Origin of the sequence: Megasphaera massiliensis, assembly GCF_000455225.1 — a bacterium.
Taxonomy (GTDB): domain Bacteria; phylum Bacillota; class Negativicutes; order Veillonellales; family Megasphaeraceae; genus Megasphaera; species Megasphaera massiliensis.
In genome coordinates, this window is record NZ_HF954559.1 from 29,954 (window position 1) to 87,624 (window position 57,671).

Sequence of the window (57,671 nt, forward strand, 5' to 3'; positions counted from 1 at the left end):
CCCACGCGTGCGGTCTTTCTTTGTAATGTGGATATTAGAGCTTACTCGTGTGTTCTTGGTTGGCCATGGAGAAACCTCCGCCTCGGACGTCGTCGAAGTCGAGGCTGGGGTCGTAGTCAGGGAGCTTGGACAAGCGTTTTACAAGGCCATAGGGGTTCTTTAAGGAGAGGGTTTCACCGTGGCCTGAGAGGACCCAGAGGACTTTATAGCCTCGCGGTGATGTTTGAAGTTTTTCTTCTCCTTTGCCGTCCGTGAAGTAGACCAAGAGGTCGATGTTTTGGGTGTTGGCATAGTCGAAGACCGGTGAATAGGCGGTGCCGCCGCGAATGTCCAGGCGGCCTTTCACGTCTTCGAGGTCGCGGATGCGATAGGTCCGGCGAATCTGGTCGTCGCATTCGGCGACGATGATTTCATGGTCGTAGCAACGGACGAGCTGCAGGACTTCACCGATGGCCTGGCGGAATTCGGCGTCGGTGATGCTGCCGCTGATGTCAAGGCCGACGAGGATTTTTGCCGTATGAGAGCGCAGCTTGCCCGGCAGATCGAGGCGGTCCGGCTGGCGGCGGTTGCGTCGCATGGGCGTCCGTTTCCAACTGCTGGTAACCGAACCGATCAGTTTTTTCAGGTACCAGTGCCAGGGAAGGCTGTCTTTGTTGTCTTTTAAAGCCTTTATCATGCTCTCTAAATAGTTGGAGAGGTCGCCCTTTGACGAGGCATCGACGTATTTTTCCGTGAACTTTTTCAAGGTTTCATCGTCGACGGGATCGCTTTCATCCCAAAGTTCGTGGGTCGTAATGGGGTTATAGGAGACGGCGACGGTTTCGTCAGCATCACTTTCCGGTTCCGGCAGATTTTTGTTCTCTGTCCGTATGTCCAGGGCGGTCTGAATCTTATCGACGTAATATTCCAGACTTTCGAAGGGCTTTAGGAGGAGGGAAAAATTGGTGTTGACCCATTCCAAGGTCGTCGAAAAAGGCGGCAGATGGTCGAGGTAGGTATTGACGACGACGTCCATGGCCAGGGTGATGGCTTGCTTGCTGTAGTTTTCTCGCAGTTCCTTGGCTCGGATGAGGTGCAGGGAGACGATGTGAAGGATTTCGTGCTTGATGGTGCTTTCCATCTGTTCCGGCGACAGAGTCAGGAACAGGAGGGGATTGAAGTAGATTTGATAGCGGGTGCCCTTAAAGTTGACACCTGTCGGGGACGCCAAATCGAAGCGGATACTCTTTGTCATCTGGAAGAGAAAGTATCCGAAAAAATTATCCTTGTCTTCCATGAGGTGGCCGTTGATGCGGCCCAGGAAGGCGAAAAATTCATTTTGAAAATCAGCCGGTATCTCCGCTTCCGGATCGGGCCGGACCGAATCTTGGAGAATATTGTCGGCGATTATCGATGCCTGCTGGTAGAGGAGAGTGGCTTCAACGGAAATGGACTGTTTCATCCGTTTTACCGCAGGGAGCGAAAGGCCGCAAAGTAACTGTCGATGAAGTCGGCGTTATCCAAAGCGCAGGCATAGACTTTGGGGTTGGCGGCTTTCATGTCTTTCATGACACCTAAACGAAGATCGACGGGATAGAGGGAAAGGAAGGCGACGAAGCGCGATAATAAGGCCTGATTGTCGCTGTCTTGGGAAAGGTGGTAGTCTAATTGTTTTAGGACGTTTTTGGCCGTAAGGTAGAGGCGGGTATGGCTTTCGCCGGCAACGCGGCCGCTCAATTCCGGAGCCAGGGTTTCGCCGCTGAATACGTCATTATAGGTGATGAGGGGAGAGGCATCGGAGTTGACGAATTGGATGAATTCTTCGGCGATGAGTTTTCCGACGTTGCCGCGGATGACGTTGTGGAAGACGGATTTTGGAATGCTGCCGGAATCATTTTTATAGATGGTGTAGAGCTTTGAAATTCGTTCATAGCTGCGAGGGGTGGCGTTGATATCGTCTTCGTTGGTCTTATCGAGGTACTCCGGATAGGTGGAAATGAATTCCATGACCTTTTCTTCAATGCCGGCCGACGAGGCCCAATCGAGCCACTGCAGGTAATCGGGCTCCATGTACAGCCAAACGAAGCGGTTCTCTTGGGCGGCGTCCATTTCGACGACTTCATAGTCGTAGGCATCGGAGGGGTTCATGGCGGCGATGATGTGGACCGACGGCGACAGGGCGTATCCGTTGATTTCGCGGTTCAAGATGAGGTTCATCAATTCTTGCTGGACGGCGTGGTCGCAGCGATTGATTTCATCGATGAACAAGAGGACCGTTTTGCCCTTAGCGATTTCTTCGTCGATGGTACGAAGTTTATGATGGACGGCGTAGACCGTCGTTCCATTTTCGACGGTCGGAAGGCCGCCGATTTCCCCTTCTTTTAATAAGTTTCCGTCGATTCCGACGAGGCTCCAGTCGTGACGACGGGCCAGTTCGCGGGCAAGGGAGGTCTTGCCGATACCCGTTTCACCGACGAGAAGGGGAACTTCACCGGCAGTGAGAACGAGTTCTACGCTTTTATAGGTATCTGTAAAGTTCATGTCGTTACTCCTATTTCATGGTCAATTTTTCATCTACAGTAATGCGTCGGGCCTTTGGGCTGCCATAGTCATCGACGAGGAGTACCTTGTCGACAGGCGATAAGTCGACGGCGCTGCAGGTAATGAAGTTGCGGACGTATTCTTCGGATACGTCTTCTTGGGCGAGGATAGCCTTGAGGGTATCGCGCCAGTCATCCGGCGTGAGGCTGATATCTTTGGGGATGTATTTACTGACCAGGACGTTGAGGCCCAGGTAGTGGAGAAAATCTTCTTTCCCCAAATTGCGGATGAGCCGCAGGGCTTGGGCATCTTCGACGATGGCCAGGTCCTTTGCTTCGTCCGTCGGATTTTCGATGTAGCGAAGGGCTTCGTAGTTGCCTCGGACGGCGGCCAGTTGGACGTCTTCTGCCGGATCTTTGATGTATTTGACGGCGTCGTAGTTTTTGTTGACGGCGCGGAGCTGCAAATCGTGGCCGGCATCTTTGATGTATTTAATGGCCCAGCCGGACTGGTCTAAGGCGGCGTCGATGAGTTCCTGCGACGGATTTTCGAGGTAGCTTAAATTGTTCCAGCCGGCGCGTACGGCTTGAAGTTTGATGTCTTCTGAGGGATTGTCGATAAACTGGATCGCCCGGGCCGTGTTGGCAATGGCTGCTTCCTGGACGGCAGGCGAAGGATTGGTAATATATTGGAGAGCCTGGCCGTTTAACTGTACGGCCAGAAGCTGCATTTCTTCTGTTGGATTTTCGATTCGCCCAATGACATAAGGATTGTTACGAATCATATTCATATATTGTTCTGTTGTCATATCGGGTACCTTTCCTTGAAATAACAGTTTTTTTTATTTCTATTATACAATAATCATTATTAATAAGATATATTTTGTTGTTATCGATTATAGTTAATATATATTACATCTATTAATAGGGGTACGGCTAAGGATCGTTTGGATATGAAAAAAACAAGAGTAGAGGGAAGCGGTGATTTGGCAGGCCCTTGTTGAGAATACGTTCCATTGGGAACGATGTCGTCCCATCAGTATACGGAAATTGCCCACTTTGTTCTTGATAAAACGACTGAAATATCATAAAATTATCTTATGGAAAACGCAAAGAAAGGAAAGGGTGCCATGTTAGATTTTCGTATCCATACATTTTTGTGCGTTTGCCGTCACATGAATTATACCCGGGCTGCCGCTGAACTCCATATTACGCAGCCTGCCGTTTCTCAGCATATTCGATATTTAGAACGCGAATACGGGGCCAAACTTTTTAGTTACAAGGGGAAACATCTGCAGTTGACACAAGCCGGGCACATTCTCTGGAATGCTGCGACGGCTATTAGTCATGATGATACGCTTTTAAAAGAGCATCTGCATGACTTGCAGCAGCATAACCGCTCCTTGTCTTTTGGCGCGACGCCAACAGCCGGCATGGGAATTCTCGATAAATTGTCACTCATTCTCAAGCAGAATGGAGACATGAATCTTCATATGGAAATTGCCGATGCCGATAAACTGCTCCAGTCCTTAGATAAGGGAAACATTGATTTTGCCATTGTCGAAAGTTCGTTTGATCAAGGGCATTACGATTCGCTTTTATTTTCTACGGAACCCATCGTTGCCGTCTGTTCGGACGGGTACGATACGCCCGTCGAAATGACCTTGTCGGATCTTATGCACCATCGTCTCATCATCGGCGAACGCCATGCCGGTGTCCGGCGGATCTTAGAACGGAAGTTGGCGGAAAAAGGGTACACCCTGGAGCATTTTCCGTCCCGCTATGAAGTGGGCAGCCTGTCCGCTGTAAAAGGGCTGGCCTGCCGCGACTGCGGTATTGCATTCTTATATGAAAAATCAGTTCAAAAGGAACTGGCTGAGGGAAGGCTCAGACGCATCGCCATTACGGACTTTTCCGTTATGCACGCATTTTCATTCTTGTGGCGCAAGGGCAGCATGTACCGCGCTTTGTTTACACAGATATATGACCAGTTGAAAGATTGAGTCGTATACTTGCTGCCGTTTATTTCATAGATTTTGAAAGGGTGAAGAGAACATGTTGTATTCAACAGAAGTTAAGAATATGTGTCCTGTCACAAAGGGAGCATATCATGGACCAGCACCGATTCCGGAAGAAGGCGAATGGGTACAAGTAAAGGAAATTAAAGATGTCAGCGGTTTGACACACGGTGTAGGCTGGTGTGCCCCTCAGCAGGGTGCCTGTAAGCTGACCCTCAATGTCAAAGACGGCATTATCGAAGAAGCCCTCGTCGAAACGATCGGCTGTTCCGGCATGACTCATTCTGCAGCCATGGCTTCGGAAATCCTCCCGGGCAAGACCCTTCTCGAAGCCCTTAATACGGACTTAGTATGTGACGCTATTAACGTAGCTATGCGCCAGCTTTTCCTCCAGATCGTATACGGCCGCACACAGACGGCATTTTCTGAAGGCGGTCTCCCGATTGGCGCCAGCCTCGATGACCTCGGCAAAGGCCTTCGCAGCCAGACCGGCACCATGTTCGGTACGAAAGCGAAAGGCACTCGTTACCTCGAAATGACCGAAGGCTATGTCACCCGCATGGCCCTTGATGAAGAAAATCAGGTCATCGGCTATGAATTCATCCACCTCGGAAAAATGATGGAAGCCATTAAAAAAGGCATTGAACCGGCTAAAGCTATGGAAGATGCTAAAGGTCATTATGGCCGCTTTGAAGAAGCAGCTTCGTACATCGATCCGAGACAGCAATAGGAGGGCAAAACAATGGAATTATTTGAAAGCTACGACAGAAGAATCGATAAAATCCTCGGCGTACTGAAAGAATACGGTATCGGCAGTGTTGAAGAATGCCGCGATATCTGTGCAGCTGCCGGTTTGGATCCTTATAAAATCGTCAAAGACGTACAGCCTATTGCCTTTGAAAACGCCGGCTGGGCTTACACCGTCGGTGCCGCTATTGCCATTAAAACCAATGCGCGGACGGCTGTAGAAGCTGCCAAAGCTATCGGTATCGGTCTCCAGTCCTTCTGTATCCCCGGCTCGGTTGCGGAAGACCGTAAAGTCGGCCGCGGCCACGGCAACCTGGCTGCCATGCTCCTTCAGGATGAAACGAAGTGTTTCTGCTTCCTCGCCGGCCATGAATCCTTTGCCGCTGCTGAAGGCGCTATCGGTATCGTCCGCAACGCCAATAAAGCCCGCAAGGTACCCCTTCGCGTTATCTTGAACGGTCTTGGCAAAGATGCAGCGCAGATCATTTCCCGCATCAACGGCTTCACCTATGTTCAGACCCAGTTCGACTACAAGACCGGCGAATTGAACATCGTTCGTGAAGTACCGTATTCCAAGAGTGAACGGGCTAATGTCCGCTGCTTCGGGGCTGACGACGTCCGCGAAGGCGTTTCCATTATGCACCACGAAGGCGTTGACGTTTCCATTACGGGCAACTCGACCAACCCGACCCGTTTCCAGCATCCCGTTGCCGGTACTTACAAAAAAGAATGTATCGAAATGGGTAAAAAATACTTCTCCGTTGCTTCCGGCGGTGGTACAGGCCGTACCCTCCATCCGGACAACATGGGTGCAGGCCCTGCTTCGTACGGCATGACCGATACCATGGGCCGTATGCACAGTGACGCTCAGTTCGCCGGTTCTTCGTCGGTTCCGGCTCACGTTGAAATGATGGGCTTCCTGGGCATGGGCAACAACCCCATGGTCGGTGCTTCCGTCGCCGTTGCTGTTGCTGTTGAAGGCGCTGCCAAGGCCGGTAAGTTCTAATTCACCTTCGATCCTTAAGAGACTTCACAACTCGGTTGTGAAGTCTTTTTTTCGTATTCACGATAAAGATTAACCTGAAATCTACTAAAAAAGAGAAAAAACTGGTATAATAAACGTATATTTTACAAAGCGGAGAAAGGGGTATTCGATGAATACGACAAAGAAAATAGCAGCCGCACTGGGATTCTGCGTCCTGACTTCCGTATCGGTCGTCGGCGCCACCTTCCATCCCGGTGACCGAGGCGACCAGATTGTCACCATCCAGCAGGCACTGTCCAGTAGAGGCTATGCCGTCGCTGCTGACGGTGATTACGGGGTCTCGACGCAGGCTGCTGTCCGGAAGTTCCAGGAGGACCAGGGCCTGGATTCCGATGGAATCGTCGGAGCTGCGACGTATGCAGCGCTCACCGGTTCATCTATGCCGGAAAATGATGCTGTCGCTTCAGCCTTTGTTACCAAGGCGACGGCAGACAATGAAATCCTCCTTATTCAACAGGCTCTGGTAAATGCCGGATACAATGTCGATGTAGACGGTATTTTTGGCGCCGGCACAGAACGGGCTGTCCGTTCTTATCAAGGCGACCATGGACTTGAAACGGACGGTATCGTCGGTCCGTCGACCTTTTATGCCTTGACGGGGCAGCAGCTTCCGACAGGTCCCATACGCCGTTTCGGCAACGGCGGCTATAACGGTGTACCCCGTATTGCCAGTTCGGAAGCAACCCATATTCTCGACATTGCCAATCAGTATATCGGCGTTCCTTACGTCTTTGGCGGCTCGACGCCGTCGGGCTTCGACTGCTCCGGCTTTACGCGCTATGTCTATTCGGCAGCCGGTATCGACCTGCCCCGGGCCGCGGATGAGCAGTATGACGTCGGTGAATCGGTATCCATGGCCAATTTAGAACCCGGTGACTTGGTCTTCTTCTCGACCTATGAGGCCGGAATTTCTCACGTCGGAATCTATATCGGCAACCATCAGTTTATCAATGCTGCCAGTGACGGAGTCAGCGTATCTGATATGGACAGCAGTTACTGGTCTGCCCGATACGTAGGCGCGAAGCGCATCATGTAGTGTAAGAAAAACTCCTACAGAAAAATCAGAATTTTTCTGCTACCGTTGTTAGAATTTGTTTATTATAATAAAGCCGTACCATACGGATTTATCATTATTCGGATTCATGCAACGGAAGGAGTTTTTTTTATGCTCAATTTAATCTGGAACTTTTTCAGAACGGCACCGGACGCCGTACCAATGACGGATGGCGAGGCCATCAAGAAAAAGTTTAACGCCATGCGTTGGCGCGTATTTGCTTCCATCACAATCGGATATGCTTTTTATTACATCATCCGCCAGAGTTATTCGGTTATTAAGAAGCCGCTTCTGGCATCGGGGATCGTTACGCCGACGGAAATCGGGATCATCGGCTCGGTATTCTTCGTAACCTACGGTCTTGGGAAATTTACCAACAGTTTCCTGGCAGACCGCATGAATAACAAGCGATTCTTTTCCTTTGGCTTGTTCATTTCTTCACTCACTATGGTCGGCATGGGGCTTGTCAATTCCTTCGTTCCCTTAGCCGTCTTGTGGGGTCTTAATGGCTGGTTCCAGTCTTATGGTGCCGGTCCGTCCATTGTCTCCCTGAATCAGTGGTTCAGCAATAAACAGCGCGGAACCTTGTATGGCATCTGGTTTACGAGTCACAACCTAGGCTCATCTTTCGCTTACTTTGCCATTGCTGCCATCGTTTCCATGTACAACTGGTCTATGGGCTTCATTGCGGCCGGCATCATCTCCCTTATTGGGACGGCCTTCATTTACTTCGGTATGAGCGACCGTCCGGAAACGCAGGGACTGCCGAACGGCGCCGTCTATTACGGAGAAAAGACGCAGGAACAGATCGATGCGGAAAAAGAAAAATCAGTCGGCACCATGCAGTGGAATGCCGTCGTCAAGAATCCTGCCGTTTGGATTCTCGGTCTTTCCTCACTCTGTGTCTATATTGCCCGCTATGCCATTGAAAGCTGGGGCGTCGTTTATCTGACGTCGCAGAAGGGCTATGATATGATGGGGGCTGCCGGCGTCATGGCTTATATGCAGGTGGCCGGTATCTTCGGGGCGCTCTTGTGCGGTGTTATTTCAGACAAGTTCTTCAATCACAAGCGCAATATGCCGGCCTTGTTATATGGGATCTTCTATTCCCTGTCCATTGCAGGCTTCCTCTGGGCACCGCAGTCCTTTACTATGGATATGCTGTGCATGACCTTCTACGGCTTCACCATGGGGGCTTTGGTTTGCTACATGGGCGGTCTCATGGCTGTCGATATCGTGCCCAAACGCGTTACCGGTGCGGCTATGGGGATGATCGGTCTCCTCAGCTATGCCGGCGCGGCCCTGCAGGAATTCATTACGGGGAAACTCATGACCATCACCGTCGTCAATGGCGTTAAAGTCTATGACTTCGGACTGGCTACGGAATTTTGGGTCGGTGCAGCCGTCGTCTCGACGCTGCTGGCTCTCCTCGTTTGGAATGCAAAACCGAAAGAAGACTAATGATGAAGGCGTTGTCCCAGGGGACAGCGCCTTTTTTTCGCATAGCCTTGCGGCAGATTGTAAAACCCTACTCAGCCGGGCCGATTCAGGGTATAATAAATGATATAAATTGTATGCAGGGGAGGCATTATGAAACGGGTTATTTCTATGATGCTGCTGACCTTAGCCTGTCTTTTCAGTGCGGCCTGCGCCCATCCTCAGGGCTATATCGACTTTACGCAGCCTGAGGGCACTCGCCCGGCTGTAGAGCAGTCCGGTGTAAAACCGCTTCGCATCGCCTTTGCGTCGGTCATGTCGCCGAGGGAAACGAGGCAGGTGTATCAGCAGATCGTTACTTATATTGCTCAAAAGCAGCAGCGGCCGGCTGTTCTCATCCAGCGCCGGACCTATGAGGAACTGAATGCCCTCTTGGCCAACGGCGACGCCGATATTGCCTTTTCCTCGACAGGCGCTTATGCTGCCTATCAGGGGCAGGTTCCAATCGAACTGTTGGCGATGACCGAGACCAATGGCACGTCCCATTACCAAACGTATATCATCACGGCGGCTGACAGCGATATCCATGATTTTAGTCAGCTTCGGGGCAAGGTTTTTGCTTTTACGGACCCTTTGAGCTATTCAGGCTGTTTGGCCATTAAATTTTTGCTGGCCCGAGATGGAACGACGCCGGAAATCTTTTTCAACCGCTTTTTCTATACCCATGGTCATGACAAATCACTGTGGTCTGTTGCCAATCATCTGGCCGATGCAGCCGGTATCGACAGCCAAATTTATGAGCTCATGGCGGATACCAATCCGGCCCTTTCCAAGGAAGTACGCATCATTGACGCCTTGCCGGAAGCGCCGACCGGACCGATCGTCGTCCGCAGTGATTTGGATCCGGCGGAAAAAGAAGAGCTCCGCCATATCTTTTATACGATGCATGAAGATGCGGATTTAGCCAAGGCCATGAAGAACATCGTCATCGACCGGTTTATTCCGCCGGATTCTGAGGCCTATGAAGCGTTCAAACAGCAGTATCAGGCACAAAAACGATTGGCAGGAACGTAAGATGAGAAACTACACGTTATACGTAAAATTTAATGCCCTCATCGTCGGCACGATTTTTATCTGCGGACTGCTGACGGCGTCGCTGTTCCTCTATTCGACGAGTGAGTACATGAGCCATGAACTCGAGGCATCCGGGAAGGAACTGGCCGTGTCCATCGGACAGGTCGTCAGCAATGACATCCTCGTCGACGACCGTTTTGATATGACCGAGCAGCTGCTCCATGCTCAAAAGACGAACGACCAGGTCCGCTACATTCTGGTGACCTATCCGGACGGACGTATTCTGGCCAGTACTTTTACGGACGGACTGCCGAAGGGCCTTCCGGAACGGCGGGATATGACTATGGAAGGCGTCGGGCAGGCAGTGACTTTTGACAGCACCGAAGGCTATATCCGAGAAATTCTCGTTCCCATCGACGGCGGTTTAGTCGGATATTTTCGAGTCGGTCTGTCCGAGCGGCCCATGATGCAGCTCATGTGGAAGCGCTTTGTCGAGACGATGCTGATTATCCTGGCAATCTGTCTGGTGGCCTCTGCTTTGGCTACGCGATATGCCCGGGCTTTTCTGCGCCCCGTTCAAGCTTTGGCGAAAGCCATTCGTCAAATCGGCCGCGGGAATTACAATGTTCGCGTTTCCGTCGAAACGAAAGACGATGTCGGTCAGTTGGCTAAGGCTTTCAATGTCATGAGCAACCGTCTGTCGGTCAAGGATCGGGAAAACTCGAAACTTTTGACGGCCCTTCGGGAAAAGGAGAAGAATCGAGTTTGGCTCATCGATCAGCTGTTTTCGGCTCGTGAAGATGAACGGCGCCGTATTTCACGAGAGCTCCACGATGAAACGAGTCAGTCTATGGTATCGATCTTAGCCTACCTGCGGCTCATTCAGGACCGGACTGAAAGTCCCGACGTGCGGGAATTGGTGACCGGTGTCCGTGAATTGACGAGAGAGACTCTGGAAAGCCTGCGCCATTTGGCGGTCAACCTCCATCCGCCGCTCCTCGACGATTTAGGCCTCATCGTAGCCATTGAAAAATATCTCGATACGTATCGGCAGACCCAGCCGAATCTTTCCGTGTCTTTCTGTCATGACGGCGATATTGCTAAAGTGTCGCGGCCAGTTGCTTTATTTTGTTACCGCATGGTGCAGGAAGGGCTGACCAACATCGCTCGCCATGCCCAAGCTCATACAGTGACGATTGAACTGAACATTCTGCCGTCGTCCTTGTCTTTACGTATTGCCGATGACGGCGTCGGTTTCAGTGCCGCCCGGGCTGAGCAGGCACGGCTTGATAATCATTTAGGGCTGGTCAGCATGCAGGAACGGACTGACGTGTTGAATGGCACTTTTTATATCGACGGCCGACCGGGGAAGGGAACGACCCTGACCATAATGCTGCCGTTACATCTGAGTGAGGAGATAGAAGATGAACATACTATTGGCTGATGACCACCGCATTTTGCGGACGGGCCTCAAATTATTGTTAGCTTCGCAGGACGACTGCAAGGTCGTTGCCGAGGCCTCTAACGGACAAGAAGTCCTCGATATACTGGAAGAGACAGACGTCGATGTCGTCCTTCTTGATCTATCGATGCCGGTCATGAACGGCATCGACTGTTTACGGGAAATCCGTCGCCGCCATTATGCAGTGAAGGTCCTGGTCCTTACCATGTACAGCGAGCAGGAGTACGTGACTGAATTGATGCAGCTCGGTGCTGACGGGTACTTGTGCAAAGATACCCTTGATGCAGAGCTCTTTAAAGGCCTTCGTGCCGTCGCTTCCGGCGAGCGTTATCTAAGTGAACGCGAAGCCCGGAGTCTCCTTAACGGTGTCTTAGCAGAGAAAAAAGATATGCCGACCTTGTCGGAACGGGAGCAGGAAGTCCTCGTTGCCTTAGTACACGGCCATTCGCTGTCGTCTATCGGGGATACGCTGCACCTTTCGGTAAAGACCGTGTCGACGTATAAAACGAGGCTTATGCAAAAGCTCAATTGTAAGACGAAGTCAGAGCTTGTAGATTATGCCTTAAAACACCACTTGATGTAAGTCTTTTGGGCATAAAGAAAGCATTGCCCGCAGGCAATGCTTTCTTTATTGATATTTACGGCAGACAGCTTAGTCTTCACTAGGCGTGTCCGACAGGAAAGGCTGGTCGGCAGCTTCATTTTGAATCATCGTACTGGCATCTTTGAAATACTCTTTAAAGGACTGGACCCAGGTCCGGGACGGATGGGAGAGGTATCCCTTGCTTTTCCAAATGAGGGCCAGCGTCCAGTACAGGTGTGGTTTGACCAAGGGAACGGATACAGCAAGATCCGGCGAAATGCGCTGACAAATGGTGTGCGGCATGAGGGAAATGCCCAGTTTGCCCGATACCATCTGGGCCAGGAAGTCCCAGTTGCTGGAACGGCAGACGATTTTCGGATGGGCCATGATTTCCTGAAACGCCGAGCGCAGATAGGGATTCAGCGAAAATCCATTGGGATAGAAGACGAAGGTTTCGTCTTTGATATCGGATAAGGTCAGGGACGGACGGGAGGCCAGGGGATGATCCGGCCAGAGGACGACGTCGAGAGGCTCTTCATGGAAAATGAAGAATTCATAAGGGATTTCCGTCGTAATCGGCAGGGCGACGAAGCCGACCTGGATGAGCCCATCGTCGATGGCTGAGACGACGTCTTGGGAGCCGACTTCCTTCATTTCCAATTCGATTTTGGGATAGGTATTGATGAAATGAGCGATAAACGGCGCGATGACAGACGACCCGATCATGGGCGGGACCCCGACGGACAACTTGCCGGAATTGAGGAGCTGCGGCGATTCCATTTCTTCATTCAACTGGGTAAAGCCCTTGATGAGTTCTTCGATTTTAGGAAGCAAATAGGAACCCGTTTCCGTCAGCTCTACATTTTTACCCTTGCGGTCAAATAATTGCACACCCCAATGTTCTTCCAGGGCCTTGATGCCCTTGCTGATAGACGGCTGGCTGATGTGCAGGGATTTTGAAGCCTTTGTGAAGCTTTTTTTGTGAGCGACTTCGATGAAGTATGTCAATTGGAATAAATCCATAATATACTATTTCACCTCTCTTTAGTATTCTTATAGTTTACCATATTACGGATTGAAAATCCAATGATGTGCAGTCTCGTTAATTAGCGTAATGACGCCATTTTTACAGAAAATTTGATTTCCGGCACCGGTCCCAAAGTCTTGCGGCCGAGCCGTACCGGGAAGCGCCGTATTTACAAGATGTCTCTCGTGTATCATAATAGAGAGTATAAAGGAGGGAGCTTATGGCAACGCGATGGATTATGCACGTCGATATGGATGCGTTTTACGCGTCTATTGAACAAAGAGACAATCCGGCCTTGAAGGGACTGCCCGTCGTTGTCGGCGGCCTTATGGACCGCGGCGTCGTAGCAACTGCATCCTATGAAGCGCGGCGCTATGGCATCCATTCGGCCATGAGCATGAAGGCGGCACGGAGACGCTGCCCGAACGGCGTCTTTTTACCGGTACGGATGGCGGCCTATCGACGGGTGTCGCATCAGATCCGCTTGATTTTATCTCACTATTCTCCCTATATCGAACCCTTGGCTCTGGATGAAGCTTTTTTGGACGTATCCGGCATGGAACGCCACTATCCCAATATCGTCGATATCGGAAAAGCCGTCAAAGACGAGATTTTTCGGACGACGGGCCTCGTCGCCTCGGCAGGGATTGCGCCCAATAAATTTTTAGCGAAACTGGCTTCGGATTTAAGAAAACCGGATGGCTTAGTTTGGATTCCCTATGGGACGGAACAAGCGGTATTGGCGCCGCTGCCGATCAGTCGATTATGGGGCGTCGGCAAGGTGACGGAAGAAGCTTTAAAGAAGGGCGGATACCATAGGATCGGCGATATTTCGGCGTCCAGCCCGGAGGCCTTAAAACCCCTCTTAGGCAATCAGGCCGAGCGCATTTACCGATTATCTCTCGGTCAGGATAAGCGACCTTTGGAGGTACGGCGGCGGCCTCAGTCGGTTGGAAATGAGCATACGTACAGCCGTGATTTGACCCTGCCTTCTGAAGTCGATGAACAGTTCCGCCTCTTAGCCAATGAAGTGGCCTGGCGGCTGCGTCAGAGCCGGCTCATGGGACGGACGATTACGATCAAGATCCGCTATGCGTCCTTTAAGACCGTTACCCGGTCGCTGACTCTTAGCGATATGGGGACGGCGTCGGAAGAACAATTATATTTTTCGGCAAAAAGATTGTATAATAAGGATAAAGGACATGAGCCAATCCGACTGCTGGGTCTCACCGTCAGCCAGCTTCAGCCGTATCAAGTCCAGGGCGATTTATTTTCCGAAGACGAGGAAACGAAGGAGAAAGTCATCGAGGCCATCGATAAACTGCAGCAGCGATTCGGTCGTACGGCCATTATGAAAGGGTTTTTGTGGGAAATGTCCCATGAGAAGGATACGTAAAAAAGGAGTTTTAGCCATGGCAATTTTTAAAGTCGTCGCCCATACCGGTGACAATAACAACGGGTATATCGAGTATAATACGGAAACGAAGGAGCTGGGCGTTCATCTGAATGATGAAGCTGTCAACGAACGCGCCCGGGAGTATTTGACGACCGAGCGGGTCCTGCATCAGTATACGGACCTTTCGCAGTATAAAACCATCAGTGCCGTTCCGACGTCGAGCTTGGAAACGTTGAAATTGGCCATGTGTTATATGTGGCGGGCGACAGGTGTCCACATCGATTGGAGCCGTCCCGTCGAATAAGACAGCTTTAAAAGCATTCACAATGTATCCACATTTTCTGTGTACAACAGTGACAGAAATGTGGATATTTTTTTGGAATCCGCATAGTTGCGCTGATTTTTTTCAGTGGATACTTATATCAAGTGATGTTGGGAAATGTGGATAAGTCGCGCGGATAAATATATATCCCCAGAGGAAACACAACGATAACGGCATGGTTGAGCGATTGTACGTGGGAGAACAAATGAACAAAGTGATGTGTATAATTCCTGTAGAAATGTGGATAAGTTGATTCGGAGATTTACACACAATATGTGGATAGATTGTGGAAAGATATCCACAGGAGGACAAAGCATAAAAACGCCATTTACGGACCTATTCACAAGTTATCCACTTTACATATCCACAATTTCCACAGATTTTACGTTTGTGGTATACTGGAAATAGTGAATACGATTTTAGGAGGAATTTATTATGAAAGCAATTTTCGACGGACTGATTGTCCTGCCGAATGAAATTGTCAACGGACATGTTATTCTGTATGAAAAGGATATATGGCGCATCGTTCCGCGTAAGCAGTTCAGAGCCGGCATGTGCTCGGAATTCATCGATGCCAACGGCGGTTTTGTCGTCCCCGGCTTTATTAATGAACATATTCACGGCTGTGCCGGTGCCGACGTCATGGATGACGACGATCAGGCTTTGCCGACGATTCAGCAGGCCCTGCCGGCGACGGGCGTTACGTCCTTTGCAGCGACGACGATGACCATGGAACAAGGTGTCATTGAAACTGCTTTGAAACGGATTAAAGCTGCAAAAGAAAATTACACCGGCGGGGCGCAGGTCCTCGGCGCTCATCTGGAAGGCCCTTTTGTAAGCCCCCTCTATAAGGGGTCCCAGTCCGAAGACTGTATACAGGATCCGGATTTTTCCTGGTTGGAACCCTATGGGGACATCATTAAAATCATTACCTTGGCTCCGGAACAGTTAAAGAATAAGCAATTTTTAAAGGCTTGTAAGGATCGGGGCATCGTCGTATCTCTCGGCCATTCGGGGGCTTCTTTTGAACAGGCTATGGATTGTATGGACACCCTCGGCGACTGCCATGTCACCCATCTGTATAATGCCATGACGCCCTTCCGCCACCGCGAACCGGGCCTTGTCGGAGCGGCTCTTCTCCATAAAAACGCCTGCTGTGAATTGATTTGTGATGACCTCCATGTTCACCCGGCGGCACAGAAGTTGGCCTATCAGATAAAAGCCCGCGACGGACTCATCTTGGTCACCGATTCGATGCGGGCCTGTCTCCAAGGCGACGGCGAATCGAGTCTTGGCGGCCAGAAGGTCTTTGTAAAGAATGGTGAAGCCCGATTGGCTGACGGGACTTTGGCTGCTAGTGTGGCCCCCATGAACGAAGTTGTCCTCCATTTCCTTATCAATTCGGGGGCATCCCTTCCCGATGTCGTAGCTATGGCTACCATCAACCCGGCGAAAGCCCTCGGGGTGTACGATCGGATCGGCTCTCTGGAAGCAGGCAAACAGGCCGATATCGTCGTCTTGGACAGCAACGACTTCCATGTAAAATCGACGGTCGTCGCCGGTGAATTGGTTTATAACGAACCGATACAATAAAATCTATTATATGTAATGAAAAGAAGGCCAAGGTGCTTTGTTCCCTTGACCTTCTTTGTTGTCGGAAAGAATCTATCCGAGCGCTGATTTTTTATTTTTCAATACATATAGAGCGCCTAACAAGCCGGCGTCGTTTTGGAGTCTTGCAAAGGCGAGGCCTTTTGGGGGAAGCATCCGTTCCGGCAGACGGTCTGACAGGGCCTCTTCAAGGGGCTGGCGGATGATGGATTCCCGGTTCATGATGCCGCCGCCGAGGATGATTCGTTCGGGATTGAAGAGACTGATGATATTGGTGAGGCCGTCGGCCAGATTCTGACAGAAGATATGAAAACAGCGAAGGGCCTGAGCATCGTCGCTTTCAATCAGTTGGAAGGCCCGGTAGCCGTCCATTTCGTTGGGAGGAATGCCTTTTTTGCTGGCGATTTCACGGCAGAGAAAGGACGCCGAGGCGACGTCGTGGAACCGGCCTGTCGGGAGGCTCATATAGGCGATTTCTCCGGCAGCATGAGTGGCGCCGTGGAGTACCCGACCTTCTTCGATGATGGCTCCGCCGATGCTGGTGCCGACGGTTACGGCAAAGAAAGACGAGACGTCCTTTCCGGCTCCGAGCCAATATTCGCCAAGGGCGGCGCAGTTGGTATCGTTTTCGACGCTGACCGTGAGTTTAAATTCTTCCTCTAACATCGTTTTCCACTGCGTTCCCGTATAGCCGGGGATGGAGAGGGCGTGCTCTACCGTGCCGGATTCGGTGTTTACAATGCCTGCCGTCGACAGGGCGATGCCGGCAAGAGATACTTCTTTCTGCTGCTGTCGGACAAGGTTTCGGACCGCAGCGACGATGGCCGGGCCGTCTCCGGAAGGGATGAGGCCTCTTTTGTGGAAGCGGCCTTCTTCATCGATAAGGCCGAATTTGATTGCCGTTCCGCCGACATCGAAGCAACTGTACATCATTATAGTTCACATCCTTTTTACGAAAGAAAGTTAACTTATACAAATATTATACATGGATTTGACAATTTCTATGTAAAAGGCCCCTATACTGTTCTTATCAATGTAGTCTTTTAGGAGGTCATGATATGAAACGACAATGGTTAAAAAGAGCAATTCTTTCTATGGTAGCTTGTGGTTCCCTGTTGGGCGTCGTCCCGGGCGTACAGGCAGCCGATGTCCGGATTTTACCGGTAGATACGGCTAAATTCTTGGCAGGTGCTAAATTCGACTTTGATGTTGAAGTTTCTAACGCGAAAGACTTGAAGAACGTCGATATTACGATTAATGGTCAGAATGCCAATCAATTTTTCGGACAGAAAGTAGAAGGAAAAGATTTGGGCAACGGTGTTGTTTCTTATCGTGTCAACCAGGTAAATTTCCCGAAGACCGGTAAATATACGGTCCGTGTTTCGGCTACCGATGCTGACGGCACCAATTCTGCCGATGCACGCTATACGGTTGTTCAGGAAAAAGCTCAGAAACAGGCTAAAAACGTCATCCTCTTCGTCGGTGACGGCATGTCCCTGCAGGCTAGAGAAATGGCTCGTATCATTTCCAAAGGCCTGACCAACGGGAAATACAACGATCTCTTGGCTATGGAAAAAATGCCCCATAACGCACTGATCACGACCAGCGGATACGATTCCTTGACGACGGACAGCGCTAACTCGGCATCGGCTTATGCTACGGGTCATAAATCGGTCGTCAACGCCATGGGCGTTTATGAAGACTCGACAAAGGATCCTATGGATGATCCCCGCGTTGAAAACGTTGCCGAAATCCTGAAGCGTACGCGCGGCATGTCCATCGGTGTCATCACTCAGGCTGAATCTACAGATGCTACGCCGGCCGCTATGATTGGTCATACGCGCCGTCGTGCTAACCAGGATTTATTAGCTTCTCAGTACTTGGAAGACTATCATCGTCCGGACGTCATCATGGGCGGCGGTTCCAGCCGTTACATTCCGCAGACGGAAAAAGGTTCCAAACGCCATGACAATGAAAACGTCATCCAGGAATTCAAAAATAAAGGCTACACCTTCGTTACGAACTCGAAGGAAATGATGGCTGCCGACAGTAATAAACCGCTCTTGGGCCTCTTCCATCCGAGCACGATGAACGTTTATATCGATCGTGAAATGCTCAAGAATCCTGAAGTATTAGGTAAATATACGGATCAGCCGAACCTCATCAACATGACGAAAAAATCCTTGGATATCCTCAGCAAGAATCCGAAGGGCTTCTTCGCTATGATCGAAGGCGCATCCATCGATAAACAGCTCCATGCCATGGATTGGCAGCGTGCTACGTACGATACGATCGAATTCGATAAGGCTATCGAATATGCTCAGAAATGGAATAAGGAACACGGCGATAATACCTTGATCATCGTCGTTGCTGACCATGCTCACGGTGCTTCCATTACCGGTACCTACCATGAACACGACGGCAAGAAGGGCATTGAAGCTGTCCGCACCTATGCCGATTCCATCTTCCCGACCTTCAAGGATGCCGACCACGACGGTTTCCCCGATAATCCGGATCCCGATGTAACCTTGGCTGTTCAGTATGCTAACCATCCGGAATATTATGAAAACTACCACTTCCAGCAGAAACCGACCTATCCGACGATTTCCCAGACGGTTACCAAGCAGGAAGCTCAGGTTGCCGGCGATAAGACCGAATACCATCAGGTTTCGACCGTCGTTGCTAAAGGCAATCCGGCTCGTCACCACGCAGGCGATCCCATGGAACTCGTTCCGGCCAACATCCCTGCTACCATTGGTGATGAAACTCACGCAGCCGATGATGTACCGTTGAATGCAGAAGGCCCGGGTTCCGAATACTTCAAAGGTGTCATGGACAATACGGAAGTATTCTTCGGTATCATGCGTGCCCTTGGCGTCGACGCTACGAAAAACGCAAAATAAAAACGGACTACGATAGCAAGGCTTATCTTGCTCGGTTACACCGCCGTTTCATAAAAAATGCTGCCGCAATTCATATTGCGGCAGCATTTTTTTGCTTACTGACCGAGAACGCTGTCGAGGTAGGCAGCGGTATCCGATAAGAAGCTGGCCGGATAACCTTCGATATCGCCCTTATCGCAGTGAGCTGCGAATTCCGGATCGATGGGCAGTTTTGCCGTATGAGGAATCGAATATTTCTGCGCCGATTCTTCGACATGGCTGTGTCCGAAGATTTCGTGTTTTTCCTGGCAGCTGGGACATTTGAAGTAGCTCATGTTTTCAATCAGGCCCAAGACGGGAACGTGCATCATTTCCGACATGTTCAAGGCCTTTTCAACGATCATGGAAACGAGTTCCTGAGGAGACGTGATGACTAAGATGCCGTCGACGGGTAAGGACTGGAAGACTGTCAAGGGGACATCTCCTGTTCCCGGCGGCATGTCGACGAACATGTAGTCGATGTCGCCCCAGATGACGTCGGTCCAGAACTGTTTAACGGCGCCGGAAATGACCGGTCCGCGCCATACGACCGGAGCCGCGACATCTTCCAACAGCAGGTTCATGGACATGACTTTGATACCGGTCTTGGTCGTAACGGGGTTGATGCCGTCATCGTTGCCCGTGGCATGACCGGTCAAGCCGAAGACTTTCGGGATAGACGGGCCGGTGATATCGGCGTCGAGGATAGCAGTTTTAAAGCCGCGGCGCTGCATTTCTACAGCCATCAGGGACGTAACCAAGGATTTACCTACGCCGCCTTTGCCGCTGACGACGGCAATGACGTGCTTGATGTGAGAACCTTCGTGAGGCGCTGCCTGGAGGCTCTGAGGCTGGTTGCGCTGTGCGCAGGAGCTGCCGCAGCTGGAACAGTCGTGTGTACAATTTTCACTCATTGGGATCATTCTCCTTTGAACTTTTCTTTCCGGCACGGCAGCAGTCGTGATGGCACGAGCCGGAACGTTCACAAACTTGAATATGGCCGCCTTCGATGACGAGGTCTTTGCCATGAATGAGGGCGTCGGCCAGTTTGTGGCGGGCTGAATTATAAATACCGGTCACCGTCGTGCGAGCTACATTGATCTGAGCTGCACACTCTTCCTGCGTCAGTCCGACCCAGTCGATGAGTCGGATGACTTCATATTCATCGATTCCCATGGCAACCGTATCGTCCGACTGACGTCGGTCAACCGGTCCGAAGGCTGATGAAACGGGCAGTGAACAAACACGTCGGCACCGCGGTGGTCTCGGCATAAAATCCCTCCTTTACGCTATTTATTATAGTTAGATAGCTGACATATGTCAAATTATGTCAAGGAGGGATTTGGCGGCATCCGATGAGGAAAATAATCATAGGACGAACGTATTTAGTATTGTAAATAAAGGCTGAATCGACAGGTGATTTGGCTCCCTAGCGGACGAGATAAGCCCCGTCGACGGGGATGATGGCCCCGTTTAAATAATTCGAAGCGGCACTGGCCAGGAATACCGTAATGCCCTTCATATCATCGGTGGTGCCCCAGCGTTTGGCCGGGATGCGGTCTAAGATTTCCTTTTGACGGACTTCGTCTTCAATCAGCTTGGTGTTCATTTCTGTGTCCATGTAGCCCGGCGCGATGGCGTTGATGTTGAGCCCTTTACCGGCCCATTCGTTGGCCAGGGCTTTTGTCAGTTGGGCGACACCGCCTTTACTGGCAGCATAAGCCGGGACGGTGTACCCGCCAAAGAAGCTCAGCATGGAGGCGACGTTGATGATCTTGCCGGACTTTTGGGCCAGCATCTTGCGGCCGGCGAGCTGGCACAGTTGAAATACCGTGTTTAAATTGAGGTTCAGGACGTCATGCCAATCGCTGAGAGGGAATTCTTCACAGAAGTGACGGCGCTGCATGCCGGCGTTGTTGACCAGGATGTCGATGCGGCCGTCTAAGGCAGCCAGGGCCTTTTCGAAAATAACTGGGACCTGTTCCTGATCGAGTAAGTTGCCTTGTAAGGCCAGCATGGAAAGGCCTTTTTGCCGACATTCGGCAGCCGTTTTTTCGGCACGGGAACTCGAACCGATGATCAATACCGTAGCGCCGGCTTCGGCTAACCCTTCTGCCATACCGCGGCCTAGCCCGCGACCGCCGCCGGTTACAATAGCTGTTTTTCCTGTTAATGCGAAATCGTTTAAGATAGACATAAGATATTCCTCCTATAAATGATATGATGAAAATGTTGGTTAATAATTGAAACATGATGTAATCATCATATGAATTATCAGCGCTTGTAACTCTATTTTATAAGATAATCGCAGAAAACTCAAGTGAAAATATGGCTTCATTTGATTAGATTCTCAGACATATAATGATATATTTAATAAAAATAGGTAAAAATACAGATAAATCATAAAGTTAATAACGTCTATTACAATATAGCAAGAATCCTACCTTTATATTGACGCCGTATATTCATCCGATGTATTATTAAAACACAGAGAGAAACATCGGACGAAAAGGAGGGGTTCTTGTGAGAAAGTTTTTATGTATTTTTATTACCGGTCTGATGCTTATGACCTTGAGCGGATGTGCGGGACAAAAAGAAGCACGGGTTTATACCAAGGAAAAGCCGTTGGTCCTTCGCATGTCTCTGACGGATGGTGAAGCTACTTGTTACTACCAAGGGGCTAAAGAAGTTTCAAAGCGGGTCTATGATAAGACGGGCGGCAGAATTCAGATTAATGTCATTCCCGGTGCTGCCTTAGGCGGTGAGCGCGGGACTACAGAGTTGGCTATGAATGGGGATTTGGATATTGCTACTGCGGCAAACTCGGTCCTGAGCAACTGGATTCCTGAAATGGCAATTCTGGATCAGGCCTATCTTTGGAAAAACAGCAAAGAAGCCCATGCTGCTGTAGACGGAGATATCGGTAAGCTGATTGAACGGGAAGCGAAAGAACGGATGGGAATCCATGTTATCGGGTATATGGAATCGGGGTTCCGCGACGTATTTTCTGTGAAACCGATTGAAAAACCGGAAGATTTCAAGGGCGTAAAGATTCGGACGATACAGAATCGGTATCATATGGCGGCCTTTAAATCTTTTGGGGCCATGCCGATTGCCTTGCCGTTTGGGGAACAGTTTACGGCACTGCAGCAAGGCACCATCGATGCTTGTGAAAATGGTGTCAGCGGCTGCTACACCAATGGTTTTTATGAAGTTACCAAGAATATCACCAATACACATCATGTCTTCGTATATATTTTGCTGTGCATGTCTGATAAATCGTGGAATGCCATTCCGGAAGATTTGCGCCAACCCTTCTTGGAAGGGGTCAAAGAAGGCTGTGATGCAGAACGGCAGTTCTTAGTCGAAGCCAATGCAGATGCAACGGAAAAACTGAAGGAAAAAGGCGTCGTCTTCCACGACATCGATCGGGATCAGTTGAAGGCTCTTTATCAGAAAGAAGCAGCCGCGGAAGGATTTACCTTCGATCCCGTATGGCAGCAGGCTGTTGACAAAGCTATCGAAGATGCAAAATACATGTAGGCGGAGGTGTGATCATGAATGGAGTATTGAAAAAGCTGCAATCTATTGAAAATTTGATTATCGTCATTTCTTTTGCTGTAATGGTTATCTGTTCTTTTTCATCGGTCATCAATCGTAACTTTATCAAGCTGTCTCTGCCGTGGCTCGATGAACTGTCAACCTTTGCTATGATTTACATGGTTTTGCTGGGAACAGAAGCCGGTCTTCGTGATGGTTCACAGATTGCTGTCACTGCCGTGGTGAACCGCTTCAGCGGCTTGTCAAAGGCCTTGATACAGATTCTTGCCAAAATCGTCACGACGATTTTTTCCGCTGTTGTGCTGTACTACAGCTGTTATATGACAGCCGTACAAGCCCAATCCGGTCAGGTAACGGCAGCCTTACACGTTCCGATGGCCATTCCTTATTTGGCACTGGTAATCAGCTTTGCCATCATTACCTGTGTACAGGGAGTCAGTGCTATTATAATGATTACCCGTCTCAGGGCCTCCGGCGCTGATGTGAAGGGAGGAGAATAATATGGTAACAGCCTTACTGTTTGGTGGGATGATTCTGTTTTTGGCCATGGGCGTACCTATTTCGTTTACCTTAGGCGCAGCCGTCATGGTGACGATTTTCTTGGCACCTGATTTTATGGTCACGCCGGGTATTATCCCTCAGCGTATTTTTGGCGGTCTTGAATCGACGTCTATTATGGCTATCGCCTTCTTTATACTGGCCGGCAATATCATGACGAAAGGCGGTATTTCAAGCTGTATCGTAGATTTCTGTAATTCCATTATTGGTAATATCCGCGGCGGCATGTCTTTTGTATTGGTTTTAGCCTGCGCCTTTTTTGCCGCCCTGTCGGGGTCAGCTCCGGCAACGGTCGTAGCCATTGGCGTCATGCTTTATGCTGATATGGTTAAATTAGGGTATCCCAAAGAACGCGTAGCCGGTCTTCTGGTCGTGTCCGGTGGTTTGGGGCCGGTTATTCCGCCGAGTATCATCATGATTGTTTATGGCACGATTACCGGGGCCTCTATCAGCAAAATGTTTAAAGCCGGTCTTGGCATCGGTATCCTCATCATGGCTATTTTGATGGTCGTCTGTTTCGTATATTCCCATAAAGAAAAGTGGCCTAAAAATGCCAAGCGCGTCAGCTTGAAAGAAGTATGGGGGTCTTTTATCCATGCCATTCCGGCCTTACTGCTGCCGGCTATTATTTTAGGCGGGATTTATTCCGGCATTATGACGCCGACCGAATCGGCTTCAGTTGCCGTCGTCTGGTCCCTGATCGTCAGCTTCTTCGTATATAAAGAAATGACAATCAAAGACTTATGGCCCATTTTTCTGGATTCTGCAAAAGGGTCGGCGATGATTTTATTTATCATCGCGACTTCAACGGCCTTCTCTTGGATTTTTGCTTATTCCGGTATTTCCGGTGAGATGGTTGATTTTATCCGCAGCCTGAATCTCAATCCGACGTTGTTCTGTATTCTCGTTGCCTTGTTGCTGCTGGCATTCGGTACTTTTTTGGAAGGCACCGCTATTTGCGTCCTCTTAGTGCCTATCCTTTGGCCATTGGCCCATGTCGTAGGGGTCGACATCATTCACTTCGGCATGATTGTTTGCATTGCCAATGTCGTCGGCACGATGACTCCGCCTGTTGCCGTCAATATCTTTGCAGCGGCATCTGTAACCAAGCTTGATATGGGCAAGATTGTCAGTGGTGAAATTCCTTTCTTCATTGGCTATGTAGCTGTTTATTTTGCGGTCGTACTATTCCCTGTATTTACGACACTGTTTTTATAAGGAAAGGGGATTATAATGAATATGAATGAGATGATGTCTTGGCGTGTTCAATCGCCGGACTCGATGGGGTTCCATTCGGTTATTACACCGGATACGGCAGCTTGCCGGGTTGCCCAAATGTTTCGCTTGAACCTTCCTAAGGGGGCCTCCTATCATCTGAAGGATGATGAGCGGGAATTGCATGCTGTCTTGATCCAAGGTCGGGCCGTAATCGAACAAGAGATACTGGGAAAGGTGCAGTTGGAAAAATTAGATTCTTTCTATATTCCGGCGCGGCATTCCATTCAAATCACGGCCCTTGAAGAGTGTATTTTCTATATTGCCGGGGCTGTTTTTGATGGAATCGGTGAACCTCTCGTCCGTAAGTTCGACCGATCCCTTCCCATCGGCGATATACATCAGATTCATGGAGAAGGCCCGTGCCGCCGGGAAGTCATGTTTACCCTGGCTCCGACCGATAAGGCGTCACGGTTGATTTGTGGTCTCACCTGGGGCGGTGACGGTTCATGGACGAGCTGGCCGCCGCACCAGCATGAAAAATATTTAGAAGAAGTCTACTGTTACTTTGATATGCCGAAACCTAAGTTTGGTTTCCATATCAGTTATAAGAACAGCGGCGACGTCGATGACATGGTCGTCCATCCCGTTTATTCGGGGACGATGGTCCAGGCGCCTTGCGGATATCATCCGACGATCGGCTGCCCGGGCAGTCAAAATGCCTATTTCTGGGTTTTGGCAGCCTTTGACCCGATGGTGCGCAAATATGATTTAGCAGAATCTGATCCTATGAGAGTTTAAGAAAGGGTGTTGAAATCATGGCATTTAAAGTGTATGTAACCGATTATGATTATGGAACGTTGGATCCCGAAAAAAACGAAGTCGCTAAAATCGGAGCCGTCTTAGTTCCGACTCAGTCTAAAACGGAAGACGCGATTATTGAAAACTGCAAAGACGCAGATGGCCTGCTCAATCAATATGCACCGATTACCCGTAAAGTCATGGAATCGCTACCGAACTTGAAGGTCGTCGGCCGCTATGGCGTCGGCGTCAATACTGTCGATCTTAAGGCTGCGACGGACTTGGGGATTCAGGTTGTCAATGTACCGGATTTTTGTATGGATGAAGTGTCGAATCAGGCGATTACTTTGATGATGGCCTGCCATCGGAAATTAAACATATTGAATCATCAGACTCGTCACGGGGGCTGGGATTATCAGATTGCCAAACCGATTCACCGCCTCAACGGACAGACCTTGGGACTTTTAGGATTTGGTCGTATTCCCAGAATGGTTGCTCAAAAGATGAAGGCCTTTGGCTTGAAAATTTTGGCTTACGATCCCTATGTTTCTCCTGAAGCGGGAGCCAAGGAAGGTGTTGAAATCCTGCCTTTGAAGGATGTTTTGATGCAGTCGGATATCGTTTCGGTTCATGTACCCTTGACGAAAGATACGGAAAATCTGTTAAATGACGAAACCCTTTCCTGGATGAAACCGACGGCCATCGTCGTCAATACGTCGCGCGGACCTTTGATTGATGAAGCCGCGTTGTATCGGGCTTTGAAAGATGGAAAAATCGGCTATGCCGGGTTGGATGTTACGGTCCATGAACCGATTGAAAAAGATAACCCCTTGCTGACCTTGGATAATGTCATCATTACGCCACATATTGCCTGGTATTCTGAAGAATCGGAAATCGATCTGAAAACGAAGGCTGCACGAGGCGTTGCCAAGGTTTTGAATGGCGAAAAGGCAAAGTATCTCGTCAACAAGGATGTCCTTAAATAGCAGTCGGGAGGAGATGAGACCATGAACGCAGGTACGGTGATTGCCATCAGCCGCCAATATGGGAGCGGAGGCAGAGAACTGGCGCAGATTCTGGCAAAAAAATTGGGGATTCCCTTATACGACCGCCAATTGATTCATATCGCAGCTGCTAAAATTGGTATCGACGATATGAAGGAAGGGGACTTAAAACAGCTCGAAGAAGAAATCCCGCCCCTTTCCTTGAAATTTATGCCTTTCTATATCTTTGGCATGCAAGGCGAGAAGCCTTTAAATAATAAGATGTTTGAGGCTGAATCCGAGGCCATCCGGCAATTGGCCAGAGACGGGTCCTGCATTATTTTGGGACGGTGTGCAGACTACGTTTTAAAAAATTTCCCCAATACCTATTCCTTTTATATCTGTGCCGACGATGCCTATCGGACCGAGCGCGGGAAAAGCGTATATGATGGAAAGTCGCTGCAGGAATTAAAAGAAGAAGACCGTAAGCGCGGTCAATACTATACGTATTATACGGGGAATCTGTGGGGAGATCCGGCTAATTATACGGCGGCCATGAACACCAGCCGCATGACCTTAGAAAAAGGCGCCGATTTAATTATCAATTATATTGAAACCTTACAGCAATAAGGTCATATGAGAAAAAAAGCTGCCTTAAGGCAGCTTTTTTTACAATGTCTGATGGATTTTCCTGTTTCTACTGTTTTTTGTCTGATATATCTGTTATCCTATAGATATTAATCAGTGATTGCATGCCAGTAAGGAGTTTTATATGGTTAATTCTAAGTCCTCAAAATCTAAAATTGAAGAAACGGCTAACAATATCATCGATTTTATTACGTCGCGACAAATGCTTCCCGGGGATAAAATGCCGACGGAGCCGGTGTTGATGGAAAATTTGAATGTCAGTCGTTCGACTCTGCGGGAGGCGATTCGAGCATTAAGCGCCCGCAACATCCTGGAAGTACGTCAAGGTTCGGGCACCTTCATCGCCAAACGCTGCGGCGTTCCCCTGGATCCCCTGGGACTGACTTTTATCTATGATGATGACCGCCTGGCCATCGACCTGCTCGACGTTCGCTTAATGATTGAGCCCCAGACAGCGCTATTAGCGGCCCTCCACGCGACGGAAGAACAATGTCAGGAATTATTGAAACAGTGCGCTCTGGTCGAAAAACTGATCCAAGCCAATCAAGATTACGAAGAAGAAGATATTGCCCTTCATATGATGATTGCCGAGGCCAGTGGGAATCGAGTCCTGAGTAATTTATCCTATATCCTTCATACGTCGGTTAAAAAGAATATCGTATCGACGGAAGATGCCCTGAGGGATAATAATACCCTCGTTTACCATCGCCGTCTTGTCGATGCCATTGTCCGCCATGATGCAACCGGGGCTTATAACGCCATGACGATTCACGTAACGATGTTGTGGGAATTTATTTCGGCTAAATTAAATTCAAAGGAATAATGGGCTTTAACTAATGATTAGCCGCCCTCAACTTTTTGAATCGGACAGATGGTCAGCGCTTTTCTTTTTACGATTGATTTTGTCATGGGAAGACCTCCTTTCCTAATGTTGAGCCTCATATTGCTTTCGTTTTCTAACAAAGGTTGAGGGCGTTAATCCTAGGTTTTTGGACGCTGTTCGGACGTTTCCGAACATTTTATATGCATTTTGAATATAATTATATTCAATCTTTTCCAGTACCTCTTTTAAATTGATTGGAAATTGAATGGGCGGTGCGGCAAAGTCGGCCGGTTTATTTTCAACTTCCTTTTCTTTGATGATTACGATGGGTTTACTGGCCGGGTGAATGTGGAGATCTTCTGGTTGTATGGCGTCGGAAGAACTGATGATGATGGCCCGTTCGACAATGTTTTTTAGTTCGCGAATGTTTCCCGGCCAATCGTACTCATGGAGCAGCTGCATCGATAAAGGGGTCAAATACTTTTTCATTTGATACCTTTGATTCAGCTTTTCTAAAAAAGATTTTGCTAAAGGCTCGATGTCTTTTTTTCGCATTCGTAATGGCGGGATCGAAATTGGAAAAACGGTGAGTCGGTAATAGAGGTCTTCCCGGAATGTTCCGTTTTTTACCATTTCTTCGAGATTTCGATTGGTTGCGGCAATGATCCGGACGTCGATTGTTATGGGTTTTGTGCCGCCTACTCGCATGATTTCCTGTTCCTGTAGGGCACGCAGCAGCTTTACCTGCATATCTTTCGGGAGTTCCCCGATTTCGTCAAGAAATAAGGTCCCATTATTGGCGAGTTCGAAGAGGCCGATTTTACCACCTTTATTGGCACCGGTAAAAGCGCCGCCTTCATATCCGAATAACTCGCTTTCAATGAGGTTTTCCGGGATGGCGCCGCAATTCACCTTTATGAAACTTCCTTTTGATCGCAGGCTGTGCTGGAAGATATATCGCGCCATGACTTCTTTACCGACCCCGGTTTCACCAAATAGGATGACCGAGGTGTCCATTGAAGCAACGCGATTGGCCAGTAGCATAGCGGCCAAGGTCGTTTCATCTTTTGCGATGATTTCGTGAGTTTCTTCTGCCGTCGTTTGTAAATGCTCTAACTCTAAAGCTAAACGGTCCATAGCGGCCGTTTTTTCTTGTACAACGGCTTTCAAATTGTAAATTTCGGTTAAATCTCGGACATTGGTCACGACCATGATAAAGTTTCCGTCTTTATCAAAAATGGGAGAGCTTGTTACTAGAGCTTCTTTTCCGGAACGAAAACATTGTTGCAAGGTAACAGGCTGCTTGGTTTTGATGACCTGGAGCGACCCGGACTGAGATATTAATTTATCGCGGACCAAGTCGGCCATATTTTTCCCGATGACTTCCTCTTGCTTTAATCCGGTAATGATTTCATAGGCATGGTTGATGCGGAGTACGTTGGCTTTTGCATCAGTAATGAATATACCGTCAAAGGAATGCTCTATAATTGCGTTTAAACGCTCCTGGGCCTCTGAGAGCGTGGAAAAAATTTTAGCGGTAGTTGTCATAACTATTGTCTCCTTTAAAATGGGTAATAAAGGAGTCCCAATGGGGCTTCTATAATTTACATGATAAATATGCAGACATGATATAATTATAACAATTTTTGGTTATAGTAACAAGGCTGATAGTATTGAGAGAATCAACGTCGATAGATGAAAAATGGACTATTGATGACGAGAATAGGAGTTAGAAATATGCAGTATTTCTCGATATTTTTGAATTAATCTTCTTGAAAAGGAGTATTCGAACTGGTCCGTCAACAGTGCAGTTAATTGGGCATCACTGTACGGATGTTTGACGTCTTCGTTTTCAATCAGCCGAGCGAGAGACTGTTGTACGGCATCTTTCGAAATGGTTTCTTTTGTCTTAGGAAAAGGACGCTGAAATAAATGTTTGAAGGAAATGGTTTTATGCGGCGTTTGTAGATACTTGTCTTTTATAGAACGACTGATGGTAGAGGGATGAAGGCCTACTTTTTTGGCAATATCTGACAGCGTCATCGGCTGCAGCGGTCCTTGGTTCTGTAAATAGTCTTGCTGACAGTTCCAAATGGCATCGGTTAAGGCATGCAGCGTTTTACGGCGGCGTTCAATATTATAAAACAGTAGGCGACAGCGCGTATATTTGGTTTGGAAATATTCCTTTACACTTTCGTCGGTCGTTGTCCGCATCATCCGGACGTAGTAATCGCTCATGGAATAAGAGGCTGACCAGGAGTCGTTTAAAATGACTTCGTGGTCGGTGCCCGTGAATTGAATGATGACATCGGGAATAATATAGGAGGCTTCTGCTTCGAAGATGCCGCTAAGTGGTGCCGGATTTAATTTCTTGATGAGAGCTATGGCGGCATCGATCTTTGTTTTGGGACCCTTTACAGATTGGTAAATCTGTGAGCGTTTTTGTTTTCCTATATCTGAAAGATGATGGTCAATCAGTTTTTCCAATAGCGGGGTTAACTTGTGATTGCGACGTAGCTGCAATTTTAGACAGTCCTTGAGCGACGTCGCGCCTATACCGGCAGGATCCAGTTCTTGGAGACGGCATAGGCAGAAGTCAAAAAGGCCTGCCGGCAAGGGCAATTTTTCGGTTATTTCTTCTTCGGTTATGGTCAAGTATCCTCTGCTATCGACATAGTCGGCCAAATACGAAAACAGGGCCCACTGGGGTTTTGTAAAATTCGCGGAATTTACTTGTTCCAAAATAAATTGTTTGACGCTGCGCTCTTCCGGAGCTGCTACAAAATCTAAAAAGGAAGTATCGTTGTGGGCTGACGATCTTTGATTTGGGCTATACTCCATGAAGGGGTTTTCTTCGGATTCTTTTTGAAGCAGGTTGTACAGAGATTCTGTGGATAAGGCGAGAATATTCAACGATTGAATTTGATTGGTTGAAAGTTTTTGAAGCTCTTTCTGACTCAGTGTTAAGTTGGTGTCCATTGTTTCACCTTCCGTCCTTTTCGGCCAGGTCGTTCAAAATTGGGTACTGGGTTTTCCCCGACGTATTTTTGGGGATTTGTTCTATTTGATGGATACTGAAGCAGTGGATATGAAGGCCGAGTTTTTCGATTAAGAAATCTTCTATTTCTGGTTGTTTGTCTGTGGTGCCCGTCATAAAAATATGCAGGTCATCATCTTTTCCGGTACAAGCAAAGTCGCTAACGTCAAAGGTGTTTTTTAAGAGTTCTTCTACTTCATCCATATTTACGCGCTTCCCCATTATTTTTAGGAAGCGTTTTTTTCGGCCGGTAATATAGTAGTATCCGTCTTGATCAACATAGGCCATATCTCCCGTATAAAGCCGTCCATGTCGTAAGTCTCCTAAGGATAAATCCTCTGCTTTCTGAGCGTACCCCATCGTTACATTCGGACCGTCATAACAAAGTTCTCCGGTTACCTTCGGCGTCGTGATTTCCGTTTTTTCATCTTCCATGATGTGGAAGGTCCCGCCCGGGATTGCGATGCCGATACTTCCCAATTTTTCCAAGGCTTTATCAAATGGCAGATAGGACATGCGTGCCGTTGCTTCTGTTTGGCCATACATGACGATAAAACGCTTTCCTGTTTTGTGCGCAAATTCAAGATATTCCTTTTGCAGCCGTGTCGATAAATGGCCGCCGGCTTGAATCATCAGCTTCAATTTTGGCAAATCCATAGACATGATTCCAATGCGCTTCAAACACTCAAAGGTGAAGGGAACACCTGCCAGTGAGGTGATAGATTCTTTTTTACAGATGTTCCAGAATTCTTTATCAAAGACCGTATTTTCTGTCAGGCATTCGCAGGCACCCTGGAGGACATGGCTGTTTATTACTGACAGACCGAAGGTGTAGTGCATCGGGAGAGATGAAATCGGATGATCCAGCTCGGTGATTTTTAGATATTCAGCGATAGAGGCCGCATTTGATTGAATATTTTTATAACTTTGACGGACTAATTTCGGGCTTCCCGTACTTCCGGACGTCGTTAATAACAGGGCTAAATCCGGATGAATATGGTGGTTGATTTCATTACTATGATATAGGCCGTAATCATATAGTGTATATATTGGTTCTTCTGTATCATCTATGGGCTTAAACAGGTAATTGGGCTTATATCGCATCAATAATTGTTGCTGTAATTCTTCATCCATATCGTGATCGATGAGAAGGGGGACGATATGGTTTTGCAGGCAGCAAAGGTAGGATAGTGCAGAGCCTATGGTATTATGGCAGATAATGGCCGCTAATTGTTTGGGTTTATTTTCGATTAGTTGATGTACTTTTTTGCTGTGAACATACCAATCGCCATAAGTAATGGAATGGTCCATTCCATCAATAAATAAGAGATGATCTTGGTATTTAGGGTTTTCATCAAAGAAACACAACATAGGAATCCCTCCTAACGAATGATGCGGGTCAGTGATTCCAGTAGATTGCGGCCATCCCAAATTATATCCATATCCATGGCTTGCCCGATTGGTACAACTCGGTCTACACCGGTTACCTGAGCTTGGATGAGCTGGTTTCGAACTTCAGTTGGGGATATATTTAAGGTCGTGATAGTCTGGACTTTAGCCGTAAGGTAGGGGAATATGTCCGATAAATCTTGTAATGGATATTGAAAAAATTGACCAAAAGTTCCTGATAATTGAGTTATATCGAAGGGAAAGTCAGATAATGTATAGACATAAAGTCGGTTGTTGTCATATGCGATGGATTGAATTTCAGTTTCATGCATTGCAAATTTCCAGGCTTCGGTGAATTTTCGACTTACTTTAATCGGAGCCAGGTCGTATTTCTGTATTTCATGGACAACGGCTTTCCACCATCGCTGCTGCGCATCGATGAAGTCGCTTTTTGATCCAAGCCAAAAAATAAGTCTTGGAGAGGAGCAGGCATTTTGATCTACTTCATAGGTATCTAAATAAAAATGATGAACTTTTTCTTTTAATTCTTCATCTGAACAAGTAATGATATAATTGCTATCGAAGACCGACAGTGAGTAGCGATCGGGAAACGGAATGTCGATAGCCTTGGGAGATAAAGGGGATTTTCTGATTTCGAGAATTGTTTTGTCTCCACCCCAAATTATGCGGCTGTCACAGCATTTTGAAAATAAATCCGTTACTTTTTTTTCGTGATCATAGGTTATGATTGCATTTTGATTAAATAGGCGTCTATACGAAGGAGCGCGTAAGAGGTGATCGAATAAGCTGCAAATGGGGGAAACTGCTGGGACTAGCTTCGGCGATATCCGAACTACATTGGCGTTGCCGGCTAACAAGGATATGAATAGACTGTATAAAAACATGACGGGCATGTTAGATGGGGCAATGTGAAAGGTTAAGCCGCGTCCCAATCGAGTTTCAAGATAGGGAAGTAATTTTTTATATTCTTCTATTTTCCTTGGTCGAAGCCAAAAGCTAAAAGCTGCCCATTCCGGATTATCTTTTACTATTGGGAGATTTAACAGTTGGCGAGAGAACTCGTTACAAAACTGTACTGTCAACGGTGAAAAAGGAGGGAATGGAGTTGTTTTTTTGGGAATCATTCCTGCGATTGTCGTGAACTTTTTAATTGTGTGCATCGCTGCACCCCCTTATCTCCGCCTTGGCAATACGGCCGTCAATGCGAAAATATTTGCCTAAACGACCACAAGGGCAATCATCAATGCCTAATAATGTTCCCATGTCTTCTGTCAGAATCGAATGCCCGGGATAGGATGTTGCCAGCGGTGTTAATACCTGAACTATTCCAGATTCACCAATGGCGCAAGGGGAAAAGTCTTCAGGATTGCGGATAATGATATCTGAAAAAATACTGGCATGGAGGTGGCCTTGCTCACACTCCATATAAATACATCCGGTTTGTTCAGCCATACCATAGTAATTGTGAACTTTGCTGATTTTAAACTGCTCGTATAGACGCTGCTTATAAATTGTGGGCGAAACGGCTCGATCTTGCATCTTTTTCCAGCCACCGCCATGGATGAGAATCGCATTGGATAAATCGAGCACTCCCGGGTAATCTGCCAGCGCTTCGCATAAATACTGCCAAATCATGAAAGTGAACCCGAAAATGAGCACCGGTTGATCATGATAGGTTTGGATAAAGGTTCGGATGCTCTCTAGGTCTATCGACAAATCAGACTTTAGGGCATAATATTTTCGTTTGGCAAAAATAGAAAATCCTAAAACGGCAGCCCCTCTCGCATTGAAGGCATTGCGGTTTTTTAATAAGTCCGGCGTGTCGACAATGAGCATCGGCAATCGAGCGGAACCGATGAAGTTTTCTACAATATGGTATAAGGCAAATTGTTGATTGCTTGCTGTTGTAGTATCGAGATATAGGTGGGAAGCTATACCGGATGTTCCGGACGAGGTAATCACTTTGAAAACGTCCTGGTCGCTGATACTTTTTAACTCTTCTGTCTTAAAAAGAGATATAGGGAGCATGGGAATGGTTGAAATTTTGTTATAGCGATTGCGTTTGAGCCTTAAGGTGTTCAATGCCTGTCCGTACGGTGGGCAAGCCTTGCTGTGTTGAAGTGTTAATTCGGATAAGAGGTGTATATAATGGTGCTCTTTTTCGGATTGGGTCCAAGCAAATGGCGGCTGGTCTAGCCAAGTATTATAGTCCATAGGTATCCTTCACCTCCTTTGTCAATATAAAGGGTGCTCTGTGACCGGGATATGTTTTTATTGGTGTGGGTAAACTCCGTAAAACGGGCTTACCCCATTTTTCATAGGCCTGTTCATCCCCGCCAGGGAGTCGTGTGATGACATTTTCGTTTGGAATGAAGTAGTCTCCTGAAAACAAGAGTGCTTCATCGACGATGATACAACTGCTGCCGGGAGTATGGCCGGGGGCGGATTGGCATAAAATTGTATGCCGTCGCCAGGTCGTCGTGTAAACTTTTTCAAAGGTAATATCTGCCGGTTGGCAAGTAAAAGGCGGGTATGAAACTCTCATTTTTCCATTGCTCTTAAAATATAAATACGTTTCCATAATCCTTGTCATATTTAAGGTAGTACTTTGAATTCCCCGGCTGCAGGCGTCACTGCATAAAACTTTTACCGGATACTGTTTCCTGAGGTCGTTGAGGGCCGCTATATGGTCGCAGTGTTCATGTGTTAAAATGACAAGTTCCGGAGTTAGATTTTTCTCGGTAAGATAGGAATGGATTTTTTGAAAATTATTTGGATCGACGATGAGAACGCGATCCCCGGAGACTAACAGATAGCAGTTGCTGTCAGTCAGGGGATCGACAATTATTTTTTCGAGCATTTTAAATATCGACGCCGTATTTTCGTAAAATATCCATTCCTTTTTCATAAGAGCTGAATGCCAGCACATCGGGGGTATCAATGGAAATATCGAAGGTATCTTCCATTTCTTCCATTAATGTCATATGGCCCATAGAGTCCCATAATTTAATACTGCGATACTTTAGACCGGGTAGGTCTTCTTTTTTTAGTTTGAAATTATTCATAAAAAGCTGTTCGTATTTTTCTAAGTTTGTCATGATTTATTCTCCTGTTCTGTGTGATTGGATGTGTCGTGATAGATAAATAATGTTTTCATCATCAATTGATGGATAGTGCCTTCTACGACTCTGGTTCCATCTGCTTTTTGGCAAATTCCTCGAAATTTGCCAATGTACCAGCGTTTTTTTTCTTCGACACGAATTAGTTCTATCGACGCATTAATGGTGTCGCCGGGATAAACGGGAGCGGTAAAGGATAATTGTTCATCCATTAAAATCGTTCCATCGCCCGGGAAAATAGTTCCCATGATAGAAGATAAGAGGCTGGCGGTCAGTACCCCGTGAACAACGGGGCGGCCAAATCCATGGAGGGCCGCAAAGGTCGAATCGGTGTGCAGCTTTCCGGAATCTCCGGTCAGTGCAGCGAATTGATAGATGTCTTCATCGGTGAATGTTTTGGTCATGGTGGCAGTTGTGCCTACCCGTATTTCTGTTTTTGCTGTTGGGGCCTGTTGAGATGAAGCCTCCATTTCTTTTGAAAAGTCCTTAAATTGTTGCGGTGTGAGGAGTTGGCGGAACTGTCGCGCTGCGATACCCGTTTTATCTGCACAGGCCGTCATACAGCCACACACGAGCAGACAGATATCACAGACTGTATTTTCCACATCATATGTAAACATATGTTGAGGAAATTTTTTTTTCAGCTTTTCTACTTCGTGGCTGCGATCGTAGCGAGGGTTGCAGCCTCCGCAATATTTTATGCCTATTTTCATAGCTTACCTCTGCATATGACGCATGCGTAATATATCTTTCGCTTGAGCAATGAGGGAGTTGCTGACCCCGGTTACCAGGATAATGTCTTGGACCTCGGGGATGGACTCACGAATCTTATTTCCGATGAGTTCTTCTGTCGTTAATTGGGCTGACGGACAGCCGCTGCATTTTCCGGTTAGGCGGATTCGTAAAATGTGATTAGTGTAGTCGACGATGGCGACATCCCCTTGGTGTTCGGCTAAGATGGGTCTAATTTCTTTTTCTAATACAGATTCAATTTGTTGTTTTATAGAATCATTCATTGTATTCACATCCTATCTGATTAATTTAATTATTTATATGAAATTATCGTGCCAAAATTAAAAGGGATAATGTGTGATAAATAATAGTTCTTAATTTCACGATTTTGAAGGGGGAAAATAGGTGTATAAGTGGATATATTTTTAAATATAAAATATATCCGATATAAGCAAATACATAATGCGCGTGTGTAATGTAATGAGACAAAAATAAGATAAAATGTTTTACTGACTAAAAGCAAGAAAATATAGAAATAAACCTAGATTAACAATGCGTTTTGACGAATTTGCCGAACCAAAAATGAAACAAAATAAATTTGTTCCAAAATTAAAACAACATACTGTTGCAAATGTGCTAAAAGTGAAACGAATAAATGCTATAAATATAAGTAAAGCTAAATGTGAAATAGTGAACTATATTGATTGAAAAAAATAAAAATTTATCTGGATGAGATAATTACTATGCTTTTAAAGAAATAAACGCTATATTTTTTTTCATGATCATTTACTTGGCATGATTTTTGCTCTTACTATAGGCAAAGCACGTTATCGTGTGAACCAATTACTCAAAATTTATTATAAGATAAGTAGAAAGGATGATTTATTATGGCATTAATGACAGGCGAACAGTATATCGAAAGTATGAGAAAGAAAAATTTACAGGTCTATATGTTCGGTAAGAAAATTGCATGTCCTGCTGATGACCCGATTCTCCGTCCGTCCATGAATTCCGTTCGCATGACCTATGATCTGGCTCAGCAACCGGAATATCAAGAACTGATGACGGCCGTTTCTCCCTATACTGGTGAACGCGTTAACCGCTTTACCCATATTCATCAGAGCACAACGGACTTAATGAATAAAGTAAAAATGCAGCGCCTTTGTGGTCAGAAAACGGCTTCTTGCTTCCAGCGTTGTGTCGGGATGGACGCTTTTAACGCTGTATTCTCGACGACCTTTGATACGGACAAGAAATATGGAACAAAATATCATGAAAATTTCATGAAATTCTTGAAACGTGTACAGGAAGAAGACCTTACGGTAGACGGGGCTATGACAGACCCTAAAGGTGACCGTGGCTTGGCTCCGCATGCTCAGGCAGATCCTGATATGTATCTTCATGTTGTAGAACGTCGTCCGGATGGCATCGTCGTCCGTGGTGCTAAAGCACATCAGACTGGTTTTATTAATTCCCATGAAGTTATCGTCATGCCGACCATTTCCATGGGGGAAGATGATAAAGATTATGCAGTATGTTTCTCTTGCTCTACGGATGCTGAAGGCATTTTCATGATTGTTGGTCGTCAGTCTTGCGATACCCGTAAAATGGAAGGCGCTCCTATGGATACGGGCAATCCTGAATTCGGTGGGACAGAAGCTCTGGTCATCTTTGATAACGTATTTATCCCGAACGAAAACATCTACCTCAATGGTGAATATGAATTTGCCGGCGTCTTGGTTGAACGCTTTGCCGGATATCATCGTCAATCTTATGGCGGATGTAAAGTTGGTGTTGGCGACGTCCTCATCGGTGCCGCTGCCGTAGCAGCCGACTACAATGGCTGCCCGAAAGCTTCTCATGTTAAGGATAAGATTATCGAAATGCAGCACCTCAATGAAACCCTCTTTGCCTGCGGGATTGCCTGCTCGGCCCTGGGAACGAAAACTGAAGCTGGCAACTATCTTATCGATTTGCTCTTAGCGAACGTCTGCAAACAGAATGTAACTCGTTTCCCCTATGAAATCGTTCGGTTGGCTGAAGATATCGCCGGTGGTCTGATGGTTACGGCTCCGTCTGAAAAAGACCTTCGTGATCCGAAGATTGGGCCGTATGTCGACAAATACCTCAGAGGTGTCAACTCTGTATCGACTGAAAATCGTCTCAAAATTTTACGCCTGATTGAAAATCTAAGCTTAGGTACTGCTGCTGTCGGCTACCGTACTGAATCGATGCATGGCGCCGGTTCGCCGCAGGCACAGCGCATCATGATTTCACGCCAGGGCAACTTGCGCATGAAGAAAGAATTGGCTAAATCTATTGCACAGATCGAAGAATAATGCTTGATGAAAGCTGCTTACCATCTTTTCGATAAGGTGAACAGTTGGAATAATATAGTAGAGTAGATGAGATATTGACTGGTGCCTGCAACTGGGCTACTCCTCCTTCGTTGCAGGCCGTCAGTCGATTTATAAGAAAGTAGGTGTGTGTGATGGATTGGAGAAAAGAATATGGCAGCAAGATTGTATCTGCTGAAGAAGCGATAAGCCACGTCCAGTCCGGCAACCGTATTGTCTTTACCCATGCTTGTGGTGAATCACAAGTTTTAACCGAAGAATTGGTTCGCCAGGCCGATCGTCTTGAAAACGTAGAAATTGTCCACATGGTTGCAATGGGACAGGCTCCCTATTGTCAGCCGGGGATGGAAAAGCATTTTAAACATAATGCCTTGTTTGTCGGCGGTTCTACACGAAAAGCTGTTGAAGAAGGCCGCGCAGACTATACGCCGTGTTTCTTCCATGAAGCTCCTCAACTTTTTGCGGATGGAACATTGCCGGTCGATGTCGTTTTCCTGCAACTTAGCGAACCCGATGAAGACGGAAATTGCTCTTATGGCGTATCTGTTGACTATACGCAGCCGGCAGCGGAAGTTGCAAAGTTGGTTATTGCTCAGATTAATAAGAATATGCCTTATACTTATGGGAATGGCATCAACCTTAAAGATATTGACTATATCGTAGAGAAGGACGAAGATCTTATTGAACTCCAGCCGCCTAAAATTGGTGAAACGGAACGTAAGATTGGGGAATATATTGCTTCCTTGATTCACGACGGAGATACGTTGCAGCTCGGTATTGGCGCGATTCCGGATGCAGTACTGTCTTTCTTGGGCGATAAAAAGGATCTCGGTATCCATTCAGAAATGTTCTCTGACGGCGTCGTTGATTTAGCCCGTAAAGGCGTTATTACCAATAAAAAGAAGACGGTTGATCCGGGAAAATTCGTTTCTTGTTTCCTCATGGGGACCAAAAAACTATATGACTTTGTAAATAACAATCCGGATGTTTTGATGAAACCCGTCGATTATACCAATGATCCCTTTGTAGTCGCCAAAATCGATAATATTATTTCGATTAATTCGGCCATGCAGGTCGACTTGATGGGCCAAGTAAATGCTGAAATGATCGGATATAAACAGTTCAGTGGTGTTGGTGGCCAGGTCGATTTTGTTCGCGGTGCATCGCGGGCTAAAGGTGGGAAGGCCATCATTGCGATGTCCTCTACTGCCGGTCACGGTAAAATTTCGAAAATTGTTCCATTGCTGGATGAAGGTGCTGCTGTCACAACGTCTCGTAATGATATCGACTATGTCGTTACTGAATTTGGCATTGCCCATCTTAAAGGGCGCACCTTACGGCAGCGTGCTATGGAACTCATTAAGATTGCCCATCCGGATTTTAAACAAGATTTAATTGCAGTATTTGAACAGCGGTTTCATTGTAAGTATGAAGGATAAAAACAATACTCCTTGACATCCATGCGCCATAGCAACGATTTGGGTTATCGATAATTTCATACCGAATTGCGTTGCTTTGGCGCTATTTTTGTCTAAATTTAAAAGAGAAAGAAGGGAACAAGCTTATGTTCGGTCCTGTTTATAAACGTAAAGAAGGCGAACTTCAACCAGGGATTAATTTGCATATCTTTAATTTGGTCCTGCGTTTGCCTTTTATCCACTATCGTTTTGAATGGCCTGATTATGTTCAGGGGTTACTCCTCTGTGCTGTTTGTCTCGGCATTATTCCGGTTTTACAGGAATATTTAGGGATGCCTTTTGAAATTGCGATTACTATCGTTATCATGAACGGCTTTTTGTATACTTGGCATGCTCATTTGGGGGACCCGGTTGTCCCTGGGTGGATTACACCGGCTATTCCTTTGCTTTTATTATGGTTAGGTGAATTTCCGAATGATACGGCAGAACGTATGCATGCACTCATTGCCTTTGAGTTTGAGTTGGGGTTGCTTACTTTCTTCTTAGGGGCGACTGGATTAGCTAAACGTGTTGTCGATTTAGTTCCAGATGCCTTAAAATCAGGGATTCTGATTGGCGCTGGCATTGCAGCTGTCCGATTAGTATTCAATACCGGCGGTAATTTTGATAAATATCCATTTACCATTGCTATTGCCGTAGGCTTTGCTTTCTATTGCTCTTTTAGCAATCATTTTAAGAGCATCATGAATAAGAATAAAGTTTTCCGTGTTATTTCTGATTTAGGTTTATTGCCGGCAATGGTCTTGGCGGTTATTATTGCTCCTATTGTAGGCGAATTACCGTGGCCTACGATTGAAATGGGCTTTACTCATCCTCACTTTGTAGAAGTCTTTACTCAGTGGAGTCCTTTTGCGGAACGAATTGGATTCCCTGCGATGTCTTATTATGTCCAAGCAATGCCTCTGGTTGTTGCTACCTATGTTGTTCTCTTTGGTGAATTGATTCAGGCAGATGCTTTGATTGATGAAGCCCGCGAATTTCGTCATGGGGACGAAAACATTCACTTTGATGCCAATCGTAACAACGTTATCGTTGGTGTTCGTAACATGACGATGGCTATGTTAGGTCCGGACCTGTCGATGTGTGGTCCGTTATGGGCTGCTATGCAGGTTGTTATTTGTGAACGATATAAACACGGGCGTGAAGCAATGGACAGCTTGATTGGTGGGGTAGCTTCCTTCCGATTGGGGACTTTTACCGGGTACTGGTTGTCGCCTATTGTAAGCTTCGTAAAACCTGTTCTGCCAATTGCCTTAGCTTTGACCATGTTGATTCAAGGCTATGTAGCTGTTCGCGTTGGCGTTCTTCGTGCTAAGACCTTTAATGATCTTGGTGTTGCCGGCATTATCGGTGGTGTCCTCGTATCTCGTGGTGCTGCAATGGCTTTAGGTGTTGGGATTGTTCTTTGCCTGCTTGTATTTGGTAAAAATTTCTTCAAACGTAAAATGTCCCTGTATAATACCAAAGCAGATCCGATTTTCAATACAGCTGCCTTGAAAGAGCTGAATATTGAAAAAGAAGGCGCAGAAAAATAAGTAGTAGAATTTTGATATCCGGAGGTTTGTGCTATGCAGTATTATGGCGATCTGTTACGGAAAATGACAAAATCGAATACAACAGAAGTTTGTGAGTTTTTTGTGAGAAAATGTTTGATGAATGCGAAAAGCAGATCGACAAATGAAGGCATGAAACGTTTTTTCATGATTTGCGGAGTATCAGCTAATGATGGAATCAAAAATCTTCTGGAAAAAAATGAATTGACTTTTAATGGATATTGGTCCCACCGGCGGTATTTTGCGAAAATTAAATCCCAGGTTCCATTGGTGGTAAAGTCATATTTATCCTGTTTACTACTTTTATTATCTTCTCAGAAAACCCTGATTTTTCAAAAGACAGGGTTGAATGAATCCGACCTTTTGGCATATTGGTGTACTATTTTTAAATACGATGACCAGGACAAGGTTTATTTTAATGATCTTCTAAAAACAGTCAGCCAAGATACGGACGGAATCCTAAAGGTCTTTGAAGATTTAAATCGCATTTGCCATGATAATTTGAATGGTGGGGTTGAAACGAATATCCCCTGTACAAATGCAAACCGGGATATGTTGATTTGTCAAATAGAGGAAGATGTATATGTTCTTGCTCGTAGATTGGCAGATTTGCCGGATTTGTATTCATAATTTAGTGTATATTTTTATAGGCTCTCTTTTTGCAAGGAGAGCCTAGTTTTTTCTATGGAACATTTAAAGGTGGGGATTATCTATGTCTATTGGCATTAAAGCTCCTGGATATTATGTTCAAGGAGCGGGAGAGTTAGGTAAGTTAGGGAAATATGCTAAAAAGATGGGAGATAATTTTTTAGTGGTAATATCTCCCAACAATAAAAAAAGAGTCGGTAAAATCATTGACACTGCATTGACAGAAATAAATAAAACCGTGTTTTATGCTGAATTTTCTGGTGAGTGTACCCCAGAAGTCATTGCAGATATCCAGAGTTTAGCAGTGGATCATGGGTGTGATGTTGTTGTTGGTGTAGGTGGAGGAAAAGCGATTGATACCGCAAAAGCGGTAGCCACTAATTTAGGTGTTTTACCAGTTATTATTATTCCTACGATTGCATCTAATGATGCGCCCTGTAGCAGTGTGTCTGTCATCTATAATAAACAGGGGATTGTTATCAAAGCACTGATGATGAAACATAATCCGGATCTTGTTTTAGTCGATACTGATATCATTGCGAAAGCGCCTAAAAAATATCTGATTTCCGGAATGGGGGATGCGTTGGCTACTTATTTTGAAGCCCGGGCTTGTCGTCGGAGTAACGCTAAAACTATGGCGCGTGGAAATTGTTCTATTACAGCGTTAGCATTATCGGAGCTGTGTTATAAAACCTTATTGCAATACTCTTTAGATGCGTTGAAAGCCGTTGATGCGAAAACCGTGACACCTGCTTTGGACGCTGTCGTTGAAGCCTGTGTATACCTTAGTGGCGTTGGTTTTGAATCAGGCGGATTGGCAGCAGCCCATGCTATTAATGATGGGCTGGCTCATGTATCTCAAGCCCATCACGCTTCTCATGGTGAAAAAGTTGCATTCGGTTTATTGGCGCAGCTTCTTCTGGAAAAATCACCAAATGATGAGTGGGAAACTGTATTGAATTATATTAAATCTGTAGGGCTCCCGTCTTGTTTAGCTGATTTAGGGATTGTTGAAGTAAACGCTGAAGAACTGCAGGCGGTAGCGGAAGCCGCAACAGTGCCGACTCAATTCACAAAAAATGTTCGTCCTGATATTACGGCTGATGATGTATATAAGGCTATTATGGAAGCCGATGCCTTAGGACGTAAGAAATGAGGAATCAAGATGTTTACTATAACGGGACAAGCTAAAACGTATATTGAAACTAATGGCGGACAGGCTGTCGTCACCCTTGCTTTTGAACCGTCTGGCGGTTGTTGCTGCAAAGGAGATTTAATTTGGGGCAGCTATGTCCCTGAAGTTAGTTTAGGATCACCTATCAAACAAGATGGATATCCCTTCGAAAAAATTGATGATATCATTATCTGGTATCATCCTAAATTGCAGATTCAACAAGGTTATTCAGCTATTTCTATAAATTTGAAAAAGTTTTTATTTCAACAATGGTTGACCATAGAAGGTGCACAAGGAGTTGCCATGACTCGTGATAAGGCGTTTGAACTGTAACTAGTATTCACCGACGGTAGTCCAACTTCTAATTTGATTATTCTAAAATAAAAGTATCGCATCTGCACGGTGTACAGATGCGATACTTTTATCATTCTCATGTTATTCTGATTGAAAGACGGTTATATAGCCATCCTTTGTTTCTTTTACGATTTGTTCGACTTCATGACTTTCGTCAATTGTGAAGGTAAGGTCATCTGGGCCTTTAAAGCGGACGCAGGTCCCGCAAGATGCGCTTAGGGATCGGGGGACAGGCATCATCCGCTTCTCGACAATGCTTTCGGGAAGGGAATTGATGAATCGAATGGCCCCGAAATGGGAATAAAATAAAGCGACGTAGTACATGGCTTTCACTACTTCCGTGTGATTTTTAGGAGAAAATCGTCTCCTTGTTCGGCTGATTCTACGGCATATCCTTGGTGAGTGACGAAACGAGTGATGTTTTCAAGGGCAGCGTGGTTGTCTACCAGTACTTCACAGGTTTTGTCGTCTCTTTGTTGTTCTAAAGCTTTTTTTACCATAATAACCGGTTCCGGGCAGGAATAACCTCTGGCATCTATCATCATGTGGCTCACCTCAATTCATAGCTTTCTTTTGCGAATATGTGTTTACGATGGCAATGATTAAAACGACGATCAATCCGATGATAACTCCGTATTTACCGTTCATGGTCGGGCCATTTCCCGAAGCCGCTAAGGCAAAGTTATGGGCAAAGGCAGCTCCTGCAGCCAGGCCCAGGAAGGTAACGGCCGAGTCGGTGTTTCCTTCACCGGTTAAAATAAGCTGGCGCATGGGGCAGCCGCCGAGAAGGGCACAGCCGAAACCGGCTAAGAGCATGCCTAAGAAGTTCCAAAGTCCGTCGGCATGGGCGATGGGCTGTCCTGTGAAACCGGGATGGAAATTGCCGACAGCCAGATTTACGGCAAAGGCGGCGACTAAGAGGGCGATAAAGCCGAGTAATAATTTTGTTTCACGGAATAAGATGAAATCACGGATTCCGCCTACCATGCAAAAGCGGGTATATTGTGCCAAAGCGCCGACGATGAGACCGGCTCCCAATGAAATCCAAACGGCAGCATGCTTGGCCCCGGGACCGCCTCCGGCTGGGGTAAAGAGGATAAAGGCCGGTGCGAGAACTAATAAAATTAAAATGACGATTTGCACGGCCGGCATGATAAAGCCGTCGAGTTTGGTTTGCGTGTAGGTTCTCTTTAAGGAGTAACCGCGATTCAAGAAGAAGATACCGGCACCGATGCCGCAGGCAAAACCGGCAAGGCCGACTAAGGCATTCCAGTCACCGCCGGCAATTCGCAGAATCATTCGGAAGGGGCACCCTAAAAACATCAGGCAGCCTATCATGACGAAGAATCCCAAAATAAAGCGAGTGATGGGTGAGGATCCGCCCCGTGAGCCGTGTTCATGACGAATTAATGAGAGGATGAATGATCCCAGTAACAGGCCGATGATTTCAGGTCGAATATACTGTACGGCACCGGCTCTATGTAGTCCCAACCCTCCGACGGTATCACGGATAAAGCAAGCGATACAGAAACCCATATTGGCAGGATTTCCGGCAACGACTAAAAGACCGGCAATTACGCCAATGATGAGTCCTGAAATGATGATGACAATTTTTTCCCTTTCTAAACTCATTATCACTACCTCCTAGAATTAATTTGACTTTTGAATCGATATATCTAATAATTAATTATTAGACCTAATAATTAATTTGATTGTAACATGAGGAATGGAAAAAGTAAATTATTTCACACGTGGATAAATTATGAATTTTCTTGACTAGAAAACACTCTGTTAATATTGATAGCAGAAGGTATGGTGGGTTGCGAGACCTTGTTTTCCTAAGTATACTAATAGATAAATATACTGCTTTTCCATGGAAAAGGTGTAGTGGCCAGAGCGTCTAACAATTTTTGGATTTTTGAAAAATTAAGTTAAGCTAAGGCTTATTTCACCTCAAGGGGGATCGTTATGGACAAAATTTATATGGACAATGCTTGTACGTCTTTTCCCAAACCACCGTCGGTCGCGAAGGCGGTCGGGAAGTTTATTGCAAATTCAGGGGTCAATATTAATCGCGGTTCTTATGGACCGGCCTATGAGATGGAAAATGTTGTGTACCAGACCCGGCTAATTTTGAGTCGACTGTTTGGGTATCCCGACTGCAAGAATGTTAGCTTTACGGCCAATGTCACGACGAGTCTGAATATGATTTTAAAAGGGCTGCTTCGGCCGGGCGACCATGTACTGGTATCTTCGATGGAGCATAATGCCGTTATGCGGCCTTTAGTTCAATTAGCTCGTGAAGGCCTATCTTTTGATCGGATTCCCTGCACGAAGCAGGGAGAATTGTGCCTGCATGAAGCGGCGGCACTAGTTCGCCCCAATACCAAAGCGGTGGTGATGACTCATGCTTCTAATGTCTGCGGGACGGTCATGCCCTTGTCGGAAGTCGGCGCTTTTTGTCACCGCAATGGTTTGAAATTTATTGTCGACAGTGCTCAAACGGCCGGCGTTCTTCCGATTCATATGGAGAATATGCATATTGACGCCCTTTGCTTTACCGGGCATAAGGGGCTGTTAGGTCCGCAGGGAATCGGGGGCTTTATTGTTACCGACGAGTTGGCTGCCGACCTTCGGCCTCTTATCAGCGGCGGAACGGGAAGTTTATCGTATAGCGAGGAAGTTCCTGATTTTTTACCAGATAAGTTTGAGGCAGGAACGTTGAATTTGCCGGGGATTGTAGGCCTTCACGCTTCATTAGCCTATTTGTCAGAGGTGGGAATTAAGACTATATATGCTAAGGAAATAGAATTGACCAGCCGATTTTTGGACGGACTCAGGGACATTCCAGACCTGACGATTGTTGGTAAAAAAAATCTAGCTCAGCGAGTTGCTGTCGTATCGGTATATTCTGGCAGCAAGGACAATGCACAGGTCGCTTTTGAGCTGGAAAATCAATATGGCATATTGACTCGTGTCGGACTTCATTGTGCCCCAGTGGCTCATAAAACACTGCATACCTTTCCGACGGGGACCATCCGTTTTTCCTTCAGCCACTATAATACGGAAGAAGACGTTGATCGGTCTATTGCCGCCTTAAAAGCGATTTGTAAATAGGATGAATGTAAAGCTTTGATCCGGTGTGACAATGCACACCCCCTTTTGCAGGCCGATACTTGAAAAAAGAATGGCAGTGATTTTGACAAGGGCTAAACAGTGGTAATGACGATAAAAGATGGCGTTCACGGTGGTGACGTCATCTTTTTTGCATCATCCGAACCTTATCGTGTAATAAATAGCAATTGAATTTTTGATTTATGCAAATACAGAGGGAGTGATTAATGGTATAATTACTATTGTTGCTTTATCACTTGCGATGTTATCATGGATAATCCGATGAAACTGGAATGGAGGGATAGGTCTTCGATTTTTCCGGATTCAAGATGGGTCATATGGATGAAAAAAAGTATAGCCGCTGATGAATTAAAGTCTTTTGCAATTATAACCTTTATTTTATACGATAAGTATATAAGATGGTTAAAAGGTGGTGAGTCTATGAAAACCATTGATCTGTTTTCACAAGGCTTGAACGATTTTTCTTCTTTACAGAAAGAGGATTTATCGAATGTATTTATTTTGCACGGCATTGTTCATTGGTTTATGGATGAGTTTGATCTGGGACAGCAGGTGTTTCGCGATTATCTTTCGGAAAGTAATCCCTCGCTTGCCATTTCGTTGACCCCGAAGGAATTGATTTTGGATGCTTACGAACGGCATCTCTTTGTCGATGAATCGGTTTGGCTGTCCATGTTGAAAGATCGGTACCGTCCGGACTGTACGGAACCTGTAGAGGCGAAGGTGCAGCGGATTACCCGCTATTATGTACCTGCTTTCGAGTCGATGATAGAAGCCCTTGAAAACTGATTAAAAGGCTGTCATCTCGGTGACAGCCTTCACTATATGGGGAGGATGAACTATTTTCATGGAGCTGATGATTGTATTTGCGTCGACGGTTATACTGATGCCGGCTTTTCGGATGGGGAATTGTCAAAAAATGATTTGATGACATATTTTATATAGAAGGAGGCATGCTTATGAACATCAACCACTTTTCCTATTTTATCGAGACCGTGCGGGAAAACAGTATTACCCGAGCTGCGGAATCTCTCTTTATCAGCCAATCGACAATCAGTAAGGCCATAAAAAATCTGGAACAGACGTATAATACGGAACTCATCGATCGTAAGGCTCGTAAGTTTAAATTGACATCTGCCGGCGAAATTTTTTACAACAGTGCCGTCAAAATCGTATCGAATTATCAGGCTGAAACGGAAGTGCTGGCGACTCTTTTGCACAGTCAGCGGGGAAAGTTGATTCTCGGGATACCGCCTGTTACGGTAACGGTCATTCATTCGCTTTTACATCAATATCAGCAGATGTATCCCGAAATCACCCTGCAAATTACGGAAATCGGAGCCCAAACCGTTTTTTCACTGATACAGGCCGGTGCCGTCGATATCGGCATTATCATCGAGCCTTTTGACCATCCGGAGGTCAATAAAATCCCCATTATGGAGTCGGAAGCGGTTTGTGTCGTCTCGACGAGTCACCGCCTGGCTAATTATGATACCGTTTCTTTTTCCCAGTTAAAGGACGAGCCGTTTTTTTCGCTCGACAAATCTTTCATGCTTCACGACCGCATGGTGGAATCTTGCAAGGAAGCCGGATTCACGCCTAAGATTCAAATGGAGAGCGCACAATGGGACTTATTGGTAGAAGCCGTTTCTCATGGCGAGGGAGTCACCATCTTACCGAAGCCGATCATTCAAAAATTCTGCAGTAAGCGAGTAAAATCCCTGCGTCTCAGTAATCCGTCCCTTCCTTGGATTCCGTTAGCGGCGTACCATCAGGAGAAATTTCTGAGTACACCTATGAAACTCTTTTTGGATTTAGTTCAAAAATCGAAGCTGCACATCTGATTTTTTAGCACTTGACTCTTCGGAGTCAGGTGCTTTTTTACGTGAAATTTATTCATTACAGAGATGAAATCGATGTATTTTACAAAAGCATAGCAGCGATGATACGATGTAGGCAACAAAAGCATACGAGAAATGAATCTCAATTATTTACACGTGTGATAAACCAAGTAATGCTTTGAACCCCATGAAGGTTCGTCCCTTCCGGTCCGTGTTCCCATCCTTTTATTTGGATATGTGAAATAAGGAACATTTATCTCGGGCCAAACTTAACAACAAAATAATTTAAAAATTCGATGAGGAGTGATACGTATGGATTTTGGTGTAATCATTATTATTCTTAGTTTGCTGGGATTGATTGCCTTTGCGTACCGCGGTTTTTCCGTTATCATGATGGCTCCCATTATGGCTCTCTTGGCTGCCTCATTATCGGGGCTGGCCATTATGCCTTCCTATACGGAGTTGTTTATGGGCAAGGCCGTCACTTATATTAAGTCCTTTTTCCCGATTTTCCTGTTAGGCGCTATCTTTGGTAAGGTCATGGAAGACACGGGCCTGGCTAAAAGCATTGCCAAGGCGATCATTACCGGCCTTGGGAAAGAACCGCATAAAGCCGTCATGTCGATCGTCATTGCAGCATCTCTCTTAACCTATGGCGGTGTCAGCTTGTTCGTCGTCGTGTTTGCCGTTTATCCTTTCGCGGCTGCTCTTTTCAAGGAAGCGAATTATCCGAAACGCTTACTTCCGGGGATCATCGCCCTAGGCGCCTTCACGGCGACGATGGACTGCCTGCCCGGGACACCGCAGATTCAAAATATCATCCCGACGGCCTATTTCGGAACGACCTTGTATGCCGCTCCTGTCGCCGGCATCATCGGTGCCTGCATTATCTATGGCGGCGGTCTGGTCTATCTGACCCGCTGCTTGAAACAGGCCATCGCCAATGGGGAAGGCTACGGGAATCATACCGTCAATGAACCGGAAGACAATCCGGATGCCGTCTTGGTTTCTTGGAAATTAGCCTGTATTCCCTTGCTGGCGGTCTTGGTCATTAACTTCCTCATTACGGAAATCGTCATTTGGCATCCGGCCATTCTCGAACCTTTCCAGTCCATGAAGGGCGTGCCTCTCGTCGTGGCTCAGGTTAAAAATGTTGCCAGCATCTGGTCCTTGATTATCGCCTTGGTCGTCGGGATTTTCTTAGCCCTTATCATCGGTAAAGGGGAGATTAAATCAATCGACCGCCTGACCAAGATTCTCAATGCCGGTGCCATCGGTTCTCTCTTGGCCATCATGAACACGGCATCAGAAGTCGGCTATGGCAATGTTATTTCGCAGCTTCCGGGCTTTTCCCACGTAGCCCACGCTTTGATCAACATCCATATTGGCGGTACGCCGTTGGTATCGGAAGCGATCAGCGTCACGACCTTGGCCGGTATTACCGGATCTGCTTCGGGCGGTATGGCCATTGCCCTTGAATTGATGTCCCAAGACTGGCTGGCATGGGCCTCGTCTATCGGCATGGGTCCTGAAATCCTTCACCGCGTAGCCTCCATGGCGTCTGGCGGTCTCGATACCCTGCCTCATAACGGCGCCGTCATTACCTTGCTCGCCGTTTGCGGATTAACTCATCGGAGTTCTTATAAAAATATTTTTGCAATTACCCTCTTGAAGACCTTTGCCGTTTTTGTAGTCATCCTTATTTACTCGGTTACAGGCCTTCACTAACGGATAGATTAGTTACGATAAAGGAGATGTTGATATGGCACAATTTATAACAGCTGCTGAGGCTGTGCAAAAGATTGAAAATGGAGCTACCTTGGCTACCAGCGGTTTTGTCGGCGGGATTATCCCCGAAGCCGTATTGAAGGCCATCCAGGCTTCTTATCTGGAAACGGGCACGCCCCGAGATTTAAACGTCGTCTTTGCCGCCGGTCAAGGGGACGGCGGTGAACGAGGACTTAATCATCTCGGCGAAGAAGGGTTGCTGCGCTGCATTGTCGGCGGTCACTTTAACTTGACGCCGCGCATCGGTAAGCTGGTTATGGACAATAAAGTAGCTGCCTATAACTTCCCGCAGGGCACGATTTCCCAGTGGTTTCGGGATATTGCCGGCCAGCGTCCGGGGACGATTACCAAGGTCGGCCTGCGCACCTTTGTCGATCCCCGCTTAGAAGGCGGAAAATTAAATGCTCAGACGACGGAAGACTTAGTGGAAGTCGTCAATATGAAGGGAGAAGAATGGCTTTGGTATAAGCCCCTGTCCCTTAACGTGGGCATCATCCGGGGCACGACAGCGGACCAGGACGGCAATATTTCCATGGAAGAAGAAATCGGGACCGGCGAAGCCCTGTCCATTGCGGCAGCTGTCCATGCCTGCGGCGGAATCGTCATTGCTCAGGTCAAAAAAGTCGCTGCTCGCGGCACCCTCGATCCGAAAGATATTAAGATTCCCGGCGTACTCGTCGATTATATCGTTCAAAGCGATACAGCCGATCATCTCATGACTTGGGACCATGAATTCAATCCGGCCTTTAACGGCGATTTGAAAGTTCCCGTCGATTCACTGCCGGCCATGGAACTGACTAACCGCAAAATCATTGCCCGCCGCTGCGCCATGGAATTGATTCCCGATGCCGTCGTAAACCTCGGTATCGGTATGCCCGAAGGCGTTTCCTCCATTGCCGCAGAAGAAGGTGTTGAAGGCATGGTCTTGACGACGGAAGCCGGTACGATCGGCGGTGTTCCTGCCGGCGGCGGAAGCTTCGGGGCCGCGACCAATGCCCATGCCATCATCGATCAGCCCTACCAGTTTGACTTTTACGATGGCGGCGGCGTCGACCTGGCTATCTTGGGCCTGGCTGAAGCCGATGCGCACGGGAATATCAATGTCAGCAAGTTCAAAGGCCGTGTTGCCGGCTGCGGCGGTTTCATCAACATTACGCAGAACTCTAAAAAGGTCATTTATTGCGGCACCTTTACGGCCGGCGGTCTGAAAGAGTCGGTCAGGGACGGAAAATTGATCATCGATCAGGAGGGACATAACCACAAGTTCCTGAAACAGGTCGAACAAATCACCTTCAGCGGCGATTATGCCAATTCTGTCGGACAGCCCGTGCTGTACGTTACGGAGCGAGCCGTCTTTAAATTGACGCCGGAAGGCATGGAACTGATCGAAATTGCACCGGGCATCGATTTAGAAAAAGATGTATTGGCTCACATGGAATTTACGCCGATCATGAAGGATGTCAAATTGATGGACAGCCGTATTTTTGAAGATAAGCCCATGGGCTTAGAAGTATAGATATTCTTTTAAGGAGGTGATATGATGGCAAGAAATATTGCGTACGATGACATCCATGTGGGCGACAGAGCTTCGGTGTCGAAGACGATTTCTGAACACGACGTGTATGCTTTTGCCGGGGTTACGGGCGATTTCAACCCGGTCCATGTCAATGCGGAATTTGCAAAGAATTCGCTCTTTAAGCAGCGCATTGCCCACGGTATGATTTCAGCCGGTCTCATTTCGGCTGTACTGGGAACCGAACTGCCCGGTATCGATACGATTTACATGAACCAGGAGCTCAGCTTTTTAGCGCCTGTATTGTATGGAGATACCTTGACGGCAACGGTTGAATGCATTGAAAAAGACGACGCCAAACATCGGATTGTATTCCGGACTACCGTTACCAACCAGCACGACAAGCTGGTAACTGACGGAAAAGCACGAGTTATGAAAAAATAAGTTTTGTCGGTCGGTTTCACACGCCGGCCTTCCTTTAAAAAGCTCATAGATAAAACCTGCTCATAGAAATAAAAGCCTTCGAATCTTGGAGAAACCGCCCTTTTACCATGATTTGGAGGCTTCTATTTCTATAAAGGGGGGCGGCAGCCTTCGGTGCAGATGATTACGCTGTCTTTGTGTAGTGCAGCTATGCTTTAGGCGGTGTTCACTCATCTTTATATTGAGATTTACAGGCCGGTCCTTTATTATATATACTATAAGGCCGGTAAGATGGTGGCTTACCCGGTTTTGTGCGGTCTTGGCCCATTCACCGGCATATCACAGCGAACGGGAGATACGATATGAAACAAGTAAACGAGATTAAACGGATTTGTAATTTAGGCTGCGGCACCATGGGTTTTGGCACGGCCATTGACTTTGCCCGTCATGGCTATGACGTAAACATGTTTGGCCGCAAGGATGCCAGTATTGAACGGGCTATGGGAAATATTCGGGCGACGCTGGCCATCATGAAGGCCAACGGGTTATTGAATGACGAAGAGGAAGCTTCCCTGTTACAGCGCATTCACGGTGTTACGACGATTGAAGAAGCCGCCCGTGATGCCGATTTTGTCATTGAATCGGTTGCCGAAGATATGGCCGTTAAACAACAGGTGTACCGGGAATTAGAAGGATACCTTCCGGCAGATGTCATTTTTGCGACCGATTCATCGGGCTTCTCGCCGACGGAAGTGTCATCCGTCTTGGACCATCCGGAACGGTTTGTCGTCGCTCATTTTTGGAATCCCCCTCATCTCATACCCTTGGTGGAAGTCGTTCCCGGTGAAAAGACGAGCCGAGAAACGGTGGATATTACGTGGAAGCTCATGGAAAAAATCGGGAAAAAGCCGGCGGCTCTCTTAAAAGAAGCTCCGGGATTTGTCGGTAACCGCCTGCAGTTTGCCCTCCTTCGCGAGGCCATTCATTGTGTTCAGGACGGGATTGCAACGGCAGAAACGGTTGATTTTATTTGTAAATACGGTATCGGACGGCGGCTCGGCGTTACGGGGCCTCTTGAAACGGCCGATCTTGGCGGTCTCGACGTCTTCTACAATATTTCCGCCTATCTGAATACCGACTTGGCCGACGATAAGGAAGGCGCGGCTCTCCTGAAACAGTGCGTCGATGAAGGCCGCCTCGGTGCTAAAACGGGGACCGGCCTTTATCCCTGGACGCCTGAAGAACTGGAGAACATCGAGAGACGGCGTGAAGATGTCCTCATTGAGTGGCTGAAAAAAGATAAGGCCGGTCAAAAATTTTGATTGCTCGATAACAGCGTCTGCCGTACAAACAAGCCCTTTCCGATTGTACCGGAAAGGGCTGTTTACTGTCTTATTGGCTGTTTTAGCGAATCACAGGCCAGGACCTGTCTCGGAGGCCTTGATTATGGCGGGGAAGGGTGGGAATCGAACCCACCTGAGAAGCTGTTAACCCCTCACGCTGGTTTTGAAGACCAGAGGGAACACCAGAACCCGTCCTTTCCCATAACGTATTTATTATAGCACGAATGGCATGGAGCCGATACGGTTGAAAAACGCTTTGCATTTTTGTACACTGTAGATAATAGCCATACTGCTTTTGAAAGGAGTCTGTTCGAATGATTGAATTACAGCTTAAACCGACGATTTACTCTTATGATACGTGCCGGGACTTTGCTTCTGATTTTCACCTGGGGGCAGGGGACCTGATCATTACCAATCAGTATATTTTTGAACCGAATTTTAAAGCCTTGAATCTTCCCTGCCACTTTCTTTTTCAGGAAAAATACGGCAGCGGCGAGCCGTCTGACGAGATGGCCGAAGCCATTTACCGAGATATACCGGCTGATGTGAAACGAATTATCGGCATCGGCGGCGGCACGGTCATGGACCTTTGTAAGTTATTCGTTTTGAAGAAGGTCAGCCCGATTCTCGACCTCTTTGACGGGAAGACGGCCATTGAAAAAGGAAGGGAACTGATCTTGGTTCCGACGACGTGCGGCACAGGCAGTGAAGTGACCAACGTTTCGGTCATGGCCCTCATCAGCCGCCACACGAAAAAGGGGATTGCGAGTAACGCCCTTTATGCCGATAAGGCCGTCCTCATTTCCCAGTTATTGAAGACCCTGCCCTTTCCCGTCTTTGCGACGAGTTCTATCGATGCTCTGGTCCATGCTGTCGAATCGGCCTTGTCGCCTGATTCCAGCGCCAGTTTCCGCGTCTTCAGCTATCAGGCCATTGAACGAATCCTCAGCGGTTATTTACAGATCCGCGACCACGGTCCGGAAGCCCGCCTTCCCTTGATGAAAGATTTCCTTTTGGCCAGCACCTGGGCCGGCATCGCCTTCAGCGTTCCCGGTTGTGCTGCCGTTCACGCTATGAGTTATCCCTTGGGAGCGAACTACCACGTGCCCCACGGTGAATCGAATTACGCCATGTTTACCGGCGTCATGAAGCATTATATGACGATTAAATCGGATGGGGAAATTGCCCGGCTCAACGCCTTTATTGCGGCTATCTTAGGCTGCGATGCCGATGGCGTCTATGATGAGCTGGAAAAACTGCTCAACGTCATCCTGCCGAAGAAAGCCCTTCATGAATATGGCGTTAAACAAGAAGAACTGGCTGAATTTGCCAAATCGGTCATGGAAAACCAAGGTCGTCTCATGGCTCATAATTTCGTCCCTTTGTCTTATGACGATGTTTTCGAAATCTATAAATCCCTTTATTAAGGGATATAAAAAATGTGATGCTCCTCAAGGAGCATCACATTTTTTTTGTTTAGCAATTATCTTAGAAGTAGACTGCCTGGTCGCCGGCTTTTACCTTGCCGCTCGCAGCGAGGTGTACTTCCGGGACTTGGTCCGTGTCGGTGAAGATGCATAAGCAAGCGTCAGAAGGCGCGTTGGCTTTGATGTATTCATCATCGAATTCCATCAGTTTATCGCCTTTCTTTACTTCCTGGCCGTTTTCGACGAAGACTTTGAAGCCCTGGCCGTTAAGGTTGACCGTGTCGATGCCGATGTGCAGCAGGTATTCGACGCCGTCGGCGGTGGTCATGCCGAGGGCATGTTTCGTATCGAAGACGAAGGTGACGGTACTGTCCTCCGGTGCATAGACTACGCCATCTTCCGGATATACGAAGAATCCGTCGCCGGTCATTTTTCCGGCAAAGGCTTCATCCGGAGCTTCCGTAATCGGATGGAGGGCTCCTGTGAATGGCGAGTTGAAGTAGCGTTTTTCAGCATCTGATTTTTCTGGAGCTGTTTCTTTTTTCGGCTCTTCAACCGGTGCCACTTCCGGGGCGGCTTCGATGGGGCCGTCCTGGGGATTGGTTGCCAGGTAATTTTCCAGATTGGATTTGATGACGGCAACCTGAGGACCATAGACGACCTGAACGCCGGTACCTCTCTTGATGACGCCGACGGCACCGGTTGCTTTCAAGGCTGCGTCGTTTACCCGAGCGGAATCAGCAACAGTGCAGCGCAGGCGGGTGGCGCAGGCATCGACAGAGGTGATGTTTTGGCTGCCGCCGAGGGCCTGAGTAATCGTTTGGCTGACGGCATCGCCGGAAGCCTTGTCAGCTGAGCTTTCTTTGGCTGCGGCATCGCGGGCCTTGACATCGGCTTTTGTGTAGAGCTTCGTTGCCGTATCATCGTCTTCACGGCCCGGTGTCTTTAAGTTAAAGCGCTTGATGAGGAAGGTGAAGATGAAGTAATACAGGAAGAAGTAGATGATACCGACGGGGATGATGTACATCCAGCTCGTCTTGTCTTGGCCTTGCAGAATGCCGAAGATGAAGAGGTCGAGGAGACCGCCCGAGAAGGTAAGGCCTACGGCGATGTTCAGGATATGGGCAATCATGTAGGCTGCGCCGGCCAGGATGACCTGGACGTAGAACAGCATCGGTGCGACGAAGAGGAAGGAGAATTCAATCGGTTCGGTAATACCGGTGAACATGGACGTCAAGGCTGCGGATAAGAGCAGGCCGCCGGCGACCTTTTTCTTTTCCGGTTTTGCCGTGCGGTACATGGCAAGGGCTGCGCCGGGGAGACCGAAAATCATGAAGATGAATTCACCGGAGAAGTAGCGCGTTGCATCGGCACTGAAATGAGCGACGTTCGGCGAGGCCAGCTGAGCAAAGAAGATGTTCTGGCCGCCCTGGATGAGCTTGCCGTCGATCATCATGGAGCCGCCGACGCCGGTCTGCCAGAAGGGCAGGTAGAAGACATGGTGCAGGCCGAAAGGAATGAGGGCTCGTTTGATGATACCGAAGATGAGGGTCCCGACATATCCCGTGCCGGTTACCAAGCCGCCGAGGGCAAAGATGCCGTTCTGGACGACAGGCCAGATGAAGTACATGGCAATGCCGACGAACATGTAGACGACGGTCGAGATGATCGGAACGAAACGGGAGCCGCCGAAGAACGATAAGGCATCGGGCAGGACAATCTTATGAAAGCGGTTGTGCAGGTAGGCGACGCCGATACCGACGATGATGCCGCCGAAAACGCCTTCTTGAAGGGACATGATACCGTTGATGTTGGCAATGGTACCTTCGAGGACGTCCGGGGAAACGGTATTGTCGGCGAGTACCTTGCCCGTCAATTTTAAGACGGAACTCGTCGATGCGTGCATGACGAAAAAGGCAATCATAGCCGACAAGGCTGCGACTTCCTTTTCTTGTTTGGCCATGCCGATGGCGACGCCGACGGCAAAGATGATCGGCAAGTTGCCGAAGATGATGTTGCCGGCATCACTCATGATGGTGAGCAGGGAATGAAGGATGGTCCCATTCCCGAGAATGTTTTCCAATCCATAGGTCTGGATGGTTGTGGCGTTTGTGAAAGACGCGCCGATACCGAGAAGCAGACCGGCGATAGGTAGTATGGCTACAGGCAGCATGAAGCTGCGACCGACAGCCTGTAAAATAGAAAAGACCTGGTCTCTCATGCAATAAAGCCTCCTTTAAAAATAAAAATGAGAATGAATGTAATCCGTTATTATTGTAGCATAGCCAGCGGGAATGCGTACCATGAAAGTAGAGAATGACTGTATCGATATCGCATGGGCACTTGACAAAAACGTATAAAATTGGGATCAAAAACGTTCCCAATCGAAAAAAACAGCTAAGACATGAGAAAAGGGACCGCATACTGTGTCGGGTATGCAGCCCCTTTCCTAGAGGAGAATGAATATGAAGTTAAAACAACTTATGCCTTAGCGGCAAGTTCGCCCAATTCTTTGCACTCGGGAGCATTATCCG

At 47.3% G+C, this 57,671-nt stretch carries 55 protein-coding genes and 1 tRNA gene (1 of these 56 cut by a window edge); 33 read left to right on the top strand and 23 right to left on the bottom strand.

The annotated features are described in order from the left end of the window. Nucleotides 1–34 precede the first annotated feature (34 nt). The 3 genes from TX77_RS11705 to TX77_RS11715 are packed head-to-tail and all read right to left on the bottom strand — an operon-like array spanning nt 35 to nt 3,328. The gene (locus tag TX77_RS11705; protein ID WP_044505269.1) at nt 35–1,441 is read right to left on the bottom strand and encodes a vWA domain-containing protein; all 1,407 of its coding nucleotides are present in this window, start codon (nt 1,439–1,441) and stop codon (nt 35–37) included. 5 nt (nt 1,442–1,446) lie between these two features. Further along, nucleotides 1,447–2,520, bottom strand: coding sequence for an ATP-binding protein (locus tag TX77_RS11710; RefSeq protein WP_044505270.1), 1,074 nt, complete (start codon nt 2,518–2,520; stop codon nt 1,447–1,449). A gap of 10 nt (nt 2,521–2,530) precedes the next feature. Continuing rightward, a complete protein-coding gene (locus TX77_RS11715; protein ID WP_044505271.1) occupies nt 2,531–3,328 on the bottom strand; it encodes a hypothetical protein in 798 nt (265 codons plus the stop codon). 321 nt (nt 3,329–3,649) lie between these two features. Here TX77_RS11715 and TX77_RS11720 point away from each other — a divergent pair, with 321 nt between their 5' ends. The 8 genes from TX77_RS11720 (at nt 3,650) to TX77_RS11755 (ending at nt 11,939) form a co-directional block, all read left to right on the top strand. Further along, nucleotides 3,650–4,522, top strand: coding sequence for a LysR family transcriptional regulator (locus TX77_RS11720; protein WP_044505272.1), 873 nt, complete (start codon nt 3,650–3,652; stop codon nt 4,520–4,522). A 52-nt stretch (nt 4,523–4,574) separates the two neighbouring features. After that, a complete protein-coding gene (locus TX77_RS11725) occupies nt 4,575–5,267 on the top strand; it encodes an iron-sulfur cluster assembly scaffold protein (RefSeq protein ID WP_044505273.1) in 693 nt (230 codons plus the stop codon). Between the two features lie 12 nt (nt 5,268–5,279). After that, nucleotides 5,280–6,290: a GGGtGRT protein gene (locus TX77_RS11730; protein ID WP_044505274.1), complete on the top strand. Its 1,011-nt coding sequence runs from the start codon at nt 5,280–5,282 to the stop codon at nt 6,288–6,290. A 148-nt stretch (nt 6,291–6,438) separates the two neighbouring features. Further along, a complete protein-coding gene (locus tag TX77_RS11735) occupies nt 6,439–7,365 on the top strand; it encodes a C40 family peptidase (RefSeq protein WP_044505275.1) in 927 nt (308 codons plus the stop codon). A 129-nt stretch (nt 7,366–7,494) separates the two neighbouring features. Further along, nucleotides 7,495–8,844: an MFS transporter gene (locus TX77_RS11740; RefSeq protein WP_044505276.1), complete on the top strand. Its 1,350-nt coding sequence runs from the start codon at nt 7,495–7,497 to the stop codon at nt 8,842–8,844. A 129-nt stretch (nt 8,845–8,973) separates the two neighbouring features. Then, a complete protein-coding gene (locus tag TX77_RS11745; protein WP_044505277.1) occupies nt 8,974–9,894 on the top strand; it encodes a substrate-binding domain-containing protein in 921 nt (306 codons plus the stop codon). Between the two features lies 1 nt (nt 9,895). Continuing rightward, nucleotides 9,896–11,338 (top strand): HAMP domain-containing sensor histidine kinase, encoded by a 1,443-nt coding sequence (locus TX77_RS11750; protein WP_044505278.1) that lies wholly within the window; start codon nt 9,896–9,898, stop codon nt 11,336–11,338. Next, nucleotides 11,319–11,939: a response regulator transcription factor gene (locus tag TX77_RS11755; RefSeq protein ID WP_044505279.1), complete on the top strand. Its 621-nt coding sequence runs from the start codon at nt 11,319–11,321 to the stop codon at nt 11,937–11,939. Before TX77_RS11750 ends, TX77_RS11755 begins: the two co-directional genes overlap by 20 nt. A 69-nt stretch (nt 11,940–12,008) precedes the next feature. Here TX77_RS11755 and TX77_RS11760 read toward each other — a convergent pair whose 3' ends face one another. Beyond that, nucleotides 12,009–12,962, bottom strand: a complete 954-nt coding sequence (locus TX77_RS11760) for a LysR substrate-binding domain-containing protein (RefSeq protein WP_044505280.1) — start codon at nt 12,960–12,962, stop codon at nt 12,009–12,011. A gap of 224 nt (nt 12,963–13,186) precedes the next feature. On the opposite strand from TX77_RS11760, the gene dinB reads away from it, so the two are divergent. From dinB to nagA, 3 genes are all read left to right on the top strand, one after another. Then, nucleotides 13,187–14,362 (top strand): DNA polymerase IV, encoded by a 1,176-nt coding sequence (dinB, locus tag TX77_RS11765; protein ID WP_044505281.1) that lies wholly within the window; start codon nt 13,187–13,189, stop codon nt 14,360–14,362. A gap of 16 nt (nt 14,363–14,378) precedes the next feature. Continuing rightward, nucleotides 14,379–14,666, top strand: a complete 288-nt coding sequence (locus tag TX77_RS11770) for a hypothetical protein (RefSeq protein WP_044505282.1) — start codon at nt 14,379–14,381, stop codon at nt 14,664–14,666. 453 nt (nt 14,667–15,119) lie between these two features. Further along, nucleotides 15,120–16,277, top strand: a complete 1,158-nt coding sequence (gene nagA / locus TX77_RS11775) for an N-acetylglucosamine-6-phosphate deacetylase (RefSeq protein WP_044505283.1) — start codon at nt 15,120–15,122, stop codon at nt 16,275–16,277. 72 nt (nt 16,278–16,349) lie between these two features. Here the strand turns inward: nagA and TX77_RS11780 are convergent, their stop codons facing one another. Continuing rightward, nucleotides 16,350–17,228, bottom strand: a complete 879-nt coding sequence (locus tag TX77_RS11780) for an ROK family protein (protein WP_044505284.1) — start codon at nt 17,226–17,228, stop codon at nt 16,350–16,352. Nucleotides 17,229–17,353: 125 nt separating this feature from the next. Between TX77_RS11780 and TX77_RS11785 the strand changes: the two genes are divergently transcribed. Beyond that, a complete protein-coding gene (locus TX77_RS11785; protein ID WP_176698869.1) occupies nt 17,354–19,198 on the top strand; it encodes an alkaline phosphatase in 1,845 nt (614 codons plus the stop codon). Between the two features lie 95 nt (nt 19,199–19,293). Here TX77_RS11785 and TX77_RS11790 read toward each other — a convergent pair whose 3' ends face one another. The 3 genes from TX77_RS11790 to TX77_RS11800 all read right to left on the bottom strand — a co-directional run bounded on the left by TX77_RS11790 (nt 19,294) and on the right by TX77_RS11800 (nt 21,413). Then, nucleotides 19,294–20,130 (bottom strand): Mrp/NBP35 family ATP-binding protein, encoded by an 837-nt coding sequence (locus tag TX77_RS11790; protein WP_044505285.1) that lies wholly within the window; start codon nt 20,128–20,130, stop codon nt 19,294–19,296. Next, nucleotides 20,123–20,488, bottom strand: coding sequence for a DUF134 domain-containing protein (locus TX77_RS11795; protein WP_044505286.1), 366 nt, complete (start codon nt 20,486–20,488; stop codon nt 20,123–20,125). The genes TX77_RS11790 and TX77_RS11795 overlap by 8 nt, the downstream gene beginning before the upstream one ends. A 157-nt stretch (nt 20,489–20,645) precedes the next feature. Then, nucleotides 20,646–21,413: an SDR family NAD(P)-dependent oxidoreductase gene (locus tag TX77_RS11800; RefSeq protein ID WP_044505287.1), complete on the bottom strand. Its 768-nt coding sequence runs from the start codon at nt 21,411–21,413 to the stop codon at nt 20,646–20,648. Between the two features lie 326 nt (nt 21,414–21,739). Here TX77_RS11800 and TX77_RS11805 point away from each other — a divergent pair, with 326 nt between their 5' ends. The 7 genes from TX77_RS11805 to TX77_RS11835 all read left to right on the top strand — a co-directional run bounded on the left by TX77_RS11805 (nt 21,740) and on the right by TX77_RS11835 (nt 27,805). After that, nucleotides 21,740–22,759 (top strand): TRAP transporter substrate-binding protein, encoded by a 1,020-nt coding sequence (locus TX77_RS11805; protein WP_230198142.1) that lies wholly within the window; start codon nt 21,740–21,742, stop codon nt 22,757–22,759. 14 nt (nt 22,760–22,773) lie between these two features. Continuing rightward, on the top strand, nt 22,774–23,277 hold the full coding sequence (locus TX77_RS11810; protein ID WP_044505288.1) for a TRAP transporter small permease: 504 nt from the start codon (nt 22,774–22,776) through the stop codon (nt 23,275–23,277). A 1-nt stretch (nt 23,278) separates the two neighbouring features. Then, on the top strand, nt 23,279–24,553 hold the full coding sequence (locus TX77_RS11815; RefSeq protein WP_044505289.1) for a TRAP transporter large permease: 1,275 nt from the start codon (nt 23,279–23,281) through the stop codon (nt 24,551–24,553). 15 nt (nt 24,554–24,568) lie between these two features. Then, entirely contained in the window at nt 24,569–25,351 is a 783-nt protein-coding gene (locus tag TX77_RS11820) for a 5-deoxy-glucuronate isomerase (RefSeq protein ID WP_044505290.1), read from the top strand. A gap of 17 nt (nt 25,352–25,368) precedes the next feature. After that, nucleotides 25,369–26,337 (top strand): C-terminal binding protein, encoded by a 969-nt coding sequence (locus TX77_RS11825; protein ID WP_044505291.1) that lies wholly within the window; start codon nt 25,369–25,371, stop codon nt 26,335–26,337. Between the two features lie 21 nt (nt 26,338–26,358). Then, nucleotides 26,359–26,964, top strand: a complete 606-nt coding sequence (locus TX77_RS11830; protein WP_044505292.1) for a cytidylate kinase-like family protein — start codon at nt 26,359–26,361, stop codon at nt 26,962–26,964. A 142-nt stretch (nt 26,965–27,106) separates the two neighbouring features. Further along, complete coding sequence (locus TX77_RS11835; protein ID WP_049917372.1) at nt 27,107–27,805, top strand: FadR/GntR family transcriptional regulator; 699 nt, start codon at nt 27,107–27,109, stop codon at nt 27,803–27,805. A gap of 102 nt (nt 27,806–27,907) precedes the next feature. On the opposite strand, the gene TX77_RS11840 is transcribed toward TX77_RS11835, so the two are convergent. The 9 genes from TX77_RS11840 to TX77_RS11880 form a co-directional block, all read right to left on the bottom strand. Continuing rightward, the gene (locus TX77_RS11840; protein ID WP_044505294.1) at nt 27,908–29,353 is read right to left on the bottom strand and encodes a sigma-54 interaction domain-containing protein; all 1,446 of its coding nucleotides are present in this window, start codon (nt 29,351–29,353) and stop codon (nt 27,908–27,910) included. Between the two features lie 159 nt (nt 29,354–29,512). Beyond that, nucleotides 29,513–30,784 (bottom strand): RNA polymerase factor sigma-54, encoded by a 1,272-nt coding sequence (rpoN, locus tag TX77_RS11845; protein ID WP_044505295.1) that lies wholly within the window; start codon nt 30,782–30,784, stop codon nt 29,513–29,515. A gap of 4 nt (nt 30,785–30,788) precedes the next feature. After that, on the bottom strand, nt 30,789–32,213 hold the full coding sequence (locus TX77_RS11850) for an AMP-binding protein (RefSeq protein ID WP_049917373.1): 1,425 nt from the start codon (nt 32,211–32,213) through the stop codon (nt 30,789–30,791). A gap of 11 nt (nt 32,214–32,224) precedes the next feature. After that, the gene (locus TX77_RS11855; RefSeq protein WP_044505296.1) at nt 32,225–33,412 is read right to left on the bottom strand and encodes an acyl-CoA reductase; all 1,188 of its coding nucleotides are present in this window, start codon (nt 33,410–33,412) and stop codon (nt 32,225–32,227) included. Continuing rightward, a complete protein-coding gene (locus TX77_RS11860; protein ID WP_044505297.1) occupies nt 33,399–34,466 on the bottom strand; it encodes a LuxE/PaaK family acyltransferase in 1,068 nt (355 codons plus the stop codon). The genes TX77_RS11855 and TX77_RS11860 overlap by 14 nt, the downstream gene beginning before the upstream one ends. After that, nucleotides 34,456–35,160: an MBL fold metallo-hydrolase gene (locus tag TX77_RS11865; protein WP_230198143.1), complete on the bottom strand. Its 705-nt coding sequence runs from the start codon at nt 35,158–35,160 to the stop codon at nt 34,456–34,458. Before TX77_RS11865 ends, TX77_RS11860 begins: the two co-directional genes overlap by 11 nt. Then, entirely contained in the window at nt 35,114–35,350 is a 237-nt protein-coding gene (locus tag TX77_RS11870) for a hypothetical protein (protein WP_044505299.1), read from the bottom strand. The genes TX77_RS11865 and TX77_RS11870 overlap by 47 nt, the downstream gene beginning before the upstream one ends. Then, nucleotides 35,347–36,084: a MaoC family dehydratase gene (locus tag TX77_RS11875; RefSeq protein WP_044505300.1), complete on the bottom strand. Its 738-nt coding sequence runs from the start codon at nt 36,082–36,084 to the stop codon at nt 35,347–35,349. The genes TX77_RS11870 and TX77_RS11875 overlap by 4 nt, the downstream gene beginning before the upstream one ends. A 3-nt stretch (nt 36,085–36,087) precedes the next feature. Beyond that, complete coding sequence (locus TX77_RS11880; RefSeq protein WP_044505301.1) at nt 36,088–36,387, bottom strand: NifU family protein; 300 nt, start codon at nt 36,385–36,387, stop codon at nt 36,088–36,090. 603 nt (nt 36,388–36,990) lie between these two features. On the opposite strand from TX77_RS11880, the gene TX77_RS11885 reads away from it, so the two are divergent. From TX77_RS11885 to TX77_RS11910, 6 genes are all read left to right on the top strand, one after another. Next, nucleotides 36,991–38,442 carry a 4-hydroxyphenylacetate 3-hydroxylase family protein gene (locus tag TX77_RS11885; RefSeq protein ID WP_044505302.1) on the top strand — a complete coding sequence of 484 codons (1,452 nt, stop codon included), beginning with the start codon at nt 36,991–36,993 and terminating at the stop codon, nt 38,440–38,442. 152 nt (nt 38,443–38,594) lie between these two features. Beyond that, on the top strand, nt 38,595–39,899 hold the full coding sequence (locus tag TX77_RS11890) for an acetyl-CoA hydrolase/transferase family protein (RefSeq protein WP_044505303.1): 1,305 nt from the start codon (nt 38,595–38,597) through the stop codon (nt 39,897–39,899). 125 nt (nt 39,900–40,024) lie between these two features. Beyond that, nucleotides 40,025–41,473, top strand: coding sequence for a hypothetical protein (locus TX77_RS11895; protein ID WP_044505304.1), 1,449 nt, complete (start codon nt 40,025–40,027; stop codon nt 41,471–41,473). Nucleotides 41,474–41,506: 33 nt separating this feature from the next. Continuing rightward, nucleotides 41,507–42,121 carry a hypothetical protein gene (locus TX77_RS11900; protein WP_044505305.1) on the top strand — a complete coding sequence of 205 codons (615 nt, stop codon included), beginning with the start codon at nt 41,507–41,509 and terminating at the stop codon, nt 42,119–42,121. A gap of 82 nt (nt 42,122–42,203) precedes the next feature. Further along, nucleotides 42,204–43,295, top strand: coding sequence for a glycerol dehydrogenase (locus TX77_RS11905; protein WP_044505306.1), 1,092 nt, complete (start codon nt 42,204–42,206; stop codon nt 43,293–43,295). A 9-nt stretch (nt 43,296–43,304) separates the two neighbouring features. Further along, complete coding sequence (locus TX77_RS11910; protein WP_230198144.1) at nt 43,305–43,646, top strand: CC/Se motif family (seleno)protein; 342 nt, start codon at nt 43,305–43,307, stop codon at nt 43,644–43,646. A gap of 102 nt (nt 43,647–43,748) precedes the next feature. Here the strand turns inward: TX77_RS11910 and TX77_RS11915 are convergent, their stop codons facing one another. From TX77_RS11915 to yedE, 3 genes are read right to left on the bottom strand one after another with little or no spacing between them, the layout of a single operon-like run. Further along, nucleotides 43,749–43,991, bottom strand: a complete 243-nt coding sequence (locus tag TX77_RS11915) for a putative Se/S carrier protein (RefSeq protein WP_044505466.1) — start codon at nt 43,989–43,991, stop codon at nt 43,749–43,751. Nucleotides 43,992–43,999: 8 nt separating this feature from the next. Continuing rightward, nucleotides 44,000–44,209: a sulfurtransferase TusA family protein gene (locus TX77_RS11920; RefSeq protein WP_044505307.1), complete on the bottom strand. Its 210-nt coding sequence runs from the start codon at nt 44,207–44,209 to the stop codon at nt 44,000–44,002. 13 nt (nt 44,210–44,222) lie between these two features. Further along, nucleotides 44,223–45,299 (bottom strand): YedE family putative selenium transporter, encoded by a 1,077-nt coding sequence (yedE, locus tag TX77_RS11925; protein WP_044505308.1) that lies wholly within the window; start codon nt 45,297–45,299, stop codon nt 44,223–44,225. A gap of 336 nt (nt 45,300–45,635) precedes the next feature. On the opposite strand from yedE, the gene TX77_RS11930 reads away from it, so the two are divergent. From TX77_RS11930 to TX77_RS11960, 7 genes are all read left to right on the top strand, one after another. Further along, nucleotides 45,636–46,784: an aminotransferase class V-fold PLP-dependent enzyme gene (locus tag TX77_RS11930; protein WP_044505309.1), complete on the top strand. Its 1,149-nt coding sequence runs from the start codon at nt 45,636–45,638 to the stop codon at nt 46,782–46,784. Nucleotides 46,785–47,222: 438 nt separating this feature from the next. Continuing rightward, nucleotides 47,223–47,591: a nucleotidyltransferase substrate binding protein gene (locus TX77_RS11935; protein ID WP_044505310.1), complete on the top strand. Its 369-nt coding sequence runs from the start codon at nt 47,223–47,225 to the stop codon at nt 47,589–47,591. Between the two features lie 170 nt (nt 47,592–47,761). Further along, entirely contained in the window at nt 47,762–48,646 is an 885-nt protein-coding gene (locus TX77_RS11940) for a LysR family transcriptional regulator (protein WP_044505311.1), read from the top strand. Nucleotides 48,647–48,955: 309 nt separating this feature from the next. Next, the gene (locus TX77_RS11945; RefSeq protein WP_044505312.1) at nt 48,956–50,371 is read left to right on the top strand and encodes a GntP family permease; all 1,416 of its coding nucleotides are present in this window, start codon (nt 48,956–48,958) and stop codon (nt 50,369–50,371) included. 34 nt (nt 50,372–50,405) lie between these two features. Further along, complete coding sequence (locus TX77_RS11950) at nt 50,406–51,947, top strand: acyl CoA:acetate/3-ketoacid CoA transferase (protein WP_044505313.1); 1,542 nt, start codon at nt 50,406–50,408, stop codon at nt 51,945–51,947. A gap of 24 nt (nt 51,948–51,971) precedes the next feature. Then, a complete protein-coding gene (locus tag TX77_RS11955; protein ID WP_044505314.1) occupies nt 51,972–52,388 on the top strand; it encodes a MaoC family dehydratase in 417 nt (138 codons plus the stop codon). A gap of 341 nt (nt 52,389–52,729) precedes the next feature. Then, complete coding sequence (locus TX77_RS11960; RefSeq protein WP_044505315.1) at nt 52,730–53,689, top strand: 3-hydroxyacyl-CoA dehydrogenase family protein; 960 nt, start codon at nt 52,730–52,732, stop codon at nt 53,687–53,689. Between the two features lie 125 nt (nt 53,690–53,814). Here TX77_RS11960 and TX77_RS13750 read toward each other — a convergent pair. Beyond that, nucleotides 53,815–53,911, bottom strand: a tRNA-Sec gene (locus tag TX77_RS13750). Between the two features lie 113 nt (nt 53,912–54,024). Here TX77_RS13750 and TX77_RS11965 point away from each other — a divergent pair. Then, the gene (locus TX77_RS11965; protein WP_044505316.1) at nt 54,025–55,137 is read left to right on the top strand and encodes a 4-hydroxybutyrate dehydrogenase; all 1,113 of its coding nucleotides are present in this window, start codon (nt 54,025–54,027) and stop codon (nt 55,135–55,137) included. 61 nt (nt 55,138–55,198) lie between these two features. On the opposite strand, the gene TX77_RS11970 is transcribed toward TX77_RS11965, so the two are convergent. Continuing rightward, nucleotides 55,199–57,358 carry a PTS sugar transporter subunit IIABC gene (locus TX77_RS11970; protein WP_044505317.1) on the bottom strand — a complete coding sequence of 720 codons (2,160 nt, stop codon included), beginning with the start codon at nt 57,356–57,358 and terminating at the stop codon, nt 55,199–55,201. Between the two features lie 260 nt (nt 57,359–57,618). Beyond that, nucleotides 57,619–57,671 carry the end of a flavodoxin gene (locus TX77_RS11975; RefSeq protein ID WP_044505318.1) on the bottom strand. The gene runs 361 nt beyond the window's last position, so 53 of the gene's 414 nt are visible here — the last part of the coding sequence; the start codon falls outside the window, past its right edge; it ends in the stop codon at nt 57,619–57,621.

Coding starts and splice junctions, on each gene's coding strand:
- TX77_RS11710 (WP_044505270.1), bottom strand. CDS start 2,520: ATGAACTTTACAGATACCTATAAAAGCGTAGAACTCGTTCTCACTGCC.
- TX77_RS11760 (WP_044505280.1), bottom strand. CDS start 12,962: ATGGATTTATTCCAATTGACATACTTCATCGAAGTCGCTCACAAAAAA.
- TX77_RS11920 (WP_044505307.1), bottom strand. CDS start 44,209: ATGATAGATGCCAGAGGTTATTCCTGCCCGGAACCGGTTATTATGGTA.
- TX77_RS11930 (WP_044505309.1), top strand. CDS start 45,636: ATGGACAAAATTTATATGGACAATGCTTGTACGTCTTTTCCCAAACCA.
- TX77_RS11960 (WP_044505315.1), top strand. CDS start 52,730: ATGAAACAAGTAAACGAGATTAAACGGATTTGTAATTTAGGCTGCGGC.
- TX77_RS11780 (WP_044505284.1), bottom strand. CDS start 17,228: ATGATGTACAGTTGCTTCGATGTCGGCGGAACGGCAATCAAATTCGGC.
- TX77_RS11755 (WP_044505279.1), top strand. CDS start 11,319: ATGAACATACTATTGGCTGATGACCACCGCATTTTGCGGACGGGCCTC.
- TX77_RS11770 (WP_044505282.1), top strand. CDS start 14,379: ATGGCAATTTTTAAAGTCGTCGCCCATACCGGTGACAATAACAACGGG.
- TX77_RS11850 (WP_049917373.1), bottom strand. CDS start 32,213: ATGTTGTGTTTCTTTGATGAAAACCCTAAATACCAAGATCATCTCTTA.
- dinB (WP_044505281.1), top strand. CDS start 13,187: ATGGCAACGCGATGGATTATGCACGTCGATATGGATGCGTTTTACGCG.
- TX77_RS11915 (WP_044505466.1), bottom strand. CDS start 43,991: ATGTACTACGTCGCTTTATTTTATTCCCATTTCGGGGCCATTCGATTC.
- TX77_RS11730 (WP_044505274.1), top strand. CDS start 5,280: ATGGAATTATTTGAAAGCTACGACAGAAGAATCGATAAAATCCTCGGC.
- TX77_RS11955 (WP_044505314.1), top strand. CDS start 51,972: ATGGCAAGAAATATTGCGTACGATGACATCCATGTGGGCGACAGAGCT.
- TX77_RS11950 (WP_044505313.1), top strand. CDS start 50,406: ATGGCACAATTTATAACAGCTGCTGAGGCTGTGCAAAAGATTGAAAAT.
- TX77_RS11970 (WP_044505317.1), bottom strand. CDS start 57,358: ATGAGAGACCAGGTCTTTTCTATTTTACAGGCTGTCGGTCGCAGCTTC.
- TX77_RS11745 (WP_044505277.1), top strand. CDS start 8,974: ATGAAACGGGTTATTTCTATGATGCTGCTGACCTTAGCCTGTCTTTTC.
- TX77_RS11880 (WP_044505301.1), bottom strand. CDS start 36,387: ATGAATGATTCTATAAAACAACAAATTGAATCTGTATTAGAAAAAGAA.
- TX77_RS11935 (WP_044505310.1), top strand. CDS start 47,223: ATGAAAACCATTGATCTGTTTTCACAAGGCTTGAACGATTTTTCTTCT.
- TX77_RS11825 (WP_044505291.1), top strand. CDS start 25,369: ATGGCATTTAAAGTGTATGTAACCGATTATGATTATGGAACGTTGGAT.
- TX77_RS11875 (WP_044505300.1), bottom strand. CDS start 36,084: ATGAAAATAGGCATAAAATATTGCGGAGGCTGCAACCCTCGCTACGAT.
- TX77_RS11860 (WP_044505297.1), bottom strand. CDS start 34,466: ATGGACTATAATACTTGGCTAGACCAGCCGCCATTTGCTTGGACCCAA.
- TX77_RS11895 (WP_044505304.1), top strand. CDS start 40,025: ATGTTCGGTCCTGTTTATAAACGTAAAGAAGGCGAACTTCAACCAGGG.
- TX77_RS11885 (WP_044505302.1), top strand. CDS start 36,991: ATGGCATTAATGACAGGCGAACAGTATATCGAAAGTATGAGAAAGAAA.
- TX77_RS11810 (WP_044505288.1), top strand. CDS start 22,774: ATGAATGGAGTATTGAAAAAGCTGCAATCTATTGAAAATTTGATTATC.
- TX77_RS11720 (WP_044505272.1), top strand. CDS start 3,650: ATGTTAGATTTTCGTATCCATACATTTTTGTGCGTTTGCCGTCACATG.
- TX77_RS11865 (WP_230198143.1), bottom strand. CDS start 35,160: ATGAAAAAGGAATGGATATTTTACGAAAATACGGCGTCGATATTTAAA.
- TX77_RS11945 (WP_044505312.1), top strand. CDS start 48,956: ATGGATTTTGGTGTAATCATTATTATTCTTAGTTTGCTGGGATTGATT.
- TX77_RS11940 (WP_044505311.1), top strand. CDS start 47,762: ATGAACATCAACCACTTTTCCTATTTTATCGAGACCGTGCGGGAAAAC.
- TX77_RS11890 (WP_044505303.1), top strand. CDS start 38,595: ATGGATTGGAGAAAAGAATATGGCAGCAAGATTGTATCTGCTGAAGAA.
- TX77_RS11965 (WP_044505316.1), top strand. CDS start 54,025: ATGATTGAATTACAGCTTAAACCGACGATTTACTCTTATGATACGTGC.
- TX77_RS11750 (WP_044505278.1), top strand. CDS start 9,896: ATGAGAAACTACACGTTATACGTAAAATTTAATGCCCTCATCGTCGGC.
- TX77_RS11705 (WP_044505269.1), bottom strand. CDS start 1,441: ATGAAACAGTCCATTTCCGTTGAAGCCACTCTCCTCTACCAGCAGGCA.
- TX77_RS11870 (WP_044505299.1), bottom strand. CDS start 35,350: ATGACAAACTTAGAAAAATACGAACAGCTTTTTATGAATAATTTCAAA.
- TX77_RS11735 (WP_044505275.1), top strand. CDS start 6,439: ATGAATACGACAAAGAAAATAGCAGCCGCACTGGGATTCTGCGTCCTG.
- TX77_RS11840 (WP_044505294.1), bottom strand. CDS start 29,353: ATGACAACTACCGCTAAAATTTTTTCCACGCTCTCAGAGGCCCAGGAG.
- TX77_RS11900 (WP_044505305.1), top strand. CDS start 41,507: ATGCAGTATTATGGCGATCTGTTACGGAAAATGACAAAATCGAATACA.
- TX77_RS11800 (WP_044505287.1), bottom strand. CDS start 21,413: ATGTCTATCTTAAACGATTTCGCATTAACAGGAAAAACAGCTATTGTA.
- TX77_RS11820 (WP_044505290.1), top strand. CDS start 24,569: ATGAATATGAATGAGATGATGTCTTGGCGTGTTCAATCGCCGGACTCG.
- TX77_RS11715 (WP_044505271.1), bottom strand. CDS start 3,328: ATGACAACAGAACAATATATGAATATGATTCGTAACAATCCTTATGTC.
- TX77_RS11785 (WP_176698869.1), top strand. CDS start 17,354: ATGAAACGACAATGGTTAAAAAGAGCAATTCTTTCTATGGTAGCTTGT.
- nagA (WP_044505283.1), top strand. CDS start 15,120: ATGAAAGCAATTTTCGACGGACTGATTGTCCTGCCGAATGAAATTGTC.
- TX77_RS11815 (WP_044505289.1), top strand. CDS start 23,279: ATGGTAACAGCCTTACTGTTTGGTGGGATGATTCTGTTTTTGGCCATG.
- yedE (WP_044505308.1), bottom strand. CDS start 45,299: ATGAGTTTAGAAAGGGAAAAAATTGTCATCATCATTTCAGGACTCATC.
- TX77_RS11790 (WP_044505285.1), bottom strand. CDS start 20,130: ATGAGTGAAAATTGTACACACGACTGTTCCAGCTGCGGCAGCTCCTGC.
- TX77_RS11855 (WP_044505296.1), bottom strand. CDS start 33,412: ATGCACACAATTAAAAAGTTCACGACAATCGCAGGAATGATTCCCAAA.
- TX77_RS11905 (WP_044505306.1), top strand. CDS start 42,204: ATGTCTATTGGCATTAAAGCTCCTGGATATTATGTTCAAGGAGCGGGA.
- rpoN (WP_044505295.1), bottom strand. CDS start 30,784: ATGGACACCAACTTAACACTGAGTCAGAAAGAGCTTCAAAAACTTTCA.
- TX77_RS11740 (WP_044505276.1), top strand. CDS start 7,495: ATGCTCAATTTAATCTGGAACTTTTTCAGAACGGCACCGGACGCCGTA.
- TX77_RS11830 (WP_044505292.1), top strand. CDS start 26,359: ATGAACGCAGGTACGGTGATTGCCATCAGCCGCCAATATGGGAGCGGA.
- TX77_RS11795 (WP_044505286.1), bottom strand. CDS start 20,488: ATGCCGAGACCACCGCGGTGCCGACGTGTTTGTTCACTGCCCGTTTCA.
- TX77_RS11910 (WP_230198144.1), top strand. CDS start 43,305: ATGTTTACTATAACGGGACAAGCTAAAACGTATATTGAAACTAATGGC.
- TX77_RS11835 (WP_049917372.1), top strand. CDS start 27,107: ATGGTTAATTCTAAGTCCTCAAAATCTAAAATTGAAGAAACGGCTAAC.
- TX77_RS11725 (WP_044505273.1), top strand. CDS start 4,575: ATGTTGTATTCAACAGAAGTTAAGAATATGTGTCCTGTCACAAAGGGA.